This window comes from Rugamonas apoptosis, assembly GCF_014042355.1.
Taxonomy (GTDB): Bacteria; Pseudomonadota; Gammaproteobacteria; order Burkholderiales; family Burkholderiaceae_D; genus Rugamonas; species Rugamonas apoptosis.
Genome location: NZ_JACEZU010000011.1, coordinates 112,006 through 167,400 on the forward strand (window position 1 = coordinate 112,006; position 55,395 = coordinate 167,400).

Consider the following 55,395-nt stretch of genomic DNA (forward strand, 5'->3'; position numbering starts at 1 on the left):
GCGGCGCGCGCCCGGCTTGGCCGCGCTGCGGCTGGACGGTACCTGCTTGCGCAAGCGGTACAGCAATTCCTTGGTGGAGCGCTGCAGGTGCGCCGGTTCCTCGTCCGGGTCGTCGCTGAATTCGGCATCGGCCAGGTCGGCGCTGTGGCGGAACTCCGGGAACAGTTCGAACAAGGCGCGGTCCCAGCCATCCTCCGACGCTTGCGCCAGCGCCACGGCCAGCGGCACCACGTCGTTGTCGGACGACGTCTGGCCCGTCAGGTAAGGGCCCTTGGCGATGATCTCGCCCGCCACTTCCAGGATTTCCTTGGGCGCCATCGAGAACAGGATGGCGAACACGGTCGAACCCCAGTCGGTGGCCGAGGCTTCCGCCAGCAAGGCGTTGCGGCGGTCTTCATCGTCATTGGCGAACACCACGCCGTGCACGTGCGCGAACAGCGATTCGGCGATGCGCTCGGGATCGTCCTCGATCAGGTCGTCCGGCCAGGTGGCGGCGAAGAAGGCCAGGCTGTCGGCCCAGGCCTTGGGCGGCACCAGCAAGGTGGCCAGCGACATCTTGCCGCCGTCAAAACCGGCCATGTGCAGCGCCGTCACTTGCGGCGGGATGCTCTCCAAGACTTCCACCACGGCCAGGTCGCCGTACTGGTCGGCCGCGTCGGCGAATGCTTGCTCGGCGTGGCCCAGCGAGCCGGCCAGCACCAGTTCCGTCACCTGTTTGCGCAGCGCGGGCAGATTGCTATTTTCCGACATGGTCATTCTCCTTCCTGATCGAACATTTGGGCGAAATCGTCGGTCGCCTGGTCTTCCTCATAGTCGTCGTCGCCATCGTCGTTGGCCGACAGCTGGTCCAGCGACTGGTCGTCGTCGTCCCACTTGCGCGGGTTCTTGTACAGGAAGGCCGTGATGATGGCCTGGCGCGCCAGGTCGGGGAAGCTCTCCTCCAGCGCCGCATACATCTTGGCCGGCTCCTCGCCCTGGCAGGAGGCCATGGCGAACACGCGCGACGGGTCGCCGAATTCATAATCTTCCGCCTCGGCCAGCAAGCCCTTGGGATCGGAAAACTCGATGTGATCGACCAGCGCGAAGGCCAGCATGTTCACGTCTTCGATGCCGCCGCCGCTGGCGTATTCCGACACCAGGGCGTTGACCATGTTCTTGTAGTTCTTGCGATCGGGCGGGTCGCCCAGAATGCCTTCGATCTGGCCGCCCAGTTCGCGCGACTGATAGGCAAATTCGGGGTGTACTTTTCTCATGGATTACTTTCGTTCTGTTTCCGTACTACTGATCTGGATGAAACGGCGCGCCGCGCGGGCCGCCCGGATGGCGTCAGGCCGCCGGCAGCGTGGTGCCGTGCAGGTTGAAGACCGAGCGCCACAGCTGGTAAGCCTCCGCTTCCGGGTCGATGATGATGCGGTGGTTCACGCTCTGGTTGTACTCTTCGCGCTTGGCCGGGTCGGCCAGGATTTCATACGCCTTGGTGATGCTCTTGAACCGCGCTTCCGCACCGGGCGCCTGGTTGCGGTCGGGGTGGAAACGCATCGCCAGCGAGCGGTAGACCTTCTTGATTTCATCGTCCGTGGCGTTGGGCGCGACACCGAGGACATTGTATAAATTTTCCATTAGGAAACTCTCCGGGCCGAATGCCATAACAATTAAAGACGAATTATCCTATAGATTGGCATGGCGCGCCGCAGCAATCCCGCTCCATGGGGAAGCGATACGGTAGAATGCCCGCTACTCGACACTTTGCAAAATACCTTTTCAGATGAGCAACGATAAAAACAGCACCGCGCCGGCACTGTCCTCCAACTTCCTGCGCGCCATCGTCGAATCCGACCTGGCGGCCGGCACCCACGTGCGCGAGGGCCTGCCGTCCGTGATCACCCGTTTCCCACCCGAGCCGAACGGCTACCTGCACGTGGGCCACGCCAAATCGATCTGCCTGAACTTCGGCCTGGCGCGCGACTACCAGGGCCGCTGCCATTTGCGCTTCGACGACACCAATCCCGAGAAGGAAGAACAGGAATACGTCGACACCATCATCGACAGCGTCAAGTGGCTGGGCTTTAACTGGGACCATGAAGGCCCCAACGGCACCGAGCACCACCTGCACTACGCCAGCGACTACTTCGAGCAACTGTACGCGATGGCCGAATACCTGATCACCTCCGGCCACGCCTACGTGGACAGCCAGAGCGCCGAGGACATGGCGGCCAACCGCGGCAACTTCAGCACGCCGGGCAAGAACTCGCCATTCCGCGACCGCCCGCGCGAGGAATCGCTGCAACTGTTCCGCGACATGAAGGCCGGTAAATTCCCGGACGGCGCCCACATCCTGCGCGCCAAGATCAGCGACGACGCCATGGCTTCGCCCAACATGAACATGCGCGATCCGGCCATTTACCGTATCCGCCACGCGCACCACGTGCGCACCGGCGACGCCTGGTGCATCTACCCGATGTACGACTACACGCACCCGATCTCGGACGCGCTGGAACAGATCACCCATTCCATCTGCACCCTGGAATTCCAGGACCACCGGCCATTCTACGACTGGCTGCTGGCCACGCTGGCGGAAGGCGGCTTCTTCCAACAGCCGGTGCCGCGCCAGTACGAATTCTCGCGCCTGAACCTGACCTACGTGATCACCAGCAAACGCAAGCTGCGCCAGCTGGTGGACGAAAAGATCGTGGACGGCTGGGACGACCCGCGCATGCCCACCATCGTCGGCCTGCGCCGCCGTGGCTACACGCCGGAAGCGATCCAGCTGTTCTGCGAACGCATCGGCGTGACCAAGTCCGACGGCTGGATCGACATGAGCACGCTGGAAGGCTGCCTGCGCGAAGACCTGGACCCCAAGGCGCCGCGCGCCACGGCCGTGCTGCGTCCGCTCAAGCTGATCATCGACAACTTCGAAGCCGGCACCAGCGTGGAATGCAGCTCGCCCGTGCACCCGCACCACCCGGAAATGGGCGTGCGCACCTTCCCCATCACGCGCGAACTGTGGATCGAGGAAGAAGACTTCATGGAAGTGCCGAGCAAGGGTTACTTCCGCTACTACCCGCCGATCGGCGACGCGCCCGGCAGCCGGGTACGCCTGCGCCACGGTTATGTGACGGAATGCACGGGCTACGACAAGGACGAGAACGGCAAAGTGATCGCCGTCCACGTCAACTACTTCCCGGACAGCAAATCGGGCACGCCCGGTTCCGACACCTACAAGGTCAAGGGCAACATCCACTGGGTGTCGGCCGCCACCGCGCTGGAAGCGGAAGTGCGCCTGTACGACCGCCTGTTCACCGACCCGCAGCCGGACGGCGGCGGCAAGGACTTCATGCAAGCGTTGAACCCGAACGCCAAGGAAGTGATCACGGCCTACCTGGAGCCGGGCATGACGGCGGCCCAGCCGGACCAGCGCTACCAGTTCGAGCGCCACGGTTACTTCGTGGCCGACCGGGTCGATTCCACGCCGGGCAAGCCAGTGTTCAACCGCATCGTCACGCTGAAAGACAGCTGGGTCGCCAAGTAAGCCGGCGCCCTGCCACAAAAACCGCCTTCGGGCGGTTTTTTTTTGCGCGCGCGGAAAAACGTTGCGCCGTTTTGTACCGGACAAATAGCGATCTAACAAATGACTTGACTGAGCAGAAAATCAGGTTTATAAATCAGGCAACATTTCCTCTCCGCCCACCGGGCCGCCATGCCATGCCCCGGGGCCAACTCCATCAACCAGCAATCGTCCGGCGCATAACCCAATGTCGACCGTCCCCGCCCGCAAGAACAGGCTCTCCAATACGGCTTCCGTGTGGTGGACAGGCGCCCTGCTGTCGCTGGGTGTGGGACTGGCCCTGTACTTCGTCACGGCGCTGTCCATCGAGCGTGATGCGCACCAACGCTTCCAGCACCAGGTCCGCAATGCCCAATTCGCCATCGCCGCCCGCGTGCGGGCCTACACCGACGTGCTGCGCGGCGCCGCCAGTTTCCTCCAGGCGGCCGACGGCGTCGACCGCGCCAGCTTCCACCGTTACGTCTAGGGCCTGAACCTGGCGCAGGAATTCGCCACCATCGACAACATCAATTTCGCCCGGTATGTGACCGATGGCCAGCGCCGCCGTTTCGAACGGACCGTGCGCGCCGGCGCCCGCCCGCGCGATGGCTATCCCGCCTTCGCCATCGTCCCGCCGGAACGCCGCGCCGACTACGCCGTCATCACGCTGATCGAGCCGGTCGAGCAGTTTGGGGACACGCTGGGACGCGACATCGCCGCGCGGCCAACCTTTGCGCTAGCGCTGGCGCAATCGCGCGACACGGGCGCGCCGGCCACCTCCGGCCAGTTGATCGACGTCCCCGGCCAACCGTCCCGCGCCACGCTGGCCATGCGCATGCCGATCTACCGCCGGGACCTGCCGCTCGACAGCGTGACCTTCCGCCGCGCCGCCTACCTGGGCTCGGTCGGCATCGGCTTCAGCGCGCGCCGCCTGGCGCAGGAGGCGCTCGACGAGATCGGCGGGCGCGACCTGCGCCTGGCGCTGTACGACAGCGGCGCGCTGGACGAGCCACACCCACGCGCGGTGCCGGACGCGCTGCTGTTTTCCAATATGGCGCCCGGCGCCAGCGACAGCGCGGCGCACGATACGTTCACCGCCACCCTGCCGCTGGAATGCGGCGGCCGCCTGTGGCAAGCGCGCTTCAGCGCGCCCATGGCGGCGTGGCGTTCGCCGCTGGACCGCTACCTGCCCTCGCTGGCGCTGGGCGCGGGCGGCCTGGTCACGCTGCTGCTGTACGTGCTGTTCCACACGCTGGCCACGTCGCGCCGGCAAGCCGTGCGCATGGCCAAGCGTATGACGCGCGAACTGCGCGACAGCCAGGCCCGCCTGCAACACTCGCACTACCAGTTGCGCCGCCTGGCCGCGCACGCCGACCGGATCAAGGAACAGGAGCGCAAGCGCATCGCGCGCGAGATCCACGACGACCTGGGCCAGAACCTGCTGGTGCTGCGCATCGAAGCGGACCTGCTGGCCGCGCGCACCCGCCAGCGCCACCCGCGCCTGCACGCGCGCGCCCGCACCACGCTGGGCCAGATCGACCGCACTATCCGCAGCGTGCGCCACATCATCAATGACTTGCGTCCGGCCGTGCTGGACCTGGGCTTGAGCGCGGCCGTCGAGTGGCAGGTCGATCAGTTCCGCCAGCATGCCGGCCTGGCCTGCGAGCTGGACGCGCAGGACGACATCGCGGTGGACGATCTGTGCGCCACCGCGTTCTTCCGCGTGCTACAAGAATCGCTGAGCAACGTGCTGCAGCACGCGCACGCCAGCGCCGTGCGGGTGACGCTGGGCCAGCGGGACGGCGTGTTGACCATGACCATCAGCGACAACGGCGTGGGGATCGCGCCCGGGGTGCGCTGCAAACCCGGCTCGTTCGGCCTGGTCGGCATCGAGGAGCGCATCAGCATCCTGGGCGGACGGTGCGCCATCCATGGCGGCGGCCCGGCCGCGGGCACCACGGTGATGGTGTCGGTGCCGGTGGATGGCGGCCCGTCGCGCGAGCACGCGCCGCCGCTGGTGGCATGAGATACGCTGGATCATTGAGAAATATCAACAACGTGATCTTTTCATTGGGCAACAATATTTCATTCCGGCGCGCTGCCAAATAGCCTGGCCGGGGCCCCCGACCGGGTAATCCGGCCGTCGACTTACTGTCATTTTGAAAGTCATTCTCATAGTGCAGATTACCGACAAATTTTCAAATTTCATGTTGAAATCACCGGCGCGACGCATATACTGGGAATGTTGATGTGCATCAACTTACTGCTACCTGATCCTCGTAGCAACACGGCCCGGCACCCCCATCATCGATGGCCGGCGCCAAGGCCACCGCCTGCGGCGGACCGCGCCACATAGTCAAACACTAGGTTTTCAACTCACTCAAGGCAAAGGGATTTCATCCATGATTTCACATGACAGCTTTCAAGCAATCGCCGACCTGGACCTGGAACCGATCAAGGTCAAACTGATGCACGAGGAGTCCGGCGAAGGGTGGTCGCTGGAGCAGGTCAACGCGGTCGAATTCGAATATCGCCGCTTCCTGTACCTGATGAAAACTTTCCCCCAGGAGCAGACGGCGCCACTGATGGATGTCGATATCTTCTGGCACTACCACATCCTGGACACGATGAAGTACGCGGCCGACTGCGAAGCCGTGTTCGGCTACTTCCTGCACCACTTCCCCTACATCGGCCTGCGCGGCGAGGACGATGAGCAGGTGCACCACCGCGTGGGCGAGCGCATGCGCGAGCTGTATGAGGAAACCTTCGGCGAAAGCTATGACCGCAGCGCGCGCCCAGCCTACTCCGGCGCGGCCGTGCAGGCTGGCGGCGCGGAAACGGCTTATTCGGGCGCGCACACCGTGGCCTATTCGGGCGCGGCCACCAAGCAGGGCAAGGAAACGGCATACTCGGGTGCGCAGACGGTGGCTTACTCGGGCGCGGCCACGAAAGAGGCCAGGCAAACGGCGTATTCTGGCGCGCAGACGGTCGCCTATTCGGGTGCGGCCACCAAGCAAGCCAAGGAAACGGCCTACTCGGGTGCGCAGACGGTGGCTTACTCGGGCGCGGCCACGAAAGAGGCCAAACCAACGGCGTATTCTGGCGCGCAGACGGTCGCCTATTCGGGTGCGGCCACCAAGCAAGCCAAGGAAACGGCCTACTCGGGCGCGCAGACGGTGGCTTACTCGGGCGCGGCCACGAAAGAGGCCAAACCAACGGCGTATGCGGGCGCGCAGACGGTGGCCTATTCCGGCGCGGCGATTTCTGATGCAAACGCCAACAAAATGGCCTATTCTGGACTACAGGCAGAGAAACAAACGGCCTACTCCGGCGCGGCGGTCGCGGCCAAGGCAGACAGCATGTACACGGTGCGGCCTCGCTTGAGCGCTTAAGCGACTGAGCGTGCGGATCTGCTGGCGACCGGGTCGCCAGCGCCCGCCGTCCGACAATGCCGGGGTCCGAAGGGGCCGCCGGCATTTTTTTCATCCCTTGGAGGTCATCATGACCGTCAACGCAGTCGCCACCAACAGCGCCACCGTCCAGGCGCCGCCCGCGCCGCAGCCCAAAGCGGCGCCCAAGACCACCGCCGAGCAGCCGGCCGCCCCACCACCGCCCCCACCACCGGCACCGGCCGTCAATACGCAAGGCCAGAAAATAGGCACCACCATCAGCACCACGGCGTGATGGCGGACGGCATGGCATGATGCTGGCCACCAGGCCGGGGAAGGATGACGCCGGACGAAGGGATGACGCCGACGACACGACATTGCGCCAGGTCGGCATGACGAAAAAAAACAACGCGGAGAAGACGGTACGCCGGACGGCGCCGTCATGCCGGGCCTGCTGGCCTGGCGAGCGGAACAACAACAACGGCGTCAGGCTGCGCTGACGCCGCGTGGGAGGCTTGCTTAGGCAGCCATCAGCTCGCGCAGTTCGCGGATGCTGAAATCGCTGATCTCGTGCATGCGGATCAGGATGGTCGCGCCGATCGGCAGCGTGTTATGGCGGATCTTGCTGATCACGGGCGGGGCGACTTCCAGCGCGCGCGACAGGGCAGCATCATTTTTCAGTTGCAGTTTCTCAATGATGGCGTCCAGCACACGGTTCGGGTTGTACGTAGGCGACGCGGTGATTTCTTTGATAGACATGATGTTCACTAGGTTTCCGGCCGTCTCTTGGTAAGAAAACGACACTCAAATAAAAAATATTTAGCTTCATTACCTCGATCGCAGCCCCGAACGCCAGTTTTCATACTGACATCCGGTGCGCGGACGGGATAATACACGCTTCCGTTAACGTAAGGCTAACTCATCAGACATTTCTGTGAGATTTAGAGAGATTTTACGCCTATTTCTTGTGGTAGGAACATTTTCCTTGCGAATTAAGTAAAAATCCCTAGCGTGTGCGGCGGAAACCTGCTGCGAGGAAACACCATTCGACGGCCAACAGCGTGGCCAGCTGGGCGATGGAGCCCGGGAGGAACAGGCCTTGGCCTGTGGAGAAGTCGCCACACCGGTGGTCGCCGTACCAACCCAACTGGCGGCGGATTTCGTCTGGCGTGGGAGGGGGGCGGCGGTCGAACTCGCGCAAATGCATATAGGCCCGGACCTGCTCCTTGGTCGGATGCAAAGTGGTATGCATGTCGCGCTCCTTCAAGTTCTCACCAGCTTGCGCCGCCGATATAGTCGTTAACGGCCGGCCAACCGATTTCTGCAGCCGCCACGACGATTTCGCTCACCATATCGTATCATGGCGCCGCCTGATTGATATACATCATGCAACTCATCTTACAAGTGTGTGGCAACAAACTTACATATAACTTTCAGCATGGCAGCGGCCCGCCGGCGGTGTTGCGCTAGAATAACGGCCCCGCCCGCCCCTCAACGCATAAGAACACCGCCATGACCTACGAAGAATTCCTCGACGAAATAACCACCCTGCTCACCGAGCTGTACGACATGGCCGACGAGGCCGCCATCAAGCTGGTGATGGAGGCCCAGGCCGCAGATTACTTCGTCACCCACGACGACCAGGCGGAACTGCGTACGGTCGAGCAGGCCAAAAAGGAAGCGGCCGCCCTGTACGACGCCAAACAGAACAAGCAGCGCACGCAGCAAAAACAACAACAGCGCGTGCATCAGCAGCGCGTGCAGAAAAAGCGCTGAACCGGCGCGGCGGCCATTGCCGCCCACGCGGCTGGCGGCAATGTCACCCTGCACAGCTACATTGGCAGCCGCAACCGCCGGCCAGCGCGTCGGCCACCGTCGGGTAGCGCAAGCGCACGCCCAGCTCCTGTTTCAGGCGCGCGTTACGCATGCGCCGCGATTCGGACATGAACGACAGCAGCGTCGGCGTGACCACCCGTTCCAGTTCCGCCCGCGGCAGCCGCGGCGCCCGCGCCAGCCCGTGCGCATCGGCCACCACATCGAAGTACTGCGCCATCTTCATGTCGCTGTCGTCGACCGCGTGGTAGACCCGGTTCGGCCGCCCCCGCAGCAGCGCGCGCGCCACGATGCGGGCCAGGTCGTCGGCGTGGATGTGGTTGGTGTACACATCGTCGGCCTCGACCAGGGCCGGCGTGCCTTCCCGCAGCCGCTTGAGCGGCAGCCGGTCGCCGGCGTAAATGCCGGGCACCCGCAGGATGGCGAGCGCCGTGCCGCGTCGCACGGCCCAGTCGCGCAAGACCTGCTCCGCGTCCACCCGCCGCTGGGCGCGTCCGTTGCGGGGCGCCACCGGCCGGCTCTCATCGATCACGGCGCCGCCGCAATCGCCATACACGCCGCTGGTACTGACATAAACCAGCCGCCCATGCTCGGGTAAAATGGCGGTCAGATTCCGGGTACGCAGATCGCGCGCGCCGTCGGACTGGGGCGGCGCCAGGTGCACCACGTATTGCGCCAGGCCCGCCAGGCGGCGCAGCGTGGCGGGCCGGTCCAGATCGGCCACCAGCGGCACGGCGCCCAGCGCGCGCAATGCCGCGCAACGGGCCGGCTGGCTGGTGACGGCGAACACGCGGAACTGGGTCCGCAACAACGGCAGCAAACGCATGCCGACATCGCCGCAGCCGATAATGAGCAGGCGCGGACGATCGAATTTTCGAATAACGGTATTTTTCATATGAAAGATTGTATGACGTTTCAAATCACTGTACAGCCCAGCGGCCATCAATTCACCTGTGAGGAAGACGAAACCGTCCTGACGGCGGCCATGCGCGCCGGCGTCGCCATTCCCTACGGCTGCAAGAACGGCGCCTGCAGTTCCTGCAAGGGCAAGGTCGTGTCGGGCAACGTGAGCCACAAGCACCACCAGCAAAAAGCGTTGACGCCGGAAGAGGAAAGCGCCGGCTGGTCGCTGTTCTGCTGCGCCACCGCCCACAGCGACCTGGTGATCGAGGCCCGTGAAGTGGAAGGCGGCAGCGACTATCCGGTCAAGAAGATGCCGTCGCGCGTGAGCACCATCGAAAAGGTGGCGCCGGACGTGGTGGTGCTGACGCTGCAATTGCCAGCCAACGAGAAACTCAAATACCGGGCCGGCCAGTATATCGAATTCATGCTGCGCGACGGTAAGCGCCGCAGCTACAGCATGGCCACGGCGCCGGACTCGGATCAGCCGTTGGCGCTGCACATCCGCCATATGCCGGGCGGCCTGTTCACGGAGCAGGTGTTCAGCACGCTCAAGGAACGCGACATCCTGCGCTTCGAAGGCCCGCTGGGCACCTTCTTCGTGCGCGACGACAGCGACAAGCCGATGGTGCTGCTCGCTTCGGGCACCGGCTTCGCGCCAATCAAGGCCATCGTCGACCACCTGGTGCTGCAAGGCTCGCCCCGCCCCATGACGCTGTACTGGGGTGGCCGCCGGCCTCAGGACCTGTACATGGACGCGCTGTGCCGCCAGTGGGCCACCGAGCTGCCCAACTTCCAGTACGTGCCAGTGGTATCGGACGCGCAGGCGGAAGACAACTGGCAAGGCCGCACCGGCTTCGTGCACCAGGCCGTGATGGCCGACCTGCCCGACCTGTCCGGCCACCAGGTGTATGCCTGCGGCGCACCCATCATGGTCGACACGGCACGCCAGGACTTCGTGGCCCAGTGCCAGCTGCCGGCCGAGGAGTTCTACGCGGACGCCTTCACCACCGAAGCCGACATCAACCAGCCGTGATGACGGCTATCCATCCGGCCCACTGACGATGCGCATGCGACTGCCTTTGCGCGGCTTCGTCCGCAGCCGCCCCCACCTGGTCGGCGCCGTCGCGCTGGGGGCGGTGGTGGCGCCCTTCCTGCCCGGCGCCTGGTCGTGGCTGACGCGCTTGCTGGTGGCGTGGAACGCCGGCACCTGGGGCTATCTGGTGACCATGGCCTGGATGATGATGCGGGCCGACCACCGCACGGTCAAACGCATCGCGGCGCGCCAGGACGAACGCTCGCCCGTGATCCTGTCCAGCCTGTGCGTGGCCGCGCTGGCCAGCCTGGCGGCCATCATGTCGCAGTTATCGGCGCTGAAGGACGTGGCCGGCGACGAGCGGGCCTGGCATTACGGATTGGCCGTGCTGACCCTGCTCGGCTCCTGGTTCCTGGTGGGCACCCTGTTCACCTTCCACTACGCCCACCTGTACTACACGGCGCCCGGCGGCACCGCGCCGCTGGTTTTCCCCGACGGCGAACAGCAACCCGATTACTGGGACTTCCTGTACTTCTCGTTCACCATCGCAGTGGCGGCGCAAACCTCGGACGTCACAGTACGGGCGCCGCGGCTGCGCAAGCTGGCGCTGGGCCAGTCGGTGCTCAGTTTCTTCTTCAACCTGGTCATATTGGGGCTGTCCATCAATATTGCAGCAGGCATTATCAATACCTGAGCATCTTGTAGGGCCATGATCTGAAGGGGCTTTTCGGGCGGCCGAAAAGGAGTAAGATAAAACCGTGTGCAAGGCGATGAGGCCACCAGGTTTGGGTGCACACCGGCCGCGCCATGGGTGTCGGCCTCGAAGCGGATGCTTTGACCCTGCCTTCTTGTATAACCGGGAGTAAGCATATGCAGATCAATATCAACACCGATAAAACTATCGAACGTCATGCAGGCCTGGACGAACATGTGCATTCTGTCGTCAACGCCGCCCTCAACCGGTTTGGCGAGCATATCAGCCGGGTCGAAGTCCACCTTAGCGACAACAACAGCCACAAATCGGCCGACGGCGATAATCGCTGCCTGATGGAAGCGCGCGTGACCGGCTACCAGCCGATCGCCGTGAGCGACCACGCGGCCACGCTGCACCAGGCCATCGGCGGTTCCGCCGACAAGCTCAAACGCGCCATCGACAGCGCGCTGGGCCGCCTGCACGACAGCAAACTGCGCACGCCCGCCCCGGACAGCGCCACCGAAGCGGCTGACTGATACGGCCTGGACGGCCCGCCGCCGCTGGTGGCGTGCGGCGTGCCGTCAGCGCTGCGCCAGCTGGCGCAGATAACGCAATCCCTGCAGCGACCGGCTGCCATACCACGACATCATCTCCCCATCCACCAGCAGCACTGGCTTGCCAATCTGGCGTTCCAGCGCATCGCAATGGGCTTCCGTGAAGCGATACGGTTCGCTCGACAGCAACACCCCATCAATGCCCGCCAGCAGCTCCGGCGTCCACGCGAAACGCGGATAACGCACTTCGCCCAGGTCCGGCACCTGCCAGCCGATCTCGGCCAGCATATTGGCGATATAGGTATCGCGCGACACGCTCATCCACGGGTCTTGCCAGATGCAGTACAACATGGTCTGCGGCCGTGTGGCCTGTGCATCCCCCTGCGCCGCACGCAGTTCCGCATACTCCTGCTCGAACGCGGCGCACCACGCCTCCGCCTGTGCCTCGGCGCAGAAGATGCCGCCCATCAGGCGCGCCAGCGCCACGTTGTCATAGGGTTTGTTGGGATGGGTGACGACGATGTGGGGCACGAATTCGGCCAGCGCATTGACGGTGGGCTTTTCATTTTCATCGATGTTGACCACCAGATGGGTGGGCGCCAGTTGACGGATCTTGTCCAGGTTGACGTCCTTGGTGCCGCCGATCTTGGGAATGGCCTGCACCGTCTCGGCCGGGTGGATGCAGAATCCCGTGCGGCCCACGATCCGGCCCGCCAGGCCCAGATCGCACAACAATTCCGTGATGGAAGGCACCAGCGATACGATGCGGGCCTGGGGCGCGGCCACATGCTGCTGGCCAAGGGCATCGATCAAGCTCATCAGATTTTTCCCGGTTGCGAACAATGGCGCTATTGAAACACGGGGCGGCACGCGGACGCCACATTTATCAAGCTGAGCCCGCTCACATGTCCTGGCAACTTTGTTTGCGCTATGATCATGCCCAGGCTTGCATGTTGGCAGCCGCGTTCCCCTGAAAGACGATCGTGAAACAAATCAGCACCTTTGGCGCCTCCGGCCACCAGCTCAGCGAATTGCAATTGTTTCGCGGTTCCGACGACGCGCCCGCCATCGCCCGGCGCCTGGCCGGCTGTGCCGTCATGCAGGTGGAAGCGGGCCAGCCCGTGGCCCATGGTCGCCAGGCCCGGCTCTACATCGTGCTGCGCGGCGCGCTGGCGGTGGCGGCCGACACCCGCACCGGCATGGCCGACGGCACCGTCAGCAAGGTGCTGCCGGGCGAAAGCGTGGGTGAACAGTCGGTGCTGGACGAGGAAGCCAACCTGGCGTCCATCTCGGCGCTGGAGCGAAGCGATTTGCTGGTGATCGAAGCCGATCTCGTGTGGCAGCTGATCGACGAATCAAACGCGCTGGCGCGCAACCTGCTGCGACTGCTGTCGTTCCGCATCCGCGCCGCCAACGCCCAGTTGCGCCGGCGCCAGAAGCTGGGCGAGTTCTACCGCCAGCTCTCCATGATCGATGGTCTCACGGGCCTGTACAACCGGGCCTGGCTGAACGATGTGCTGCCCACCATGGTGGCGAGCGCGCACGGCGCCGGCACGCCGCTGGCGCTGATCATGATCGACCTCGATCACTTCAAGAAGTTTAACGATAGCCATGGCCACTTGGCCGGCGACCAGGCGTTGCGCACAGCGGCCCAGGTGCTGAGCGGCGCGCTGCGCCCCACCGATTGCGCGGTGCGCTACGGCGGCGAGGAAATGATGGTGCTGCTGCCCGACACCAACGCCAAGGTGGCGGCGGCCGTGGCGGAGCGGCTGTGCGAACGGATGCGGCAAGCCATCGTGTTCGGCGACATGCGCTTGCCGCTGCCCCACATCACGGCCTCCATGGGCGTGGCCAGCCTGCAACCGCAGCAGGACGAGCACGCACTGATCGCGGTCGCCGACGCCGCCCTCTACCGCGCCAAGGAAGCGGGCCGCAACCGCGTGGCCCTGCAGGAACAGGCGGCCTGACGCTTCAGGTGCCGCCGCCGCCGGCCCGGGTGGCCACCACCGACGCATGCGCCGAGACGGACGCCGTCTGCGCCACCGCCACCGTTGCCTGCGTGGCGAGCGCGGGCGTGGATGGTGGGGATGCGGACGGTGTAGCGGCACTGGCCGCCTTGCGCTGCGCCGCCTCGAAATCCGCGTAACCTTTCTGCACCAGTTCGTACGTCTTGTCCACGTTGCCGGCGATATCGCCGTTCAAGACCTGCAAGCCGGTCAGGATGTCGCGTGCCTCCTTGAAGCCCTGCTCCATCCCACCCTTGATGGTGTCCATGAAATTGCTCAGCATCTGGTCCGGGTCTTCGCCCGCATGCTGCTGCTGGTAGGCGCCATAGAACGCGGTCGACAGCGACACGATGCGGCCCGCCGTCCCCTCCGGTGAGTTATCCTGCGACATGGCGTTCTGGATCGCGTTGTCGCCGAACTGGCCGCGCAAGGCTTCGTTAATTCCGGTCAGGGCCGACTTGAGCAGCAGCGCCAGCGGTTCGTCCTGGGCGCCGATCGACACCGTCAGCGAGGCCTGCACGATGGAAGCGTTCAACTGCGCCTTGGCCTGGGCGGCTGGCGCCGGTCCGGCCGCGGCCGTCTGCTGGCTGGCCGCCACGCCCACCGGGGCGGTCGGCGCGGCCACATTGGCGTTGACGGAAACGTGATTTGACATGATGGCGCTCCTTGCTCCAGCATACTGGACAATTCAACCAGGCACGTGGCCAGCGGCATACCGCCAGCCCCGGAGCAGGCCCATCTTGTGCGGCGCCGCTGGAGCGTGCGCAGACTTGAGCTGGCCTCCCACTTATACTATCGGCCCGCGGCCAGAAAACTGCAGTATTTTTTGACAATTCTATGACTTCCCACACTTTCCTCTGGCACGACTATGAAACCTTCGGCGCCCAGGCGCGCCGCGACCGTCCCGCCCAGTTCGCCGCCATCCGCACCGATGCCGACCTGAACGAGATCGGCGAGCCGATCATGCTGTACTGCAAGCCGGCCAACGACTTCCTGCCCGACCCGCAATCGTGCCTGATCACCGGCATCACGCCGCAACAGTGCCTGGAATGGGGCGTGCCGGAACACCAGTTCGCGGCCACCATCGAACAGGCGTTCTCCAAGCCGGGCACGGTGGGCGTGGGCTACAACACCATCCGTTTCGACGACGAGATCACCCGCTTCATGTTCTGGCGCAACCTGATCGACCCGTACGCGCGCGAGTGGCAGCACCAGTGCGGCCGCTGGGACTTGCTGGACGTGGTGCGCATGACCTATGCGCTGCGCCCGGAAGGCATCGCATGGCCGACGCGCGAGGACGGCAAGCCCAGTTTCCGTCTGGAACACCTGGCCGCTGCCAACGGCTTGCTGCACGAGTCCGCGCACGATGCGCTGTCGGACGTACGCGCCACCATCGCGCTGGCGCGCCTGATCAAGCAAAAACAGCCCAAACTGTTCGACTTCTGCTTCGCGCTGCACAAGAAGGACCGCGTGGCCGACGAGATCGGCATGCACCTGGCGCCCGCATTGCGCGCGCCGTTCCTGCATGTGTCGGGCATGTTCCCGGCCGAGCGCGGCTGCCTGGGCGTGGTGTGGCCGCTGGGCGTGCATCCGACCAACAAGAACGAAGTGATCGTGTGGGATTGCAGCCATGACCCGCGCGAGCTGGCCACGCTGGACGCGGACACGATACGGCTGCGCCTGTTCAGCAAGGCCGACGCGCTGCCGGAAGGCATGACACGGCTGCCCATCAAGAGCATCCACCTGAACAAATCGCCGATGTTGGTGTCCAACTTCAAGACGCTGTCGCCGGCCATGGCCACGCGCTGGGGGATCGATGTGGAACAGTGCCGCGCCAACGCGGCGCTGGCGGCGGCCATGCCCGACATGGCGGCCACCTGGGCCGAAGTATTCCACCGGCCCGGCGCACCGGCGCTGGATGTGGATGAGGATCTGTACAACGGCTTCGTGGGCACGGGCGACCGCCGCCTGCTCGAATCGCTGCGCAAGGAAAACCCCGCCAAACTGGCCACGCTGTCGCCCGTGTTCGACGATGCGCGGCTGGCCGAACTGCTGTTCCGCTACCGCGCCCGCAACTTCCCGGAGACGCTGTCGGCGGCAGAAATGGAGCACTGGGAACAGCACCGCGCGGCCCGCCTGTTCGACGGTGAAGCAGGCGCGCGCACGGTGGATCAGTTATTCAGCGAGATCGACCAGCTGCAGGAAACGGCCGACGAGCGCGGCGAGCAGATCCTGGGCGAATTGTATGACTACGCCGAGATGGTGGCGCCGGCGCGCTGCTGATGCCATGCCGGCCTGAGCGGCCGGGCCCGCGGCGCGCGTCCTGGCTGCCGCGGGGAAAGCGGTCCGGCCAGTCCGGCTGAACCGGCGCGCCGCGCCGGTGCCGCTTAGCCTGCGCGATACTGGTTGATGGCGTCGCGCGTGTCGAGCGCCACGCGGCGGGCGGCGGCGGCAAAATCCTCACCAGCCTGCTGCGGCGCGTAAATGATGGCGCGCGAGGAATTGATCATCATGCCGGCGCCGCTGGCCGTCTTGCCCGAACGCACGGTGGCCGCGATATCGCCGCCCTGGGCGCCGATGCCCGGCACCAGCAAGGGCATGTCGCCGACGATGGCGCGCACCTGCGCCAGCTCTTCCGGGAACGTGGCCCCCACCACCAGCGCGCACTGGCCATTGCTGTTCCACTTCTCCGCCACCAGCCGCGCCACGTGCTGGTACAAGGGCTTGCCGTCCACTTTCAGGAATTGCAGGTCCGAGCCGCCCGGATTGGACGTGCGGCACAGGATGATGACGCCGCGCTCGCTCCACTCCATGTAGGGCTCGACCGAGTCCGAACCCATGTAGGGATTGACGGTGACGGCGTCCGCGCCGTAGCGGTCGAATGCTTCGCGCGCGTACTGGCGCGCCGTGGCGCCGATGTCGCCGCGCTTGGCGTCCAGGATCAGCGGGATATGGGGATAGTTGGCGCGCGCGTAGGCGCAGATCTGTTCCAGCTGCTGCTCCGCGCCCAGCGCCGCGAAGTAGGCGATCTGCGGCTTGAACGAGCAGGCCAGGTCGGCGGTGGCGTCGATGATTTCGCGGCAGAACTGGTAAATACCGTCCGGCGCGGACTGGAACTGGGCCGGCAGCTTGGCCATGTCGGGGTCCAGGCCCACGCACAGCAGGGAGTCGTTGGCCGTCCAGGCGGCGGATAATTTATTGATGAAATTCACGACGGTGCCCTTTATTCGATTGCAAACCCTCAATTGTAACGCGGCCACCCGCGCGCCGCGCGAAAACGGTCGCCACGGTGGAGTAAAATCCGCTACACCCTCCCCTCTTGGGCGCCACAAGCGCCCGCAACCTTCAGCATGGAAGCGAACCCAATGAAACTGACAAACAAAGTCGCGATTGTGACCGGCGCCACCCAAGGCATAGGCCTGGCGTGCGCCCAACGCCTGGTGGCCGACGGCGCCAAGGTGATGCTGGTCGACATCAAGCCGGACGGCGCGCAAGCGGCCGCAGCGCTGGGCGCTCAGGCCCGCTTCTTCGCCGCCGACGTCAGCCAGAAGGCCGACGTGGACGCGCTGGTGGCCGCCACCCTGGCCGCGTTTGGCCAGATCGACATCCTGATCAACAACGCCGGCGTGACCCACGCCGCCGACTTCCTCAACCTGGCCGAGGAGGATTTCGACCGCGTGCTGCGCATCAACCTGAAATCCATGTTCCTGTGCGGCCAGGCCGTGGCGCGCGAAATGGTCAAGCGCAACAGCGGTTGCATCATCAATATGTCCAGCGTCAATTCCGAACTGGCCATCCCCAACCAGGTGCCGTATGTCGTCTCCAAGGGCGGCATCAACCAGCTGACCAAGGTGATGGCGCTCAACCTGGCCCCGCATGGCGTGCGCGTGAACGGCATCGGTCCCGGCACTATTTTGACGGAACTGGCCAAGAAAGCCGTGCTGGGCAGCCCGGAAGCGCGCCACACCATCCTGTCGCGCACCCCCATGGGCCGCTGCGGCGAGCCGGAGGAAGTGGCCTCGATCGCCGCCTTCCTGGCCAGCGATGACGCCAGCTATATGACGGGGCAGACCCTGTTCGTGGATGGCGGCCGCCTGGCGCTGAACTACACCGTTCCCGTCAAGGATTGAGTATTTCCGATGAGATATAACCCAAAAGCATGACAGGTATCTGAAACCACAATTAGACATATATAACGCAGCGCAGCATAATTACACCTGTCTCCACTATTCTCCTCCAAGAAAATAGTTTTAAGCCCGCTTTCATCAGCGGGCTTTTTTTTGCTTGTGACAAGCGCAATGTTGCGCCCTGTCATGCCCGCGTCACATTGCCCTCCTATACTGGCCACATCTGCAATACATGCCCCCGATACGCATGATTGCAGCCAGGTGCGCCGGACCGGTTCCGGCGCGCCACCTCGAATTACACCTCTCTTGGCCCACATGGGTTTTTTGAGCCCGCTTTGAACAGCGGGCTTTTTTTTCATGCGGGACGTGGTATTGTTCGCATCATTTTTTCCATACCCTGCCCATGCCCGCCCTGCTGCATCAGATATTCCTGACCGATGTCCACGCGCGTTTGCGCTACTGGAGCGCCATCGTGCTCTACCTGATGATCCTGGTGCTGGGCTCGATCCCGGGCGCCCGCAGCGATATCGGTGAAGTGGCGTCCGGCGTGGTGCTGCATTCCTGCGCCTACGCCGGCCTGACCTTCCTGCTATTTACGGGTGGCACGGGCGGCGCCGCCCTGCGGGCAGCCAAGGCCGTGCTCACCATCGCCCTGATGGGCGCGCTCGACGAATACGTGCAGAGCTTTTTCCCCTACCGTCACGGCGCCGTGTCGGACTGGCTGGTCGATTGCACGTCCGCCATGGTGACCGCCAGCCTGATGTGGCTGCTGTGGCGCTGCCGCAAGGCGCCACTGGCGCGCTGAGACGGGCGCGCGCGTCAGCGGTCTTCCACACCACCGCGCAAGGTGTCGGGCGCGCCGGGCACGCCGCCTGTATCGCGCGCCAGTTCCATGCCTATCTTGCGTAGCAGCGTACGCGCCTGCTGCCGGCTGCTGTGGCCGGCCTGTAATGACGTGGCACGCGCCACGTCACGGCGCATGTCCCGCAATTGCTCCGACTTGGCCAACCGCACCAGCCCATGCAAGGCGTGCGCGAACACATGCCGCTGACGAACATCCGCCGGATCGCTATATGTGGCGTCAATTAATTCCTCGATAATGTTATCTGTCGCGCGTGTCAACATTTGGCTGTCCTGTAAATGGCTACCCTTCAATTATTGCGCGTCTGCGGCGGCGTCCTTTGCGCTGAATCAAATCTTTCGCTAAAGGAATGAAAGTGATTGCCGGACAATTAATTTGCCGTAGATACAAGCTGGCAGCACTGGGGTTTGATACCGCTCAATACGCGCCATTGCGCACCGAACGAATACCGACGTGAGCACTCTTACCTTGGCGGCCCATCGCAATGGCGGGCTTGCCTTGCCACCCCGGCACCATCGGGCGCCGACACCCCACAAGGAGAAGAGCATGAACAACACTTTATCAATACGCTGGATGGGCGCATTGTGCGTACTGCTGGCCGCGTGCAGCACGGACAGCAATCGCATGAGCTCGACGGACAGCAGCAGCATGCAGGATCGCAGCACGAGCAGCAGTTATGACAACCCCAGCAGTACAAGCAGCACCAGCACGACGGGCAGCATGAACAACAGCAGCAACACGGCCGGCACCAGCAGCACCACCACCACCACGACGGTAGCGCAGACCTCCTACGGCGTGGTGCAAGCCATCGACCAGGTGATGCGCCAGGATGTGGGCGTAGGCGCCGTAGGCGCCGCGGCAGCAGGTGGCACTGTGGGCTCGCCAACGGACAAGGTGTATCGCGTCAAGCTGAAACTGGACGATGGCACCGAGCAGTCGATCGTGCTGGACACGATGCCCACTTACCGGGTAGGCGACCGGGTTCGCTACAGTAACGGCACCGTGCAGCGCTACTGATCGCGCCCGGTGCGGCCGTACGCGTTGCTGGCGCGGCGGGCATGACCGGTTCGAGCCTGACTGTCCGCTAGTACAGCTGCTCGATGGTGTAACCACGCTGTTTGAGCAATTGCGGCAGTCCGTTCTCGCCAGCCAGATGCAGCAGGCCCACGCCCACAAAGGCGACCTGGTCCTGCTGCAGGATGCGCTCGATGGCGCTGGCCATTTCGGGATTGCGCTTGCCCAGCAAGGTAGTCTGCATGAAGGTGGCGTTGACGGACGAACCGGCCGTAAAGGCGTGCAATGCGGCGTCGATGCGCGGCGAGTCGGCCGCGCGCCAGGCTTCGATCAGGTCGCGCGAACGCTTGAGCGCGTTGCCATCTTCCAGATCCGCCAGGTTTTCGCGCAAGTACTGTTCCTGCTGCGCGGCGTCGAGCGCGTCGAACATGGCCAGCTGGTAGTCGGCGCTTTCCAGTTCGCGCACCGTCTTGTCTTGCCGCTTGGCCGCCGCCAGCAACACGTACTCGGCGGCGCCGCTGCGCCGGTAGCCGTTGCGGTCCAGTTCCAGGCCTTGCAGCAGGTTGCCAATCAGCCAGGGCTTGTAGCGTTCGACGTCGCGCAGCGGAATGCCGGCGCGCGCCAGTGCCTGCACCAGCTGGCGCAAGGTGGCCGGCGACACGTGATGGACGATGCTGTCGCCGTCCCCATACATGCCGTGCTTGCCCAGGGCCGTCTGGAACGCGTCGTTGGAGCGGATGTCGAGTTCGACCACAACGCTGCTGGCATCGGCCAGCGCGCGCGCCGCTTCCGGCGCCATCAACGTATCGTCGCCCTGGCCGACATGGATGGTGCCGTACAGGTAACCGGTGCGCCCTTCATGGCTGACCCGGTATAGCGCGCCGTGGCGCGGTGACGCCGCCGCGGCCGCAATGGCGACGCCATCGGTCGGCAAGCTTTCGACCGCCCGCGCGGGACCCGCGCAGAACAGGATCAGTACGGCTGGCAGCACGTACGGCAGGATAGACAAACGCATGCGTTCCCCTTGCCGGACCGGGGACGATGCGGCGGCTGGACCATCAACATTGACGAGGAAGAAAGTGTGCCCAGAACGGGCATCACCGTTGCCTATGGTAAATCAGAGCCTGTTTACTGGCAGCATTTATTTGACGAGCTAATAGAAAAAAACGGGACTGTCCATGACGACGCAAGCCCGCCTGCTATTGGTAGCGGGCTACGATGCGTGCCACGTCCCCATCTTTGACGAGATGGGTGATGGCTTGATTGATGGCCGCCACGCCGACCTGCCCCTGTGGCGAGACGGCGCATTGCGTCATGTACGCTTTGACCAGCAGCGGTGGATAGACGGACAGCCGCTGGCTCGTCTTCTGGTGATAGTCCAGCGTGCTTTGCTGGGTAACGACGTGGTGCAATCGCCCCGCAGCCAGCTTGCGCAGATTGGCGGAACTGGATGGGCCATCCTCGCGCACGAAACCGGGGCCCAGCGCACGCTCCAGTTCCGGGTGGAAGTAACCAAGCACGGTGGCGATGGTTTGCCCCTTCAAGTCGGCCAGCGTGGCGGGACGGGGCACTGCGGTGTCCGTCACCACCACCTCGCGTAGCGGGAAGAACGGCTGGCTCCAGTGGAAATTACCCGGCAGCCAGGGCGGTATGTACATGCAGATCAGGTCGGCCTTGCCCTGTTCCAGCGCCAATCCGATGCGCTTGCGGGGCAGGCCCAGGAATACGGCTTGCCGGCCCAGGCGGGCAGCCAGCGCCACACCGATGTCGCGGTGCAAGCCATCGACCAACTGGTTGCCGTGGAACGCGGCCATCGGCATTTCCGTGCCCGTGTCCACCAGTACCACCAAGGATGGCGGCGCGTCCGCCTTGCCCGGCGCGGCCACAGCGCCAGTCGTAGCCGACGGCGACGCCGCCGACGCAGCAGCAGCAGCAGCAGCCAGCATAAAGCCCGTCAGCCAGATGTGCACCGGCCGGCCCGTCGCCCCAGTGCCCGCATCCGCGCCAGCCCTTCCTCCGCATCCTGTGTTGTGTTGTCCACCCATGCGTGAATTATATGCGTTGTTGCATGCCAGAATTTCAATCCCGGATCAAACCGGGGCACGCTCAGCAACAATCGGCGGGCGCCGGTAGAATGGCCGGCTACCGACTACCGGAGTCCGCCGTGACCACGACGCACGCCCCGCAACAAGACATCGCCCCCGCCATGGTGTGGCTGCTGGCCATCGCCACCGGCCTGATCGTGGCCAACCTGTATTACGCGCAAACCCTGGTCGGCCCCATCAGCCGCGACACCGGCCTGACGCCCGGCGCGGCCGGTCTGATCGTCACGCTGACCCAGATCGGCTATTGCCTGGGCCTGCTGTTCATCGTGCCGCTGGGCGACTTGCTGGAAAACCGGCGCCTGATCGTCACCGCCCTGTTCACCAGCGCGGCCGCCCTGCTGGCCGCGTCCGTGGCCGGCAGCGCCCCCGTGTTCCTCAGTGCCGCGCTGTGCATCGGCCTGGGGTCGGTGGCGGCCCAGGTGCTGGTGCCGTTCGCGGCCCACCTGGCGCTGCCCGAAACGCGCGGCCAGACGGTGGGCAAGGTCATGAGCGGCCTGTTGCTGGGCATCATGCTGGCCCGGCCCGTGGCCAGCCTGGTGGCCGGCGCGCTGGGCTGGCACGCCATCTTCATCATCTCGGCCGTGGGCACGGCCGCGCTGGCGCTGCTGCTGCGGCGGCGCCTGCCGGTGCGCCAGCCGGTGGCCACGCTGCGTTATCCGGCGCTGCTGGGCTCGATGTGGCATCTGCTGAAAACCACGCCCATCCTGCGCCGCCGCGCCGCCTACCAGGCTTGCATGTTCGGCGCCTTCAGCCTGTTCTGGACCACCGTGCCGCTGGTGCTGATGGGCCCCTGGTTCCACCTGGACCAGACCGGCGTGGCGCTGTTCGCGCTGGCCGGCGTGGCCGGCGCCATCGCCTCGCCCATCGGCGGCGGCCTGGCCGACCGCGGCCACAGCCGCCCCACCACGGCGCTGGCGCTGGGCCTGGGCGCGCTGGCGTTCGCGGCGCCGCTGCTGGTGCACGCGGGCCGCGTGGCCGAGCTGGCCTTGCTGGTGGCCGCCTCCATCGTGCTCGACATGGGCGTCGCGGCCAGCCTGGTGGTGGGCCAGCGCGCCATCTTCGCGCTCGGTGCGGATATCCGCAGCCGCTTGAACGGGCTGTACATGGCGCTGTTCTTCATGGGCGGCGCGGCCGGTTCGTCGTTGGGAGGATGGATGTTCGCCCACCATGGCTGGCAGGGCGTGCTGATGACGGGGCTGGCCTTTCCCGGCCTGGCGCTGTGCGTATTCGCGACGGAATACCTGGCGCCGAAAGCGCGGCAACAGCCGGCCTGAGCCTGAGCCTGAGCTTGAGCTTGAGCTTGAGCTTGAGCTTGAGCTTGAGCTTGAGCTTGAGCTTGAGCTTGAGCTTGAGCTTGAGCTGGTAGCGTGGTCCGGCGCCAGTGCGGGTCGGGGCAGGAAGCTAAAGTCAGGCCAGTGGCGTCAGGTCGGGCTCAGTGGGGGCAGGTCAGTCGGGCCGGGTCAGTGCGACCACAGCCGCACCTGGCCTTGCAGCGACACATTGCCGTTGATGTTCAGGCTGCCCAGGTTGCCCGTGACGGGCGCCAGCGGGTCGGTCTGCACGCTGAGCGACTCGAAGCCGAAATTGGAATAGCGTACGTAGCCGGGCAAGCCGATGGTGATGGTGTCGCCGCCGCCATCGCTGCGCTGCTGCACGCCCAGGCTGACGGCCCACATGTCGATGCTGCCGCGCAGGTTCTTGATCACCAGGTAGCGGTTCTGGCCGTCGCCATTGAAGCCCAGCGACAAGCGGCTGTCGGCCACCGCGCCCACCAGCGAGGGATCGTTGAGCACGATGTGGGCCGCGAAGCTGATGCCGTCACCGCCCGTCACGTTCGACATCTCGGCGTCTTCCAGCGGACGCAGGCCGCCGGCCAGGGCTTGGGTGCAGCCGGCCAGCGCCAGCAAGGTGAACCATAAACGTTTCATCGGTCAGCGCCTGAATTTGATGTCGAGATACTGGATCTGCATCGAGCCGATGCGCGAGGAACCCAGGTCCACCGTGGGCTGGTTGGGGCTGGTGAAGGAAATATTGTCGACTACCAGGCCGCCGGCCGGCGCCGTGCCGTTGCCATAGCGGCTGTCGGGCCAGTCGATGCCGATGTGCAGGCGCGGTCCCGTCTCATCCGTCAAGGCGTTGATCACGCCGGGCTGGGCCGCCACGGCCGCGATGGTCCACGGCGTGTTGTTGAAGGCGCCGTTGGCATCCACGCCGCCGATATGGATGCCGCTCAGCGTCATCTGCTCGGTGGCGTCGGTACGCCCGCGCGGGCGCAGGGCCAGCTGGCCCACGTCCATGCGCAGCGCCGCGCCGAAGGCGATGCCATCGTTCACTTGTGGCGTGGTGAACTGCAGGCCACCACCGTACATCACCATGTCCGTCACCACCACGCTGCCGGCGTTGCGGGCGATACCGTCGGCCGTCACACCCCAGTCATAGGCGAACTGCCAGCGCTGGTCGGCGTTGGCATTGATGGGGAAACGCAGGTCAATCACGTCAGCCAGGCCGGGCGCGCCATTGACGATGTCGAGCCGGTAAGGATCGGAATACGGCAGCGGATTGTCGCTGCGCGCGGCGCTGAATTTTTCCACCCACAGGCTGCGCCCGTCGGGCGACGTGTAGGTGACGCGGGCGTCGCCGCCCATCGAGAAACCGTTCAGGTCGAAGCTCACGCCATCGCCGCCGCGCACGGCGGACAGGGCGTTGTCGGTCAGCGGCTGCATGGCGCCGGCGTGTTGCCAGCACAGCAGGCCGAGCATGGGGAACAGGTAGCGGGCGGGCGTCATGTCAGCGCACCTTGGGCAGGTTGGGCGGCGTCACGCCGTTGGTGCTGATGGCTTGCAGCTTGTCGCGCCAGTTCAGCCAGATACCGGCCTGGGCCGCGTCGGGCAACTGGCTGGTGCCGGATGGGGCCTGGAATTGCACGCCCGTCTTCAATACGGAAATCCAGAAGTCGCGGCTGGGGCCGCTGGCGTCGCCGGCCGTCACGCCGCCCAGGTTGGCCAGCGACAAGCAAGGCGCGGTGCAGGCGCCGTCCCAGCGCTTGCCGGCGCCGGCCGTATCGGTATGGCTGTCGAGCGTGATGGCGCTGCCGTCGGCCGCCTGGCCCTGCACCAGCATGGAGCCGGACAAGGTGCTCAGCTTCAGGCCCACGTCGCCGCTGATGGCGTCGAAACCGAAGCGCATGCCGACCACTTCGCGCGCGGCGTTGTCGCCCGCGTTGCGATAGACGAATTCAAAATAGGGATTGCTGATGTGCACCAGGCGCTGGGCCTCGGTGCCGTCGCTGCGGCCGAACTGCAGCAGCGACATGTCGATGTCGGCGCCGGTGCCGTTGCGGGCCGCGTAGTTGTACTCGCCCAGGCGCAGGTTCTTGAAATTGGCGCTCAGGGTAATGTCCGCATCCAGCGCCACCTTGGTGAAATCGAAGCCGCCATAGCTGCTGTTGCTCATGGCCATCAGGCCCTGGGCGTGCGTGGCCGACAGCTCATCTTCGCTCAGCGGCCGCATCTGGGCCGTCGCCAGTTGCGCCGTCAGGCCGGCCGTCAGCAGCACAGCCGCGCGGCACAGGCGGGCGCGCAAGCCCGGCTGGAAGGGGGACGATTTCAGCATCGGTTCGATCGTACAGTGGAGGGACACGCCGTGTCCGGACTGGATGAACAGGATGCCGGCGCCTGGGCTCCGGCATCTTGCAATGTGACGGCCGCGGGCGCGGCCGTTGGATCAGCGGGCTGGAACGATTAGTGCGCCCAGATCCACACTTGGGTACCGCGCAGGTCGACCTGGTTCATGGCGACCGAACCGAACGAAGCGGCGTTGTTGCCCATCTTGATGGCGTCAACCGAGATGTTGAGCAGCTTGCCGGCGCCCACTTGCACGTCGGCTGGGATAGCGATCTGCACCACGTCGCCGCCCGATACTGGGTTGTAGAAGGTGCCTGGGTTGGTCACACCAGCGGCGCCGGCGGCGGCCAGGAACGAGTTTTTCGACAGGATGTCGATGCTGGCAGCGATCAGGCCCTTCACTTTGATGCCGTTGAAGCTCACGGAACCACCACCCATGCCGTTGGCGTCGAGTGCGTCGGTGTCGGTGTAGACGAACGAATCCATCTTGATGTTCAGGTTGGCGGCGATCGACACGCCATCTTGACCGCTAACAGCGCTCAGTTCGGTATCTTGGATCGGGGTCATGGCCGATGCGGACAGGGCCAGGGTTGCCAGAGCGGCTGCGACTGCGGTTTTAACGATTTGCATTTGGAAGTCTCCGATTGTAGTTTTGATTTGTGCTTATAGTTGTGGTGTTGCGGGCGGCGCCGTGGCGGCGCCGCCGTACTGCCTTGCCGTCAGACCGTGCCGGATCAAGCCGGTCCGGTCAGGGACGGATTAGTGTGCCCAGATCCACACTTGGGTACCGCGCAGGTCGACCTGGTTCATGGCGACCGAACCGAACGAAGCGGCGTTGTTGCCCATCTTGATGGCGTCAACCGAGATGTTGAGCAGCTTGCCAGCGCCCACTTGCACGTCGGCTGGGATAGCGATCTGCACCACGTCGCCGCCCGATACTGGGTTGTAGAAGGTGCCTGGGTTGGTCACACCAGCGGCGCCGGCGGCGGCCAGGAACGAGTTTTTCGACAGGATGTCGATGCTGGCAGCGATCAGGCCCTTCACTTTGATGCCGTTGAAGCTCACGGAACCACCACCCATGCCGTTGGCGTCGAGTGCGTCGGTGTCGGTGTAGACGAACGAATCCATCTTGATGTTCAGGTTGGCGGCGATCGACACGCCATCTTGACCGCTAACAGCGCTCAGTTCGGTATCTTGGATCGGGGTCATGGCCGATGCGGACAGGGCCAGGGTTGCCAGAGCGGCTGCGACTGCGGTTTTAACGATTTGCATTTGTGATCTCCGAAAAGTAGTTTTGGTTTTACTTATGATTTTGGTTTTGCCGGCGGCGCCGGGCGGGCGCCGCCGTACTGGGTATCCGTCAGACCGGCGTGGAGTAAGCCGCGCCGGTCAGTGGCGGATTAGTGTGCCCAGATCCACACTTGGGTACCGCGCAGGTCAACCTGGTTCATGGCGACCGAACCGAACGAAGCGGCGTTGTTGCCCATCTTGATGGCGTCAACCGAGATGTTCAGCAGTTTGCCGGCGGCCACTTGCACGTCGGCTGGGATGGCGATCTGCACCACGTCGCCGCCCGATGCTGGGTTGTAGAAGGTGCCAGGGTTGGTCACACCAGCGGCGCCAGCGGCTGCCAGGAAGGAGTTTTTCGACAGGATGTCGATGCTGGCGGCGATCAGGCCTTGGACCTTGATGCCGTTGAAGCTCACGGAACCGCCACCCATGCCGTTGGCGTCGAGCGCGTCGGTGTCGGTGTAGACGAAGGAATCCATCTTGATGTTCAGGTTGGCGGCGATCGACACGCCGTCTTGACCGCTGACGGTGCTCAGCTCGGTATCTTGGATCGGGGTCATGGCCGATGCGGACAGGGCCAGGGTTGCCAGAGCGGCTGCGACTGCGGTTTTGATGATCTGCATTTGGTGGTCTCCGAAAGTTTGATTTTAATTAAGAGGTATTTCTTTTTTTTTAAGGTTGCAGGTCCATGTTAGGCACTGCCGCCGGGTCCGTCCAGCTTGCTGCGCTGACTTTGCAGGCCAACAAAACGGCCTGGGAAGCCAGCGCAGAATGGGCTGGATTAGTGGGCCCAGATCCACACTTGGGTGCCGCGCAGGTCGACCTGGTTCATGGCGACCGAGCCGTAGGAAGCGGCGTTGTTGCCCATCTTGATGGCGTCAACCGAGATGTTCAGCAGTTTGCCGGCGGCCACTTGCACGTCGGCTGGGATGGCGATCTGCACCACGTCGCCGCCCGATGCTGGGTTGTAGAAGGTGCCTGGGTTGGTCACACCAGCGGCGCCAGCGGCTGCCAGGAAGGAGTTCTTCGACAGGATGTCGATGCTGGCGGCGATCAGGCCTTGGACCTTGATGCCGTTGAAGCTGACCGAACCGCCACCCATGCCGTTGGCGTCGAGCGCGTCGGTGTCGGTGTAGACGAAGGAATCCATCTTGATGTTCAGGTTGGCGGCGATCGACACGCCGTCTTGACCGCTAACAGCGCTCAGTTCGGTATCCTGGATGGGGGTCATGGCCGATGCGGACAGGGCCAGGGTTGCCAGGGCTGCTGCGACTGCGGTTTTGATCAATTGCATGTTGTTCTCCAAGATTAAGTTATTTAAAAATATTTAGTGTTCTTGTCATGACCACCAGGCCCATGACCCCGGATAAGGGATCACTGTGCGGAAATTGCCGCCTGTCTACCGCAATCTCCAACTGCGATGCAGCGGGCGGGATCGCCATGAACTCTTAATATTTAAATATTAATTAAATTTATGATATTGGCCGGTCTTGGCCCCGGTCTACTGTGTCGCACTGACTTGCAAAGCCAACCGCTTGACCTCGCGAGCCACCCAGAGGGGAGAGGGTGTTGTGGCGCTGTTGCTTCAGATAGCATAAGTATTCGCGCGCATGTTAGAAGTTACTTTCTAAAAAAACAGATGCCGATCCCGTCCAAAAATGCGTTAATAAGTTACAAAAATACAAAGAACAGTTGTTGCCTTAATAAAGCACGATCGTTCTAATCGAGATAACTTGGAGAAACGATGGAAGCAGTCATGGGACTCGGGGAAGCGCCTGCCCCCTCGCCGCGCACGCGGCTGATCTGGTTCGTTACCCGCTAGGGGCGTCCCATGTTGATGATTCTGTTGGGTGTGGTCGCCGCCCTGATCGGTGGCGCCGGTGCCATGTCGCGCCACGAACCGCTGGACCGTCCCAAAGGCCAGCTGGAAATGCCGCAAGCCCTGCTGGGCGGCGGCCATTACAACCAGAGCCTGGATGTGGAACCCTATTCCGAGCTCAAGTACCACAACATCGTGCACCAGGCATACGACTTCAGCTGCGGCTCGGCCGCACTGGTGACGCTGCTCACCTATCACCTGGGCTTGAACGTGACGGAACAGCAAGCCATGGAAGGCATGCTGGAAAAAGGCGAGAAGGAAAAGATCATCGAGCGGCGCGGCTTCTCGCTGCTCGACATGAAACGCTACGTGGCCTCGCTGGGCGCCTCCGGCGCCGGCTACCGGGCCGAGATCGCCGACCTGCTGACCCTGACGGAACCGGGGATCGTGCCGATCGACTTCGGCACCAAGCACTTCGTGGTGCTGCGCGGCATCCGCAAGGACGTGGTCTATATCGCCGACCCGTCGCGCGGCAACCTGGTGTTTTCGTTGGACGAGTTCGCCAAGCTGTGGGACAAGAACGCGCTGTTCATCATCAGCCCCGGCAAAGGCCACACGGCGGCCGGCAAGCTGGCCCTGACGGACAAGGAACTGGGCCTGCTCGACATGGACCAGGTCACCAACCGCGGGCGCCTCGACGCGCTCAACAACTCCGCCCACCTGCTGGAACGGGCCGTCAATTCGGGCGCCGCCGGCACCTGGATGCACCGCCAGTAACGGCATAGCAAGCCTGCTTATCTATCTGCCCCAACTTTCGCCAGAGGATTGTTCATGACTTCACGCATCACGCCATTCGCCCGTCCCGCCCTCGCCGGCGCCATCGCGTCCGCCCTGCTGCTGGCCATGCCAGCGCAGGCCCAGCAAACGCCGCCGGCCGACGCCGCCACCAAGCCGGCCGACGCGGCCGCCGTGCGTGAGGCGCTGGCCAAGAAAGAAGGCGAAGGCGACCAAAGCACGCTGCTGAAGGAAACCCTGACCTCGGTCGACAAGCAATACACCCTGATCCGCAAGAGCCAGTTCCAGTTCAGCTACGACCTCACCTACGCCTACATCGGCCAGGAAAAGATCGTCACCGACCTGGCCGGCGGCGGCGTGTCGCTGTTCAGCATCGAAAACACCAGCTCGCACACCATCACCAATACCTTCTCGGCCGACTACGGCTTGCGCGACAACTTGACGGGCAACGTCACGCTGCCGGTGCTGTCGCGTTATTCCGACAGCGGCTCGGCCAGCGGCGTGTCCAACTCGCTGGGCGACATTTCGCTGGGCGGGCGCTTCCAGCCGATCGAGGCCAAGCGCGACGCGCCCGGCGTGACCCTGACCGGCAGCGTGCGCCTGCCCACCGGCCGCAGCCCGTTCAAGATCATCGCCGGCAGCGGCCAGGCCACCGGCAGCGGCGTGACGGCCTTCTCGGCCGGCCTGAACCTGAACCGCATCGTCGACCCGGTCGCGCTGTTCGGTTCGCTCAACGCCACTGTCAGCCTGCCGGCCGCCCATTTGTATCAGGTCAACGGCACCCGCATCCTGACCAAGGTGCAACCGGGCGCCTCGGTGGGCTTCGGCATGGGCTTCGCGTACGCATTGTCGTACGACATATCCACCACCCTGTCGTTCCAGGAAGCGATCTCGGCCGGTTCCAAGCTGCACTTCGCCGACGGCCTGGTGGCCAAGACCACCATGCAGACCTCGGCCATCCTCAACATGGGCCTCGGTTACAAGGTCTCGCCCAAGACCACCGTCAACCTGTCGGTGGGCTTCGGCTTGACGGCCGACTCGCCCAACCTCACGGTGGGCATGAACTTGCCGCTGTCGTTCTAAATGGCAGCGCGTACCACGCTCCGGCCGTTGCGGCGGCTGGCCCTGGCCACCGCCGTGGCGGCGGCCTGCGCGCCGGCCGCGCACGCGGCGCTGACGGAGAACCTGACCACCAACGTCACGGCCATGGCGCTGGGCAACGCCGTCACGGCCGACCCGCCCGGCATCGGTTCGATCCACTTCAACCCGGCCGGACTGGCCCGGCTGGAAGGCGACAGCGAATCGATCCACAACTGGGTCGCCTCGATCCGCACCAGCGCCAGCTTCCACCAGCCGGCCGGCTTCGATGTCGGCGGCTGGACCGAGGATCCCTTGAACGGCAAGAGCACCGGCCCGGTGCGCCAGATGACCTATGTGCCCGGCTACGGCAAGCCCGGCTGGCGTCTGCCGGCCGTGGTGGTGCCCGGCGTGGGCATGGCCTGGAACAAGAAGGGCTCGCCGTGGACCTTCGCCACCGACAGCTATATGGCAGCCGCCATGAGCCTGGACCGCACCACCCAGAACGACGACCCCGGCCAATACCAGGGCCGCCAGTTCCAGCTGCAGCGCCTGGTCTACCTGTCGCCCTCGGTGGGCTACAAGTATTCCGACACGCTGCGCTTCGGCCTGGCCGTGCCGATCGCCCACGAGGCGCTCGTGATCGACACCAATATGCGCTTCCCCAATGAACTGCTGGGCGTGTTCGGCAAGCTGCAGCAGGGCTGGTGTCCCGAGAACGGCGGCAACATCATCGACACCTTCGGCTTCGGCGTGTGCGGCGGCGGCAAGGATGGCATGGTCAGCCCGTTCAAGAAGGCGGCCAACGCCCACATGGAACTGACGGCGCCGGTCGACCCCACACTCAACCTGGGTGTGCTGTGGGAACCCAAGCCGTGGTTCGCGCTGGGCGCCGTCTACCAGGGCGGTTCCAAGACCCACTACACGGGCACCTACCAGTTCTCGGCCGATCCCATGCTGCGCAATTTCGTGCAAGGCTTGAACTCGAGCCTGTTGGGGCCGATCGCCGGCGCCGTGCTCGGTTTCCCGTCGGCTATCCCGGCCATCCAGAAGGGTAATCTGTCGGCCACCATTCCCTTCCCCTACCATGTGCAGGTGGGCATCAAGCTGCGCCCGGTGCAAATGGTGCAGCTGAACGTGGACGCCAGCTATGCCAATTGGAACGAATGGAATGTGTTGACGTTCCAGTTCGACCAGAGCATCAAGCTGCTGGAAGTGGCGCGGCTGTACGGCATTCCCGATTCGAGCAAGCTGACCATGCCGCGCGATTACAAGAGCCTGGTCAATTTCGCGTACGGTTTGCAACTGTTCCCGACCAACCGGCTGACGCTGCGTTTCGGCTATGAACCACGCAAGTCGTCGATTCCATCGAACAAGATCGACTTGCTGGCGCCGCTGCCCAACACCAAGCTGCTGAGCGCGGGGCTGAACTTCAAGATCAACCCAAAGACCGACATCAGCGTGACGGGTTCCTACATGACGGGCAAGTTCAACAACCCGGCCAACTCGTCCTGCAATATGAACTGCAACACTTTCCTGAACATCATCTACAACCCGTACGCCGGGCTCGATGTGCAGGGTGACATCCACGTGCGCTACATGGGCGTGGAACTGAACCGGCGCTTCTAAGGCCGCGCAACACTGCTATTTTTTAGGAGACACCAGATGCCATTGACCAAAACCACCATCGCCGCCCTGATCCTGTGTGGCGCCAGCCTGGGCGCGCAAGCGGCCACCGCCGCGCCGGCTCCGGCCGCCGCCGCCGTGCCGGCCGCCGCCATCAGCCCGGCCAAGCAGGAATTGATCGACAAGATTTTGAAACTGTGGAATATCGACAGCATCGGCCAGTCCATGCTGCAAGCGCCCGTGGCCGACGCCGTGCAACAGGCGCGCGCCATGCTGCAAGGCCGTGCCTCGGTGGAGAAGCGCGACGCGGCCATGACCGACATCGTGGCCGAGGCCCGCAAGTTCATGGACGAAGCCACGCCCATCACGCGCGCCAGCGCCGACAAGCTGATCCCCACCACGGTGGCGCCCATCCTGGCCGAACGCTTCAACGAGGAAGAATTGCGGCAGCTGGTGACCATCCTCGAATCGCCCGTCAAGAAGAAATTCGAGGCGCTGGTGCCGGAAATGCAGCGCAAGCTGGGGGAAGGCGTGGCCACCGACAGCCGTCCCGTGATCGACGCCAAGATGAAAGGTTTGACGGAAAAGATCGGCATGCGCCTGCGTGCCGCCGTCACGCCCTGAGCCGCTGATGCCGCGCCCCCGCATCATCGTCTAGCTGTTTCCGGCCATGTTTTTTTCAGTGGTGACACACAGGAGGTTCAACTTGTCCACGTACACTGCCCCCCTCTCGGCCCGCGCGCCATCCACTTCACTGGAGGTGACGCCATGACCTACTCTTCCGCCCTGCACCTGGTGCGCGGGGTCAAGTCGCGCCTGGCCCAGTCCGGCGTCGAGGCGGACGCCCTGTTCGCCGAGGCCGGCCTGAACGAAGGCGACGGCCTCGCTTGCGACGCGCTGACCTTGTCCGACAAGCTTAGCCACCTGTGGGAATTGCTGGTGGAAAAATCCGGCGATCCCTTGCTGGGTTTGAAAGTATCGACCCCGCACCGGCTCGGCTGGCTGGGCGTGATGGGCCACATCATGCTCGTTTCGCCCACCGTGCAAAGCACCATCGAGCGCTGCCACGGCCACACCCGGGTCGGCCTGGTGCTGCCCGGCGCCCGCCGCGACGTGCCCCAGCAACGCTACGACTTCGTCTGGTGCGTGCTGCTGCGCACCTTGCGCTGCGCGGCCGGACGCGACGACGCCACCCCGGTGGTGGTGGAATACGCGTTCCCGCAGCCGGCCAACGCCCACGTCTATGAAGAGACATTCGGCTGCCCCGTCAAGTTCGGCATGCCGCACAACGTGATGGAATTTTCCGACGCCGACCTGGTGATGGCGCTGCCGCCCAACCCGCCGCTGCAGGATGGCGGCGGCCAGCGCGTGCTGGCCAGCCTGGCGCGCGCCGAGCCGCCCACCTTCTCGGCCAAGGTGCAAGGCTTGCTGGCCACGCTGCTGCCCAAGGGTCCGCCGCACCGCGACGACGTGGCGGCCCAGTTGATGATGAGCGAACGCACCTTGCAGCGCCGGCTGGCCGAGGAAGGCACCAGCTTCACGACGCTGGTGGACGACACCCGGCGCGAACTGGCGCGCCAGTCGCTGAGCGCGGGCGAACTGTCGCTCAAGATGTTGAGTTTCCAGCTGGGCTTTTCCGAGCCCAGCGCGTTCTACCGGGCTTGCAAGCGCTGGTTCGGCATGGCGCCGTCCGACATCGTGCACCTGGCCCACCAGCCGGGAACGCAGGTGCCGGCCATGTTGCCGCCGCTGCGCGAGACGGCCTGAAGGGAAGCGCGGGGCCGCGCCGCGGCATTTTGATCCACTCTAACCACGACGAAGGGGAGTACGCCATGGGATGGCTGTCCACCAATCACCACAAATCAATGTTCGGTCAGCTGCTGGTCAAAAAGAAGCTGATTACGCAGGAACAGCTGGACCGCGCTATCGAACACCAGCGCAAGACGGGCCAGCGCCTCGGTGACATTTTCGCCGAGTGGGACATCATCACCCATGAGCACATCAACGACATTCTGCGCACCCAGCGCAACCTGCGGATGGCGGCGGCCATCGCCACCTCGCTGCTGGCGCCGCTGGAAACCTACGCGGCCGAAGTGCTGCCCACGCTGGCCGTGACCACCCCCGTCACCCTGCGCAAGGAGCAATCGGGCCTGCAGATGCTGACCGAGGATGAGTTGAGCGACACGGCGGCACAGGGCTTGAGCGAAGACCTGGTGGCCCAGGTGAAGGGCTCGGTCAAGGCCAACGGACTGGAGATCCTGGGCGACATGGCCAAGATCGTCAATCCCGTGCTCGGTTTCCTGGAGTCGGACGTGACCATGAAAAACGTGCTGTACGATCCAACCAAGGCGGCCGCCACCATCAACAAGGATGGCTCGCTCACGCTCAGCCTGCCCACCTCGATCGGTGAGATGAACTTCAACAACATCCGCATCCGCGGCTCGGACGGCCCCAGCTTCGGCAGCATCGCCATCAAGGGCATCGACTTGACGGGCACCGTGATCTCGCTGTCGTTCCACCACTAAGCCAGCGCAAAAAAAAATCAGGGCCGGACAATGCGAATTGTCCGGCCCTGATGATGTTGGGGGCGCCCCTTTTCTCTTGAGCGCGCCCCCTTGCTTACTTGGCGGCGCGTGCCTTGCCGAACGCGTCACCGGCGCGCCAGGCAGGCATCTTGGGCGCGTTGGCCACCAGCCGGCCCAGGTTCAAGGTGAACTGGGCTTGCTGGGTCATGCCCGACAGATCCCAGCTGGGGTCGTATTCGTCCGTCACCTGATGGTAGCGCGCCTGGTAAGCCTCCACCTTGGCCGTGGAACCGGCCGGGTCGTGGATGAATTCGCGGCCCGACTCGATCGAGAACGCCGGCACGCCGGCCTTGGCGAAGTTGATGTGGTCGCTGCGGAAGTAACCGCCGATCAGGTCCGGTTCCGTCACGGCGATGTGCATGCCCATGCCCTTGGCGGCGGCCGCCGCCAGCTTGCCCAGTTCCGTGCGCTCGCTGCCCTGGGCGCCGATGTCGCGCGTCTGGCCGACGAAGTTCAGGCTATCCAGGTTCAGGTTGGCGGCCGTCCTGGCCAGTGGCCACAGCGGCGCTGCCGCATAGGCCGCGCTGCCCAGCAGGCCCTGCTCCTCGGCCGCCACCCACAGGAACATCTGGCTGCGCTTGGCCGGCGCCTGCACGGCCGCCTTGGCCATGGCCAGCAACGCGGCCGAACCGGAGGCGTTATCGACGGCGCCGTTGAAGATGGTATCGCCGCTGTCGCCGTGCTTGCCCAGGTGGTCCCAGTGGGCGCTGTAGATCACCACTTCGTCCTTGAGCCTGGGATCGGTGCCCGGCACCACGCCGGCGATGTTGAACTGTTCGACCTTGCGCACGGCCGCCTTCATTTCGCCATCCAGCGTGGCGTTCAGGGGCACCGGCTGGAAATCCTTGCGCTCGGCGGCGGCGCGCAGCTGGTCCAGATCCTGGCCGGCCGCCTTGAACAGGGCACGCGCGCTGGCGTCCGTCATCCAGCCTTGCAGCGCGTTGCCGGTGGTCTTGTCGGCCAGCTGGAAGCGCTCCACGCCGGCCCAGCTGTGCTGCACCACGCTCCAGCCGTAGGTGGCGCTGGCGTCCGTGTGGATCAGCAGTACCCCGGCCGCGCCGTGGCGCCTGGCTTCCTCGAACTTGTAGTTCCAGCGGCCGTAATAGGTCAGGCCCTTGCCGGCGAAGCGGTCCGGTTGTTCGGCCGTGGGCTGTGGGTCGTTCACCATCATCACCAGCAGCTTGCCTTTGACGTCCTGGCCCTTGTAGTCGTCCCAGTCCTCCTCCGGCGCCGTGGCGCCATAGCCGACGAACACCAGCGGCGCGTTGAACGCGTGCGTGTCCTGGGCGTCGCCTGGCGCCCACACCCAGTCCTGGCCGTAAGTGAACGCCAGTGGCTGGCCGCCGGCCGTCAGGTGCATCGAACTCTGGTCCGGCAGGCCCACCACGCCGGCGATCTTGACGGACTGGCGGTAGCTGGCGCCGTTGGCCGGCTTCAGGCCAGCCGCCAGGGCCTGGGTTTCCAGGTAGGTCACGGTGAGGTCGGCGCCGCGCTGGCCGGTGCCGCGGCCTTCGAGCACGTCATTGGAGAGGAACGCGAGGTGGGCGCGCAACGGGGCTTCCTGCACCCGCGGCGCGCTTGTGGCGCTGCCTGCGTGGGCGGGAAATGCCAGCGCCAGGCCGAGGGCCAGGGCGGTGGCGGCGAACGATGTTGTCATTTTCTGCATGAGATCCTGTGGGGGTATGAAAGGATAAGTGCGAACGATAAATGCGGTCTGGGTGTGCCGCGCGCACATTGTAAGGCAACTGGCCGCGCCCGTTATCGCGCGGCGCGATGCCGGTGCACGCGCCAGGCGCTAAAATTGCGGTATGACAGATTCCGCATCCTCTTATGTCGGCCGCTTCGCGCCCTCGCCCACCGGCCCGCTGCACCTCGGTTCACTGGTGGCCGCCATGGCCAGCTACCTGGACGCGCGCGCTCACGGCGGCCAGTGGCTGGTCCGCATCGAAGACGTGGACGGCGACCGCAACGTGGTCGGCGCCGACCACCACATCCTCGCCTCGCTGCAACGCTGCGGCATGCAATGGGACGGCGAAGTGACGTGGCAAAGCCAGCGCACGGCCCTCTATGAAGCGGCGTTGCGCCAGCTGGAGGCGGCCGGCGCCGTCTATCCCTGCGGCTGCTCGCGCAAGGAAATCGCGGATTCCCAACTGAGCCTGAGCGGCAAACAGGCGCAGGCCAATATCTATCCCGGCACCTGCCGCCACGGCCTCGCCGCCGGCAAGACGGCGCGCGCGCTGCGCCTCAAGGTGCCGCAATCTCCCCACTGCGTGATCGGCTTCCAGGACCGCTGGGCCGGTTACGTGAGCCAGGACCTGACGGATGAAGTGGGCGACTTCGTCATCAAGCGTGCCGACGGCTTCTGGGCTTACCAGCTGGCCGTCGTCGTGGATGACGGCGCGCAGCACATCACCGACATCGTGCGCGGCGCCGATCTGCTCGACTCCACACCGCGCCAGATCTATTTGCAACAGCTGCTGGGCCTGCCACAGCCGCGTTACCTGCACGTGCCCGTGGTCGTCAACGAGGTGGGAGAAAAACTGTCCAAGCAAACGGGCGCACAAGCGTTCGACACGGGCGCCGCGCCGGAACAACTGCTGCGCGAGGCGATGCTGCCGGCGGCCCGCTACCTTGGCCTTGACGTGCGGGCCGACTCGCTGGACGCGTTCTGGCGCGCCGCCGTGCCGGCCTGGCGCCAGTTGCGCCATCCTGCCTGACGCGGCGCGCGCGACCGGTTCGGGCGATTTCATCTACACTGCATTACCTCCCCGCATCCGAAAGCATGATGGAAGTCGAACTGAAACTGCTGCTCGATCCGGCCGACAACGGCAAACTGGTCCAGCATCCGCTGCTGGCCGCGCACGCGCGCGCGCGCCAGCGCAAGGCGCGCCTCACGGCCCGCTATTTCGACACGCCTGAACTGCACCTGCTGCGCCATGGCGCCGGCCTGCGCGTGCGCCAGGTGGACGGACAGTGGATACAGACCATGAAGGCAGGCGGCAGTGTGCAGGGTGGCCTGCACGCGCGGCTGGAATGGGAAGGCCCGGTGCCGGACGACCAGCCCAACCTGGGCAAGCTGCGCAAACTGCTCGGCGACGACCAGCACTGGCTGGCCGTGCTGGACGCGCCCAAGCTCAAGCAGCAACTGGCGCCCCTGTTCTCGGTCGAGGTGGCGCGCAGTACGTGGGAACTGGATTACGACGGCAGTGTGATCGAACTGGTGCTCGACGAGGGCCGTATCAATCGCCAAGGGCGGCACCTGCCCATCAACGAGATCGAACTGGAACTCAAGGCCGGCCATCCGGCCAGCCTGTTCGCATTCGCGCTGGCTTTGCTGGACAGCCTGCCGCTCCAGGTCAGCAACGTCAACAAGGCGGAACGTGGCTACGCGCTGTGCATGGACCAGCCGCTGGCCGCCGTCAAGGCCACGCCGTTCACGCTGGAGCGCGACGCCACCACCAACCAGGCGCTGCAAGCCGTGCTGGCCAACTGCCTGCGCCACATGCAGGATAACGAAGCGGCCGTGATCCACGGCCACGACAGCGAAAGCCTGCACCAGCTGCGCGTGGGCGCACGGCGGCTGCGCTCCGCCCTGCGGCTATTCGACGCCTGCGCGCCCTGCCCGGCCGCGCTGCTGGCCGACCTCGCGTGGCTGGGCACGGAGCTGGGCGCCGCCCGCGACTGGGACGTGCTGGCCACCGTCACGCTGCCCCGCGCCCAGGACGACGCGGTGGACCTGGCGCCCTTGCGCGAGCAGGTGATCGACGAAGCGCGCACCCACCGCCGCGCCGCCGCGCATGCCTTGCAATCGCCCCGCTACGCGCGCCTGATGCTGGGACTGAACCTGTGGCTGCAGCGTTTACAACTGGCCGCCGCCACCGCGCCCGCGCGCCACAACCCGCTGGCCGCTGGTGCCGCCACGTTCGCGCGCCGCACCTTGCGCAAGCTGCACCGTCAGCTGCTGCGCCGCGCCGCCATCGCGCGCAAGGCGATCCATGCGGATGGCATTGCCGGCGCCGGCTTGCCAGCGACGTCCAGCGCCGGTCCCCCCACGAATGGAACAGGCAGTAAAAGCGCGCGCGCCAACGACGCGCGTGATGCGGCCACCCGCGCCGTACACCGGCTGCGCATCGCCGGCAAGCGCTGCCGCTATGGTGTGGAATTTTTCGCGCCACTGCTGCGGCAAGGCGCCACGCGGCGCTATTTGGAACAGCTATCGGCCCTGCAGGAACAACTGGGACGCGACAACGACCTGGTGGTGGCCGACCGCTTGCTGCTGCAATGCCAGCAAGATGCCACCACGCCGCACGACACGCTGCCTTACGTGCGCGGCTACCTGCGCGCATTGCACGCGCAGGATGCTTCGGTTTTGCATGCGGCCTGTGGGGCCGTGCGCGACCACGCGCTGCCCAAGCTGTCCTAAGCTGTCCCAGGCCGCCCCAAACTGTCACTAGCCATCCGCCTCGACGATCCCGCTCCGTCCTACTCGGCCGCCGCCGCGCCGTCCGCGCGCGGCTTGCGCCGCCGGCCTGATTGCTTGTACGCGCCTTCCAGTTCGCGTTCCACCAGCTCCTGCCCGTGCTCGATCACGTAGTCCTGGAACGCCGCCGCCACTTTCGGGATCGGCTGGTCCGTCAAGTGCATCACATGCCAGTCCGCCTCCACCGGATGTTCCTGCATCGGCAAAATGGCCAGCAGGCCGGCCTCGAACTCCAGCCCGCAGGCGTGGACCGACAAAAAGCCTATCCCCAGCCCGGCCGACACCATGCGCTTGATCGCCTCGTTGCTCGACACTTCGGAACCGAAATTGAGCGGGTGGCCGGCCTCGCGGAATAAGCGCTCGATGGCCGTGCGCGTGCCTGAACCCCGTTCGCGCACCAGCAGGTTGGCCGCCATCACGTCGTTCAGGGTGAGCTTTTTTTTCTTCATCAGCTGGTGGCCGGGACTGGCCACGAAAGCCATCGGGTGGCGTGCGAAGCGGGCCGCGTTGGTGCGCAGTTCGCGCGGCGGCGTGCCCATGATGGCCAGGTCGATTTCATGCCGCGCCAGCATGTTGACGATCTCGGCCCGGTTACCCACCTGGAGCTTCAGCCGCACGTCGGGCCGCTCCATGGTGAAAGGCACCAAGAGCGGCGGCAGCAAGTGCTCGGCCGTCGTCACGGCGCCGATGCGCAGTGTACCGCTGGTCACGCCGCGCAGCGCCGCCAGTTCGTCGGCAGCCTGCTCCCACAGCCGCAGGATGCGTTCGGAGAACTCCAGCATCACCTCGCCGGCCGCCGTCAACTGGATGTTGCGGCCCACCTTGCGCGTCAACGCGATGCCGCAGATATCCTCCAGTGTGCGTAATTGCAACGAAATGGCGGGCTGCGTCACATGCAGCGCGTCGGCCGCGCGCGACACGCTTTCATGCCGCGCCACGAGGGTGAGCGCCTCCAACTGGCGAAAACTGGCGTGATGCATAAGCTTTTCCTTATCAATTATCGAAAATCTTTAATTTTTCTTTTGTTCATTCTACCTCTATATTGACACTCATCTAACGTTCTCTTCCAACCGCGACCTCACTAGAAAGTGCGATATGAGCATCGATGTCATCTTCCTCGGCCTGGACGGTGTGCTGTTCGACACCGAAGCCCTGCACCTTGCAGCCTGCAACGCCGCCTTCGCGGAGGCCGAGCTGTCGCTGCGCTGGACCCTGCCGGCCCTGCGCGCGGCCGCCGCCGCCCACGGCTACGCCAACGCCATCGCGGCCGCCCTGGCCAGCGCGCCGCTGGCGCGTGACAAGGCCGGCGCGGCCGCACTGCACGCCGAGAAGCACCGTCAATTCCAGCTGGCCGTGGCGGCCAACCCGCCCAAGGCATCGCCGGCCGCGCTGGCGCTGATCGAAGACGCGCTGGCCGCCGGCTGCAAGCTGGCCGTGCTGTCGGACCTGCCTTCGCCAGCCGCCGCCGCCCTGCTCGAACACTGCTTCGGCGCCGACGTCACCAGCCTGTTCGCGGTGGTGGCGGGCGGCGTCAGTTTCGACGAGCAGGCCGGCCCCGGCCCCTTCGGGCACGCGCTGCATGCGATGGGCATCGAGGCGGCGGCGGCCATCGCGATCGACGCGGTGGCACCGGCCCTGCGCGCGGCGGAACAGAGCGGCCTGTGGACCGTGTCCGTAGCGCCGTACGGCGCCGACGTGCTGCGCCCGCAGCAGTTCATCACCTTCGACGCGCTACGCGAACTGCGTACCAGCCCGTTCACAGCCAATCCGCAGGAAGCGGACAGCCTGGCAGCATAAAGTACGGATAACGGACGGCGGGCGCCGGACGCCCGCCGCCGGCAGGCGCGGGTCCAGCGACGCGGTCACACCTTTTCATCAACCACATGGGAGACGACAGCATGGAGACCATCGTTATCGTAGGAGGCGGCGCCGGCGGACTGGAATTGGCCACGCGCCTGGGCGACACCCTGGGCAAGAGCGGGCACGCGCGCGTGCTGCTGATCGACCGCACCCCGGGCCACTTCTGGAAGCCGCTGCTGCATACGGTCGCTTCGGGAAAATGCGACCCGCGCGTGACGCAGGTGGAATTCGCGGCCCAGGCGGCGGCCCACCATTTCGACTTCGTGCAGGGCGATGTGCTGGCCGTGGACCGCGCCAACCGCACCATTGAGCTGGCGCCGCGCTGCAGCGGCGGGCTGGAAGTGCAGCCGCGCCGCAGCCTGCCGTACGACAAGCTGGTACTGGCGCTCGGTTCCGTCACCAATTTCTTCAACGTGCCCGGCGCGGCCGACCATGTGCTCACATTGGAAAACGTGAACCAGGCCGAAGCCTTCCGCAAACGCTTCGTCGCCGCCTGCATCCAGGCCGGCGAACGCAAGGCCCGTGGCGACCACGTGCAGGGCCAGGTCCATGTGGTGATCGTGGGCGGCGGCGCCACCGGCGTGGAACTGGCGGCGGAGCTGAGCCACAGCGCCCGCGCGCTGGCCCAGTACAAGGTGCACGCGCTGGACCCATCGCGGGACGTGCGCATCAGCGTGATCGAACGGGGCAAGTTCCTGCTGCCGCATCTGCATCCGCGCCAGTCGGTGCGGGCCGCGCGCCACCTGGCTTCGCTGGGCATCGAGGTGCTGACGGAAACGGTCGTGGCCAGCGTCGCGCCGCACGCCGTGCATGACGCCACCGGCCACGCCCACCGCGCCGACCTGACCTTGTGGGCGGCCGGGGTGGAAGGCCCGGCCCTGTGCGGCACCCTGGGACTGCCCGTGAACCGCATCAACCAGATCGTGGTGGACGCCAAGCTGCGCGCGTCCGGCGACGCGGCCATCTACGCCCTGGGCGATTGCGCCAGCTACACCTGCCCCGTCAAGGGCGTGGTGCCGCCGCGGGCCCAGGTGGCGCACCAGCAGGCGGTGTTCCTGTCCGACCTGCTGGCGCGGCGCGATGTGGCCGAAGGCGCAGTGTTCCACTACCGCGACTACGGTTCGCTGGTGTCGCTCGGGCCCCTGGCCGCCGTGGGCGTACTGTCGGGCGCCGTGTCGGGTCGCCGCATCCAGGTCAGCGGCGCCACGGCGCGCCTGCTGTACCGGCTGCTGTACCAGAAGCACCTGCTGGCCCTGCATGGCATCAGCCGCATGGCCGTCCACACGCTGGTGGACTGGCTGCGCGCCAAGCTGGTGCCGCCCGTTAAACTGCACTAACCCTGCGGCGAACGGGGGGGCGCCGGCCGCCGGCGCCCCGCCTGCTCAGTCGCGCGCCTGGTCCGCCTTGCGCAGGCAGGCGATCAGCACCAGGTTGACGACGATACTGGCGCCCAAACCCACAATGCCTGCCACTGCCAGTAATTCGCTCATTGCGCCCCCCTGAACCTTTCCATTGCCAGCGCGGCCGCCAACAGTGGCGCGCCGCAGCCTTTACTGTAGCCGAATTTGCAATTTCCCGCTGAAGGCGGGACAATCCTTCATCGACACCGTCTATCCTGGAGCAACGCATGAGTTTGAGCGAAAACCTGACCCTGCTGGCCGACTACAACGCGGCCATGAACCAACGCATGTACGAGGCCGCGGCCCAACTGCCGGAGGAGGAATTGCTGGCCGACCGGCGCGCCTTTTTCGGCTCCATCCTCGGCACCCTGAACCACCTGGTGGTGGGCGACACCTTGTGGCTGCAGCGCTTCGCCAGCCACCCGGCCCACTTCGCGGCGCTGGCGCCCATTCGCGCCATGCCCGCCCCCACGGCCCTGACGCAAATGCAGTTCTATGAGCTGGGTCACTGGCACCCGCACCGCATGGAGCTGGACGCCATCATCAACGCCTGGGTGCGCGAAGTGCGCGAGGAACACCTGGGCCACGTGCTGGAGTACACCAACACCAAGGGCGTGCTGGCGCGCAAACGCATGTCCAGCCTGGTGCTACACTTCTTCAACCACCAGACCCACCACCGGGGCCAAGTCACCACCATGCTGTCCCAGGCTGGCATCGCGTTCGGCGTCACCGACCTGCTGGCCGGCATCCCCGACGAATAATCCCCCCACCACGCTGAACCAACCGCCATGCAGATCGCCGTCTACAGCACCCAGCCTTACGACCGCCGCTTCCTGGACGAAGCGCTGGCCCACCACGAGCTGCACGCCAGCGTCACGCTGCGCTATTTCGACGCGGCGCTGGCGGTCGACACGGTGCCGCTGGCGCAAGGCTGCCAGGCCGTGTGCGTGTTCGTCAACGATATCCTGGATGCGCCGGTGCTGGAAGCCCTGCACGCGCTGGGGGTGCGGGCCGTGCTGCTGCGCTGCGCCGGCTTCAACAACCTCGACCTGCACGCGGCCGAACGACTGGGCCTGTTCGCCGCCCGCGTGCCGGCCTACGCGCCCGAAGCCGTGGCCGAACACACGCTGGCGCTGGTGCAGACCCTGAACCGCCACACCCACCGCGCCTACAACCGGGTCCGCGAAGGTAATTTCGCGCTCGACGGCCTGCTGGGCACCACCTTGCACGGCAAGACGGTGGGCATCGTCGGCCTGGGCCAGATCGGCCTGGCCACGGCCCGCATCTTCCACGGCCTCGGTTGCCGCGTGCTGGGCTACGATCCGGCACCCGATCCCCATTTCGCCACGCTGGGCAAGGTGGTGGCGCTGCCGGCCCTGCTGGCCGCGTCCGACATCGTCACCCTGCATTGCCCGCTGCTCGACGCCACCCGCCACATGATCAACCACGCCAGCCTGGCGCGCATGAAGCCGGGCGCCATGCTGGTCAACACTTCGCGCGGTGGCTTGATCGAAACGGCGGCCGTGATCGATGCGCTCAAGTCGCGCCACCTGGGCGCGCTGGCGATCGACGTCTACGAACAGGAGAGCGCGCTGTTCTTCCGCGACCGCTCGGGCGACATCCTGGACGACGACGTGTTCCAGCTGCTGCTGACCTTCCCTAACGTGCTGGTGACGGGCCACCAGGGCTTCTTCACGGTCGAGGCCATGCGCGAGATCGCCGCCACCACCTGCCACAACCTCGATTGCTATTTGCGCGGCGCGCCATGCGCCAACCGCATCAGCTGCTGAGGTTCGGCTGCTGAGGTTCAGCTATTGAGGGGCAGGGTCAGCACGAAGCGCGTGCCCTGGTCCAGCGTGCTGTCCACTTCGATCCGCCCGCGCAGCAAGCCGTACACGATGTTGTAGACGATGTTGAGCCCCAGGCCGGAACCGCCCTTGCCCAGCTTGGTGGTGAAGAACGGGTCGTAGATGCGGCCCATGTGCTCGGGCGCGATGCCGCCGCCGTTGTCGCGCACCGTCACCTCGACCGAATCGGGCGCCAGCGCGCGGGCGCTGACGACGATCTCGCCGTCCGTGCGGCCTTCGAACGCGTGCGTCAAGGCGTTGTTGATCAGGTTGATGAGCACCTGCCCGAGCGGCCCTGGATAGCTGTTCATGGCGATCGCCGGCGCGATCTCCTGGCGCACCTTGACGCCCGTCTTCTTGAAGGTGGGCACCAGCACCAGCAGGATCTCGGCCGTCAGTTCATCGAGCAGGAACGGCCGGCACTGGGACGTGGTGCGGTCCACCGCCACCTGCTTGAAGCTCGACACCAGGTCCACCGCCCGGCGCAGGTTGCGCAGCACGATCTCGCCGCCCGCGTTGACGTCGTCGATGAAATGCTGCAGCGTGGAGCGCCTGATGCCTTCATCCACCCGCTTGCCAAAGATGCGGGTCTGGTCGACCAGGGTGCTGACGGCCAGCAGGCTGTTGCCGATCGGCGTATTGAGCTCGTGCGCCACGCCGGCCACCAGCGCGCCCAGCGCGGCCAGCTTCTCACTGCGCACCAGGTCATCCTGGGCCCGCTGCAGCGTGGCCAGCGACTCGGCCAGCTCGCGGTTCACTTCCCGCATCTGGGCCGTGCGCAGCTGCACCAGTTCCTCCAGCCGGTCGCGGTAATGCATCAGTTCCAGTTCACCCTTCTTGCGCTCGCTGATGTCGGTCGACACCCCGCCCACGGCCCAGGCGTTGCCGTCCGCGTCGAACAGGGGGAATTTCTCCGAGATGTAGGTGCGCGCCGTGCCGCTGGCGTCCGGCACATCCTCCTCGTAGGTGTGGGACTGGCCCGAGACGAGCACGCCATGGTCGGCGTCGCGGATCACCCGCACCACCTCCGGCGCGAACAGGTCGGCGTCCATATGCCCCACGGGGTCGGGCGCACCGGCCGGCAGGATGTCGCGAAAACGCTGGTTGACCATCAGGTAGCGACCATCGCGGTCCTTGATATAGATGATGGCCGAGGACTTGTCGACGATGTTGTTGAGCAGCGACTGGCTGACCCGCAGCGCATGCTCGCGCGCCGAGATGGTGGCCAGCATGGTGTTGAACGCCTCGGCCAGCCGCCCCATCTCGTCGTGCGCCTGGACCGGCGCCCGCAAGTCGTAGCGTTGCTCGCGCGTGACGCGGTCGGCCACCCGCGACAGCGCCAGCATGGGCTGGGTCACCAGCCGGCGCAGCGTGAGCGCGTACAGTCCCCCGCCCACCACCAGTGTCATCAGCACCACGGCCAGCACCAGGCCATACTGGCGCAAGCGCTCGGCCAGCGGCGGCAGCGCGTATTCCACCTGCAGGTAGCCCACCACCTCGTGCTCGAAACGCACCGGCGCCAGCATGGTGAGCAAGTCGCCGTGGAAGCGGTGGCCGCCGGCCAGCTGCTCGCCCGGCCAGTCGCACAGTGGCGTGCCGGCCCGCGCATAACGCGCGAACAGGCGCTGGCGCGGGTCGAACAGGCAGGCGCTGTCAATATCGCGGGTGCCGCGCAGCGCGGCCAGGGTGCGCTCGGCGGCGGCGCGGTCGCCGAAATTCAAGTCCACGTCCAGGTTGAGCGACACCAGGTCCATGCGGCTGGCCAGGTCCTGCACCAGGCGTGGACGCGCCACCAGCACGTCGTAGCTCACCAGTGCCAGCAAGGCCACCAGCATCGCCACCAGCGTCGTCAGCACCGACATCAGCAGCAGCTTGCGCGGCAGCGCCAGGTCGCGCAGCAAGGCGCGCCAGGCCGTCATTTCGAAGCTCCGCCCAGCACCCGCTCGGCCAGCGCCAGCACGCGCGGATTGAGGCTCATGCCGGACCGCTTGGCGGCCGCCAGGTTCACTTCAAAACGGATGGTGCCGTCCACCAGCATCAGGTTGATCATGCCGCCGTCGGCCAGGAAGGAGGTGGAGTCGCCGATGGTGAGAATGGCCTGGTCGCGCAGGCGCGCCAGCAGCGCGCCCTGGCGGGCCTTTTCCGAGGCGCCGATGTAGAGCGTGTGGCAGCCGTCGCCCTCCTCGTTGCGGGTAATGGTGCGCAGTTCCAGCGGATGGCTGCCGGCGGCCCGGCTTTGCAGGCGGCGGGCGATGTCGCCGGCGTCCTGCCCGATCACGCACACCACCAGCGGCGCGCGCGGATCGGCCAGCGTGGTGGCCGGCCAGCTGGCGTAACGGGTGAAATTGAGGATGTAGGCGGCCTTGACCTGCTGTTCCGGCAGGGCCGGCTCGTCGGCCGCCAGCGCGCACGGCAGCAACGACAGCAGCGACAGCAAAAAGCCGCCCCAGCCGAATCTGCCATACCAACGCCAACAACGCCACCAAGGGCCACGTCGTCCCATCGTCCCCGCCCCTCCTTCGCGCCCGCCCCGGATTGCTCTACGCCAAGTCGATTCTATCCCAATGGCTGTACGCCGCACGGCATTTTTTCCTGCCATGGGAGGCGATGCCGGCACCCCGCCGTTGCATATTGCTCACACTTGCGGGGCCGCTATTTCACAATCTCCACCACTGCCACCGGCGGATGGCCGCTGGCGCTTGTGGCGCCGTCCGAAATCGGGAATACTGGTCGGCAGGGAGCTCCCCCGCCGATCACGAAGGAATACCAGCTTGGCCACGCACCGCCCATCCCGCCCGCCCGCAGCAAGAGCGCCGCGCCCGCTCATCCGGCTGGCCGAGTTGACGCTGGTATCGCTGGTATCGCTGGTAGTGGCCGCCGCCGCGAGCCGGCCCGCCCTGGCCAGCGAAGAAGACACGGTGTTCGAACTGAGCCTGGACCAGCTGCGCAGCGTCAAGGTGCAGACGGCCACCAAGACCGCCACCCCGCTGTATGCGGCGCCCGCCGTCGTCACCCTGATCACGGCCGACGACCTGGCCCGCTACGGCTACCAGAGCGTGGCCGAAGCCCTGTCCCACGTGGCCGGCCTGGTCGAAGGCGACGATGGCCTGAACCATAACTTCGGTGTGCGCGGCATCAACACCGGGGCCCAGGCGGCCAGCCGCGGCATCAAGATCCTGCTCGACGGCCAGCCCATCGCGTTCCGCAGCAGCCAGCAGCAGTGGACGGGACTGGAATTCATCCCCATCAGCATGATCGAGCGTATCGAGATCGTGCGCGGCCCCGTGTCCGTGTTGTACGGCGCCGACGCGCTGCTGGGCGCCGTCAACGTCATCACGCGCAGCGGCGGCACCGAACAGCGCCTGGCCCTGAGCCACGAATGGGATAAGGATGGCCGTAACGTCACCATCGCCAGCGGCAGTGGCAATGTGCAGCACGGCCCCTGGTGGGGCGCCTGGGGTGCGCAGGGCGCGCGGCTGGACCGGGGCGGCCAGACCCTGCCCCGCATCTCGCCCGACTACGCGCGTTACGCGGCCGTGGCGACCAGCCCGCAGGACGACAGCGCGCCGCGCACGCTGTACCTGCGGGGCGGCTGGCAAGGCGAACGCGACGAACTGGGCGCCAGCCTGTACTGGCAGCGCCAGGACAGCGACAACGTTTACGCCAGCCTCAATCCCCTGCTGCGTCCCCCCACCCACGTGCAACTGCAACAGGGCTTTGTGCGCCTGAACTACACGGGCCGGCTGGACCAACGCAACACGTTGCGCGCTAGCGTCAGCTACGGCCAGGGCGAACCGGGCGACGGCGACCGGGTGCGCACCGGCGCCAGCGACTACTACCTGCTGCGCGACCTGGGCTACCATGCCGTGGATGCCAGCGCCGAGTGGCTGTGGCAGCCGGGCGACAACAACAGTTTGTTGCTGGGCGCGGACCTGCTGCACGACCGCGAGACACTGGTATCGTTCCAGCGCTACCGCATCGCCGACGCCAGCCTGTTCCAGCTCAGCGAACCGGGCCAGCGTACCTTGCGCAACAGCGGCCTGTACCTGCAGTGGCAGTTCCCGCTCTTGGCGTCATGGCAAGCGATCGCCGGCGCGCGCGCCGACCACCACTCCGTGTACGGCACCCAGACCTCGCTGCGGGCCGGCGTGGTGGGCAGCGTGCGAGACTGGGGCGTCAAACTGCTGGGCGGCACGGCGTTCCAGGCGCCGTCGCCGGAACTGTTGTACCGCACGGCCGTGCAGCCGGGCGACATCAGCGGCAATCCGGCGCTGGCGCCGCAGCAGGCGCGCACGCTGGAAGCGCAACTGAGCACCCCGGCCGCACCGCACTGGAACGGTACGCTGACGGCCTACCATACCCGGGTGCGCGACCTGGTGACGCTGGAACAGGCGTTCTTCAACCTGGTGGCCCGCAACAGCAGCGACAGTACCGTGAACGGGCTGGAACTGGAACTGCGCTACCAGCGCGAAGGCTTCAACGGCTACGCCAACGTCAGCCGCGCCAACAACCGCCGCAGCTTGAACCGCTACACGCTGGCGCCGCTGGCGCAGCGCCCCGGCGGCGCGCTGTTCCCCGCCAACAGCGCCAATTTCGGCGCCAGCGTTGGCCTGTTGGGGCAACGCCTGCTCGTCAGCCTGGACAACCGCTACGTGGGCGCGCGCCCGGCGGCCACCGCCAACGTGCTGCTGGCTAACCAGGATTACCAGTTATCCGGCTATGTGGACAGCACACTGACGGCGCGCTGGACCATCAACCAGCGCGCCCAACTGCGGCTGCAATTGCGCGATTTGTGGAACAGCCGCTATGTCGATCCCGGCGTGGGCGGCATCGATTACCCATCGGCGGGCCGGCGCCTGGGAGTGCAATATGAATACCGCTACTAAGGCGGCCGCGCGCCGCGCCGCCCGCTGCGCCCCCTCGGCCAGCCGGCGTACGGCCTGCCTGTCGCTGCTGGCCATGCTGGCCCTGGCCGCCTGCGGTGGCGGCGGCACGGGCGACGCCACCACCGCGCTGCCGGCCAATCCCATCCTGGCCATGGTCGATCCGGCCGCCATCAACATCGGCTGCGTGGGCTGGCGCACTTCCACCCGCGACGCCTTCCTGCTGGCGGCCAGGCAGATCAACGACGCCGGCGGGGTGCTGGGCAAGCGCCTGAACGCCATCGCGCTGGTGGCGCGCGACAACGCCGAAGCCCAGGACATGGGCCAGCAATTGCTGGATGCGGGCGTGACCATGCTCAACGTGTCCACCTCCACCCGCGTGCTCAACCTGCTGCCGCAGGCGAAACGCAAGGGCGTGCCCATTTTGACGGAATCGAGTTCCTCGCCCACCCTGAGCACCATCGCCGACGATGACCTGATCTTCCGGGTCGGCGTATCCGACGTGGACGCCACGCCCGTGCTGGCGCGCCTGGCCTACGACGCCGGCAAGCGCCGCGCCGTGGTGCTGGTGAACGCGGGCGACGCTTTCGGCGCCGGCCTGGCGAGCCTGTTCGCGCCCGCGTTCCAGGCGCTCGGTGGCCAGGTGGTACGCACCGTCGCCATCCCGTTCGGCCAGAAGAACGGTTTCGACAGCTACCTGAAACAGGTGTACGACGCCCAGCCGGACGTGATCCTGAACGGCATCCTGGCGGCCGACATTTCCGCCAACGTGCTCAACGAAGCGCTGCCCTACCAGAACCCGGCCCTGTGGCTGCTGCCCGGCACGGCGGCCGGCAACCAGACCTTCCTCGACAACCTGGCCGACCCGGCCCGGATCGTGGGCGGCGCGATCGGCGCGGCGGCCACCATCGGCGCCTACGACAACCCGTCCTACCAGAGCTTCCGTACCCGCTACCTGGCCCAGTACGGCGCCGAGCCGCAGGACTTCACGGCGCCCGTGTACGACATCGTGATGGTGATGGCGCTGGCGATCGAACGGGCCGGCCTCCTCAACCAGACGGCCAGCCCCACCGGCCCCATGGTGCGCGCCACCTTGCGCGACGTGATGAACGGGCCCGGCCAGACGGTGCGCCCGGAAGACATCGGCGCCGCGCTGGCCCTGGTGCGCCAGGGCCAGGACGTCAACTACAGCGGCGCCTACGCGGCCGTGGACTGGGACAGCCATGGCGACATCGTGGGCCAGGTGCCGTTCACCGTGTTCCGGCTCGACACGGCCGCCGGCACCTGGGATGCCAGCCGCCAGCTGACCGTCACCGTGCCCCGCTGACCTGCCGGCCCGCTGACCCGCCACGTGATGCACGACGTTGTATAGACAGTCATGTCATCGCACGGTTGTGCCCCTGTGGGGGGCCCGATATACTGCTCCGCAACCATCCATCCGACCATCCTACTGGGGCGCCCATGTCCGACGCTTACCGCGACTATGCCGATTTCTCCAAACTGAACCATGCAATGCGCGTGCCGCTCGCGGCCGAGATCCATTCGCGTCCCTTCCTCAAGCTGGACGCGCCGGAAACGCTGACCCATTTCGCCCTGTACGCGCCGCAGGAAGTGGCCGGCGCCAACCACCGCGCGGCCCAGCACGCGATCCTGCAGGAGCTGTGCCGCCACTTCGGCGTGGCCGTGCCGCACCAGCAGGCGCGCTACTTCTACCATGACTTCGGCCGCTTCCGCCTCAAGTGGGAGTGCCACACGGAGTTCGCCACCTACACCTTCGTCGAACAGGCGCAAGGCGAGGCGGACTGGCGCCACGCGTTCCGCCAGCCGCCGCTGCGCCACGTGCCGCAGGAATGGCTGGCCAGCCTGCACGGCAAGATCATCGTGGCGGCCCATGTGGCGCTGACCAACAGCGGCGCCGCCGAGCCGGCCGACGTGGCGGCCATGCGCGAACTATTCCAGGGCAACCTGGTGGGCAGCAGCGTGGAACATGGCGGCGAGATCTGGACCGACTTCCTGATCCAGCCAGATGGTTTCTCGCGCTTTGTAGTGCGCGACCTGGCCCTGCGCGAATCGCAGGCCGGCCGCCTGGTGGGCAAGCTGCTGGAAATCGAAACCTACCGCATGATGGCGCTGCTGGCCCTGCCCCAGGCGGAAGCGACCCAGCCGGCCTTGAACGCGGTGGAAAATGAACTGGCCGGGTTAACTGCCACCCTGGTGCAAAGCGACCATGACGTCTCGACCACCGCCGTGGCGCGCGACAGCAAGGAGGAACAGCAACTACTGCACAGCATCACCAGCCTGGCGGCACGGGTGGAGGAACTGTCGGTCAACAACAGCTACCGCTTCGGCGCCGCGCAAGCGTATTTCAGCCTGGTGCAGGCCCGCATCCAGGAACTGCGCGAAGTGCGCATCGAAGGCATGCCCACGCTGGAGGAATTCATGGGCCGGCGGCTGGCGCCGGCCATGCACACCTGCACCTCGGTGGCGCGGCGGCAGGAAGCGCTGGCCATCCGTATCGCGCGCAGCAACGACCTGCTGCGCACCCGGGTCGGCATCGAGCAGGAACGCCAGAACCGCAAGATCCTGCAATCGCTCGACACCCGCTCGGCCCAGCAACTGCGCTTGCAGCAAGCCGTGGAAGGCTTGTCGGTGGTGGCCATTTCCTACTATTCGCTGGGATTGGTGGGCTACGCGGGCAAGGCGTTGAAGGCGGCCAACCTGCCCGTCAACCCGGAATTGCTGACCGGGCTGATGGTGCCGCTGGTGATGGCCGGGGTCTGGCTGTTCCTGCGCAAACTGCACAAGCAACTGCACACGGCGGGGCCGGCGCGCCACTGAGCGGTGCCAGGAGACTAGGGCTGGCGCAGCGGCGTGGCCATGCCATCCTTGAGCTGGGTCAGGTAGACCCGGCTCCAGCCTTGGTGGTCGTGCGCGCTGAAGGCGACCGGGGTGTCGCCCAGCGTCATTTTCGTCTGCTCCAGTGCTTTCAACAAATGTTCACGGGTGGGCGTGTTGCCGCAACGGCGCAGCGCTTCCACCAGCAGCATCGCGTCCGCATAGCCTTCCAGTGAACCGTAGTTGCGCGCGGCCGGCACCACGTCGGCCTGGTACTGGCGCACCAGCGGATCGGTGGCGTCGGCCGGCGACGGCATCACCTGGCTCAGGATCACGCCCTCGCCATCCACGCCCGCATGCTTGATCAATTCGCTGGTGCCGGTGAACGACACGGCCATGAAATGCGACTTCAACCCGGCCGAGCGGGCGCGCCGCAACAGCATGGCCAGCGGCCGGTAGGTGCCGATGAAGATCACCGTGTCCGGCGGCTGGCGCAGCAGCTTGTCCAGGCCTCCACTGACGTCGATGGTATTGCGCTGGAAGCGTACTTCCTGCGCCAGTTTCAGGTTGCGCTTTTGCAGCGCGCGCAGCACGCCAGCCTTGCCGGCCTCGCCGAATTCGTCATCCTGCAGGAACAGCGCGATACGGGCGTCCGCATGCCCGGCCGTGGCCTGGGCCACCAGCGCTTCCGCCTCGTCGTAATAGGAAGCGCGCAGGTTGAACACCACCGGCTGCACGGGGTGGCGCAGGAACTCGGCGCCGGAGAACGGGAACAGATAGGGCACACCGCGCTGCGCGGCCAACGGTACGGCGGCGGTGGAGGTGGGCGTACCCACGTAGCCGAACAGCGCGAAGACCTTGTGCACGTCCAGCAGGGTACGGGTGGCGGCCACGGTCTGCTGGGGATCGTAGCCATCGTCCATGCTGACCAGGTTGATGCGGCGGCCATGCACGCCGCCAGCGGCGTTGACCTTGTCGAGATAAGCGTGGGCGCCGGCCCGCAGTTGCAAGCCCAGGCCGGCGGCCGGTCCGCTGAGGGCATTGGCCATGCCGATCTTGATCACGCCCGGTTCCACGCCGTTGTCGGCACGGCAAGCGGCGCACGCGGCGACCAACACCCCTGCCACCAACAGCCGCCATCGTCCCATCGCTCGCCTCGCACATCTCGTTATATCTTGAGAGTATCAACAAGGCAGCGGAGGTTGTCAAACGCCAAGTTTTCGGCGCGCGGCGGCGGTGGGTGGACCGCCGCCCGCCGTTGCATGGCCGAGACAGCCGGCGAGTTCAGGCGACGGTTCAGTTCAGCGGTTCAAGGTAGCGGTTCAGGGCAGCGAGCGTGTCCGCCCCGCCGCCCCCATGGCCAGCACCCGCTGCACCAGGCAAAAGATGAACAGCAGCGCGCCGATCACGATCCGGGTCCACCAGGAGCTGAGCGTGCCATCGAAGGCGATCAGGGTCTGGATCGTGCCCAGCACCAGCACCCCGGACAAGGCCCCCGCCACATAGCCATAGCCGCCCGTCAGCAAGGCGCCGCCAATGACGACGGCGGCGATCGCGTCCAGTTCCGTGCCCTGCGCGTGCAGGCCGTACCCGGACAGCATGTAAAACGCGAACAGCACCCCGGCCAGCGCCGCGCAGGCGCCGCTGCAGGCGTAGATCAGCACCTTGGTGCGCGCCACGGGCAATCCCATCATCCGTGCCGACTGCTCGTTGCCGCCGATCGCATACACGGTGCGGCCGAACGCCGTGAAGTGCGCCACGTAGATGGCCAGCGCCAGCACCAGCAGGGCCACCACCACGCCGGGCGAAACGTAGCCGCCCAGGAAACCAAGCTGGGTGCGCGACATCAGCACGAACAGCGGGTCGTCGATGGTGATCGAGTTAATGCTGATCAGGTAGCACAGGCCGCGCGCCAGGAACATGCCCGCCAGCGTGACGATGAAGGGCTGCAGCCGGAAGTAGTGGATCAAGGCGCCCATGGCGGCGCCCAGGCCCGCGCCCAGCGCCAGCACCAGCGCGATCACCAGCAGCGGGTGCACATGCCACTTGTGCAGCAGCGTGGCGGCCACCATGGTGCTCAGCGCCAGCACCGAACCGACCGACAGGTCGATCCCGCCGGACAGGATCACGAAGCTCATGCCGACCGCGATCACCAGCAGGAAGGCGTTGTCGATCAGCAGGTTGAGCATCACCTGCGGCGCCAGCAGGCCCGGATAGGCGACGCCGCCAGCGCCCAGCAGCACCAGCAACAGCAGCAACGTGACCAGGGAAGTGAAGTACGGCGACGCCAGCAAGGCGCGCCCACGTGGTGCAAGCGTCGTCATGCCGCATCTCCTTGCGCGCGGCGGGGGAACAGGCGCCGCCACATTTTTCCCGATTCCGGCGACTGCGACAGGCAGACCAGGAACACCACCACCGACTTGAGCACCATGTTCACTTCCGGCGGCCAGCCCAGCGAATAGATGGTGTAGGTCAGGGTCTGGATGATGAGCGCCCCGACCACGCCACCCAGCAAACTGAATTTGCCGCCCGCCAGCGAAGTGCCGCCCAGCGTGACGGCCAGGATCGCGTCCAGCTCCAGCAGCATGCCGGCGTTGTTGGCGTCCGCGCTCTTGATGTTGGAGCTGATCATCAGGCCGGCCAGGCCGGCGCAGGCGCCGCAGAACAGGTAGGCGAAGAAGACCAGCGTGGCCGTGCGCACCCCGGCCAGGCGCGCCGCCACCGGGTTGATGCCGACCGCCTCGATGAACAGGCCCAGCGCCGTCTTGCGCATCAACAGTGCCGTGACGGCGAAGACGGCCGCCACCAGGTATAGCGCGAACGGCAAGCCAAACAGGTAGCCGCTGCCGATGAAGAAGAACGGCTGGTAGTAGACGGTAACGATCTGCCCGTCGGTGAGCAGCTGGGCCAGGCCGCGCCCGGCCACCATCAGGATCAGCGTGGCGACGATCGGTTGCAGGCCCAGGCCCGCCACCAGCAAGCCATTCCACGCGCCGCACAGCAGCGCCGCGCCCATGGCCAGGCACAGCGCCCAGCCCATCGGCATATTGCTCACGTAGCGGGGCACGCCGTGGTCCATGGTCAGGGTGCCGCCGATCAGCATGGCGGCCACCGTGCCGCTGATGGCCACCACTGCGCCCACCGAGATGTCGATGCCGCGGGTGGCGATCACCAGCGTCATGCCCAGCGCCGCCAGCATCAGCGGCGCGGC

Annotated in this window: 57 protein-coding genes (2 of these 57 cut by a window edge); 31 read left to right on the forward strand and 26 right to left on the reverse strand. The window is 65.8% G+C overall.

Features of this window, described 5'->3' with window-relative positions:
* The 3 genes from H3H39_RS20840 to H3H39_RS20850 form a co-directional block, all read right to left on the reverse strand.
* Positions 1-750, reverse strand: the 5' portion of a protein-coding gene (locus H3H39_RS20840; protein WP_182156130.1) for a hypothetical protein. It extends 27 nt beyond the left edge of the window; 750 of the gene's 777 nt are visible here — the first part of the coding sequence; it begins with the start codon at positions 748-750; the stop codon falls past the left edge of the window.
* Between the two features lie 2 nt (positions 751-752).
* On the reverse strand, positions 753-1,253 hold the full coding sequence (locus H3H39_RS20845; protein ID WP_182156131.1) for a hypothetical protein: 501 nt from the start codon (positions 1,251-1,253) through the stop codon (positions 753-755).
* Positions 1,254-1,326: 73 nt separating this feature from the next.
* A complete protein-coding gene (locus H3H39_RS20850; protein WP_182156140.1) occupies positions 1,327-1,620 on the reverse strand; it encodes a DnaJ domain-containing protein in 294 nt (97 codons plus the stop codon).
* A gap of 145 nt (positions 1,621-1,765) precedes the next feature.
* On the opposite strand from H3H39_RS20850, the gene H3H39_RS20855 reads away from it, so the two are divergent.
* From H3H39_RS20855 to H3H39_RS20875, 6 genes are all read left to right on the forward strand, one after another.
* On the forward strand, positions 1,766-3,529 hold the full coding sequence (locus H3H39_RS20855; RefSeq protein WP_182156142.1) for a glutamine--tRNA ligase/YqeY domain fusion protein: 1,764 nt from the start codon (positions 1,766-1,768) through the stop codon (positions 3,527-3,529).
* Between the two features lie 223 nt (positions 3,530-3,752).
* Positions 3,753-4,031 carry a hypothetical protein gene (locus H3H39_RS28040; RefSeq protein ID WP_229218164.1) on the forward strand — a complete coding sequence of 93 codons (279 nt, stop codon included), beginning with the start codon at positions 3,753-3,755 and terminating at the stop codon, positions 4,029-4,031.
* A gap of 9 nt (positions 4,032-4,040) precedes the next feature.
* Positions 4,041-5,570 carry a sensor histidine kinase gene (locus H3H39_RS20860; protein ID WP_229218172.1) on the forward strand — a complete coding sequence of 510 codons (1,530 nt, stop codon included), beginning with the start codon at positions 4,041-4,043 and terminating at the stop codon, positions 5,568-5,570.
* A gap of 376 nt (positions 5,571-5,946) precedes the next feature.
* Positions 5,947-6,936, forward strand: a complete 990-nt coding sequence (locus H3H39_RS20865) for a UCP032817 domain-containing protein (RefSeq protein WP_182156144.1) — start codon at positions 5,947-5,949, stop codon at positions 6,934-6,936.
* Positions 6,937-7,045: 109 nt separating this feature from the next.
* Positions 7,046-7,228, forward strand: coding sequence for a hypothetical protein (locus tag H3H39_RS20870; protein ID WP_182156146.1), 183 nt, complete (start codon positions 7,046-7,048; stop codon positions 7,226-7,228).
* A gap of 16 nt (positions 7,229-7,244) precedes the next feature.
* On the forward strand, positions 7,245-7,433 hold the full coding sequence (locus H3H39_RS20875; protein ID WP_182156148.1) for a hypothetical protein: 189 nt from the start codon (positions 7,245-7,247) through the stop codon (positions 7,431-7,433).
* Between the two features lie 19 nt (positions 7,434-7,452).
* Here the strand turns inward: H3H39_RS20875 and H3H39_RS20880 are convergent, their stop codons facing one another.
* Together H3H39_RS20880 and H3H39_RS20885 are read right to left on the reverse strand one after the other, a co-directional pair.
* A complete protein-coding gene (locus tag H3H39_RS20880) occupies positions 7,453-7,692 on the reverse strand; it encodes a hypothetical protein (RefSeq protein ID WP_008445950.1) in 240 nt (79 codons plus the stop codon).
* Positions 7,693-7,939: 247 nt separating this feature from the next.
* On the reverse strand, positions 7,940-8,185 hold the full coding sequence (locus tag H3H39_RS20885) for a hypothetical protein (RefSeq protein WP_182156150.1): 246 nt from the start codon (positions 8,183-8,185) through the stop codon (positions 7,940-7,942).
* A 260-nt stretch (positions 8,186-8,445) separates the two neighbouring features.
* Between H3H39_RS20885 and H3H39_RS20890 the strand changes: the two genes are divergently transcribed.
* Positions 8,446-8,709, forward strand: coding sequence for a hypothetical protein (locus H3H39_RS20890; protein WP_182156152.1), 264 nt, complete (start codon positions 8,446-8,448; stop codon positions 8,707-8,709).
* Between the two features lie 43 nt (positions 8,710-8,752).
* Here H3H39_RS20890 and H3H39_RS20895 read toward each other — a convergent pair whose 3' ends face one another.
* Positions 8,753-9,661, reverse strand: coding sequence for an SDR family oxidoreductase (locus H3H39_RS20895; protein WP_182156154.1), 909 nt, complete (start codon positions 9,659-9,661; stop codon positions 8,753-8,755).
* A gap of 12 nt (positions 9,662-9,673) precedes the next feature.
* Here H3H39_RS20895 and H3H39_RS20900 point away from each other — a divergent pair, with 12 nt between their 5' ends.
* The 3 genes from H3H39_RS20900 to H3H39_RS20910 all read left to right on the forward strand — a co-directional run bounded on the left by H3H39_RS20900 (position 9,674) and on the right by H3H39_RS20910 (position 11,932).
* Entirely contained in the window at positions 9,674-10,702 is a 1,029-nt protein-coding gene (locus tag H3H39_RS20900; protein WP_182156156.1) for a CDP-6-deoxy-delta-3,4-glucoseen reductase, read from the forward strand.
* Positions 10,703-10,736: 34 nt separating this feature from the next.
* A complete protein-coding gene (locus H3H39_RS20905) occupies positions 10,737-11,396 on the forward strand; it encodes a DUF1345 domain-containing protein (RefSeq protein WP_311196950.1) in 660 nt (219 codons plus the stop codon).
* 176 nt (positions 11,397-11,572) lie between these two features.
* Positions 11,573-11,932 (forward strand): HPF/RaiA family ribosome-associated protein, encoded by a 360-nt coding sequence (locus tag H3H39_RS20910; RefSeq protein ID WP_182156160.1) that lies wholly within the window; start codon positions 11,573-11,575, stop codon positions 11,930-11,932.
* Positions 11,933-11,977: 45 nt separating this feature from the next.
* On the opposite strand, the gene H3H39_RS20915 is transcribed toward H3H39_RS20910, so the two are convergent.
* Positions 11,978-12,769: a helical backbone metal receptor gene (locus tag H3H39_RS20915; RefSeq protein ID WP_182156161.1), complete on the reverse strand. Its 792-nt coding sequence runs from the start codon at positions 12,767-12,769 to the stop codon at positions 11,978-11,980.
* Positions 12,770-12,933: 164 nt separating this feature from the next.
* Here H3H39_RS20915 and H3H39_RS20920 point away from each other — a divergent pair, with 164 nt between their 5' ends.
* Entirely contained in the window at positions 12,934-13,917 is a 984-nt protein-coding gene (locus tag H3H39_RS20920) for a GGDEF domain-containing protein (RefSeq protein ID WP_182156163.1), read from the forward strand.
* Positions 13,918-13,921: 4 nt separating this feature from the next.
* Here the strand turns inward: H3H39_RS20920 and H3H39_RS20925 are convergent, their stop codons facing one another.
* On the reverse strand, positions 13,922-14,611 hold the full coding sequence (locus tag H3H39_RS20925) for a DUF5610 domain-containing protein (protein WP_182156165.1): 690 nt from the start codon (positions 14,609-14,611) through the stop codon (positions 13,922-13,924).
* A 182-nt stretch (positions 14,612-14,793) separates the two neighbouring features.
* Between H3H39_RS20925 and sbcB the strand changes: the two genes are divergently transcribed.
* Complete coding sequence (sbcB, locus tag H3H39_RS20930; protein ID WP_182156167.1) at positions 14,794-16,239, forward strand: exodeoxyribonuclease I; 1,446 nt, start codon at positions 14,794-14,796, stop codon at positions 16,237-16,239.
* A 104-nt stretch (positions 16,240-16,343) separates the two neighbouring features.
* Here sbcB and pyrF read toward each other — a convergent pair whose 3' ends face one another.
* Positions 16,344-17,168 carry an orotidine-5'-phosphate decarboxylase gene (pyrF, locus tag H3H39_RS20935; protein ID WP_182156169.1) on the reverse strand — a complete coding sequence of 275 codons (825 nt, stop codon included), beginning with the start codon at positions 17,166-17,168 and terminating at the stop codon, positions 16,344-16,346.
* Positions 17,169-17,321: 153 nt separating this feature from the next.
* Here pyrF and H3H39_RS20940 point away from each other — a divergent pair, with 153 nt between their 5' ends.
* Positions 17,322-18,086, forward strand: coding sequence for an SDR family NAD(P)-dependent oxidoreductase (locus H3H39_RS20940; RefSeq protein WP_182156171.1), 765 nt, complete (start codon positions 17,322-17,324; stop codon positions 18,084-18,086).
* 400 nt (positions 18,087-18,486) lie between these two features.
* Entirely contained in the window at positions 18,487-18,888 is a 402-nt protein-coding gene (locus tag H3H39_RS20945; RefSeq protein WP_182156173.1) for a VanZ family protein, read from the forward strand.
* A gap of 14 nt (positions 18,889-18,902) precedes the next feature.
* Here H3H39_RS20945 and H3H39_RS20950 read toward each other — a convergent pair whose 3' ends face one another.
* Positions 18,903-19,208 carry a hypothetical protein gene (locus H3H39_RS20950; RefSeq protein WP_182156175.1) on the reverse strand — a complete coding sequence of 102 codons (306 nt, stop codon included), beginning with the start codon at positions 19,206-19,208 and terminating at the stop codon, positions 18,903-18,905.
* A 283-nt stretch (positions 19,209-19,491) separates the two neighbouring features.
* On the opposite strand from H3H39_RS20950, the gene H3H39_RS20955 reads away from it, so the two are divergent.
* On the forward strand, positions 19,492-19,962 hold the full coding sequence (locus tag H3H39_RS20955) for a hypothetical protein (protein ID WP_182156177.1): 471 nt from the start codon (positions 19,492-19,494) through the stop codon (positions 19,960-19,962).
* A 67-nt stretch (positions 19,963-20,029) separates the two neighbouring features.
* On the opposite strand, the gene H3H39_RS20960 is transcribed toward H3H39_RS20955, so the two are convergent.
* Both H3H39_RS20960 and H3H39_RS20965 read right to left on the reverse strand, forming a co-directional pair.
* A complete protein-coding gene (locus tag H3H39_RS20960; protein ID WP_182156179.1) occupies positions 20,030-20,974 on the reverse strand; it encodes a TraB/GumN family protein in 945 nt (314 codons plus the stop codon).
* Between the two features lie 184 nt (positions 20,975-21,158).
* Complete coding sequence (locus H3H39_RS20965; protein WP_182156181.1) at positions 21,159-21,929, reverse strand: substrate-binding periplasmic protein; 771 nt, start codon at positions 21,927-21,929, stop codon at positions 21,159-21,161.
* 236 nt (positions 21,930-22,165) lie between these two features.
* Between H3H39_RS20965 and H3H39_RS20970 the strand changes: the two genes are divergently transcribed.
* A complete protein-coding gene (locus H3H39_RS20970) occupies positions 22,166-23,338 on the forward strand; it encodes an MFS transporter (protein WP_182156348.1) in 1,173 nt (390 codons plus the stop codon).
* Between the two features lie 186 nt (positions 23,339-23,524).
* Here the strand turns inward: H3H39_RS20970 and H3H39_RS20975 are convergent, their stop codons facing one another.
* From H3H39_RS20975 to H3H39_RS21005, 7 genes are all read right to left on the reverse strand, one after another.
* Complete coding sequence (locus H3H39_RS20975) at positions 23,525-23,992, reverse strand: hypothetical protein (protein WP_229218165.1); 468 nt, start codon at positions 23,990-23,992, stop codon at positions 23,525-23,527.
* 3 nt (positions 23,993-23,995) lie between these two features.
* A complete protein-coding gene (locus H3H39_RS20980) occupies positions 23,996-24,850 on the reverse strand; it encodes a hypothetical protein (RefSeq protein WP_182156183.1) in 855 nt (284 codons plus the stop codon).
* Between the two features lies 1 nt (position 24,851).
* Positions 24,852-25,676, reverse strand: a complete 825-nt coding sequence (locus tag H3H39_RS20985; protein ID WP_182156185.1) for a hypothetical protein — start codon at positions 25,674-25,676, stop codon at positions 24,852-24,854.
* A gap of 128 nt (positions 25,677-25,804) precedes the next feature.
* Positions 25,805-26,317 carry a DUF6160 family protein gene (locus tag H3H39_RS20990; protein ID WP_182156187.1) on the reverse strand — a complete coding sequence of 171 codons (513 nt, stop codon included), beginning with the start codon at positions 26,315-26,317 and terminating at the stop codon, positions 25,805-25,807.
* Positions 26,318-26,446: 129 nt separating this feature from the next.
* On the reverse strand, positions 26,447-26,959 hold the full coding sequence (locus tag H3H39_RS20995) for a DUF6160 family protein (protein WP_182156187.1): 513 nt from the start codon (positions 26,957-26,959) through the stop codon (positions 26,447-26,449).
* Positions 26,960-27,087: 128 nt separating this feature from the next.
* Positions 27,088-27,600 carry a DUF6160 family protein gene (locus H3H39_RS21000; protein WP_182156188.1) on the reverse strand — a complete coding sequence of 171 codons (513 nt, stop codon included), beginning with the start codon at positions 27,598-27,600 and terminating at the stop codon, positions 27,088-27,090.
* Between the two features lie 158 nt (positions 27,601-27,758).
* Positions 27,759-28,271: a DUF6160 family protein gene (locus tag H3H39_RS21005; protein WP_182156190.1), complete on the reverse strand. Its 513-nt coding sequence runs from the start codon at positions 28,269-28,271 to the stop codon at positions 27,759-27,761.
* A 537-nt stretch (positions 28,272-28,808) separates the two neighbouring features.
* Between H3H39_RS21005 and H3H39_RS21010 the strand changes: the two genes are divergently transcribed.
* From H3H39_RS21010 to H3H39_RS21035, 6 genes are all read left to right on the forward strand, one after another.
* Positions 28,809-29,573, forward strand: coding sequence for a C39 family peptidase (locus H3H39_RS21010; RefSeq protein WP_182156192.1), 765 nt, complete (start codon positions 28,809-28,811; stop codon positions 29,571-29,573).
* Positions 29,574-29,627: 54 nt separating this feature from the next.
* The gene (locus H3H39_RS21015) at positions 29,628-30,674 is read left to right on the forward strand and encodes a transporter (protein ID WP_182156194.1); all 1,047 of its coding nucleotides are present in this window, start codon (positions 29,628-29,630) and stop codon (positions 30,672-30,674) included.
* Entirely contained in the window at positions 30,675-32,297 is a 1,623-nt protein-coding gene (locus H3H39_RS21020) for an OmpP1/FadL family transporter (RefSeq protein WP_182156196.1), read from the forward strand.
* Positions 32,298-32,333: 36 nt separating this feature from the next.
* A complete protein-coding gene (locus H3H39_RS21025; RefSeq protein WP_229218166.1) occupies positions 32,334-32,918 on the forward strand; it encodes a DUF2059 domain-containing protein in 585 nt (194 codons plus the stop codon).
* 144 nt (positions 32,919-33,062) lie between these two features.
* Positions 33,063-34,061, forward strand: a complete 999-nt coding sequence (locus tag H3H39_RS21030; RefSeq protein WP_182156198.1) for an AraC family transcriptional regulator — start codon at positions 33,063-33,065, stop codon at positions 34,059-34,061.
* Positions 34,062-34,126: 65 nt separating this feature from the next.
* A complete protein-coding gene (locus H3H39_RS21035) occupies positions 34,127-34,819 on the forward strand; it encodes a cyclic di-GMP-binding domain-containing protein, MshE-related (RefSeq protein WP_182156200.1) in 693 nt (230 codons plus the stop codon).
* Between the two features lie 94 nt (positions 34,820-34,913).
* Here the strand turns inward: H3H39_RS21035 and H3H39_RS21040 are convergent, their stop codons facing one another.
* Positions 34,914-36,545 (reverse strand): M28 family peptidase, encoded by a 1,632-nt coding sequence (locus H3H39_RS21040; RefSeq protein WP_182156202.1) that lies wholly within the window; start codon positions 36,543-36,545, stop codon positions 34,914-34,916.
* Positions 36,546-36,687: 142 nt separating this feature from the next.
* Here H3H39_RS21040 and gluQRS point away from each other — a divergent pair, with 142 nt between their 5' ends.
* Together gluQRS and H3H39_RS21050 are read left to right on the forward strand one after the other, a co-directional pair.
* Entirely contained in the window at positions 36,688-37,596 is a 909-nt protein-coding gene (gene gluQRS, locus H3H39_RS21045) for a tRNA glutamyl-Q(34) synthetase GluQRS (RefSeq protein ID WP_182156204.1), read from the forward strand.
* A gap of 65 nt (positions 37,597-37,661) precedes the next feature.
* Entirely contained in the window at positions 37,662-39,302 is a 1,641-nt protein-coding gene (locus H3H39_RS21050) for a CYTH and CHAD domain-containing protein (RefSeq protein ID WP_182156206.1), read from the forward strand.
* Between the two features lie 59 nt (positions 39,303-39,361).
* On the opposite strand, the gene H3H39_RS21055 is transcribed toward H3H39_RS21050, so the two are convergent.
* Positions 39,362-40,339, reverse strand: a complete 978-nt coding sequence (locus tag H3H39_RS21055) for a LysR substrate-binding domain-containing protein (protein WP_182156208.1) — start codon at positions 40,337-40,339, stop codon at positions 39,362-39,364.
* 115 nt (positions 40,340-40,454) lie between these two features.
* On the opposite strand from H3H39_RS21055, the gene H3H39_RS21060 reads away from it, so the two are divergent.
* The 4 genes from H3H39_RS21060 to H3H39_RS21075 all read left to right on the forward strand — a co-directional run bounded on the left by H3H39_RS21060 (position 40,455) and on the right by H3H39_RS21075 (position 44,409).
* Entirely contained in the window at positions 40,455-41,156 is a 702-nt protein-coding gene (locus H3H39_RS21060) for an HAD family hydrolase (protein ID WP_182156210.1), read from the forward strand.
* A gap of 101 nt (positions 41,157-41,257) precedes the next feature.
* Positions 41,258-42,556: an NAD(P)/FAD-dependent oxidoreductase gene (locus tag H3H39_RS21065; RefSeq protein ID WP_182156212.1), complete on the forward strand. Its 1,299-nt coding sequence runs from the start codon at positions 41,258-41,260 to the stop codon at positions 42,554-42,556.
* 290 nt (positions 42,557-42,846) lie between these two features.
* Entirely contained in the window at positions 42,847-43,380 is a 534-nt protein-coding gene (locus H3H39_RS21070; protein WP_182156214.1) for a DinB family protein, read from the forward strand.
* A 27-nt stretch (positions 43,381-43,407) separates the two neighbouring features.
* Positions 43,408-44,409, forward strand: coding sequence for a 2-hydroxyacid dehydrogenase (locus H3H39_RS21075; RefSeq protein ID WP_182156216.1), 1,002 nt, complete (start codon positions 43,408-43,410; stop codon positions 44,407-44,409).
* A 17-nt stretch (positions 44,410-44,426) separates the two neighbouring features.
* On the opposite strand, the gene H3H39_RS21080 is transcribed toward H3H39_RS21075, so the two are convergent.
* Complete coding sequence (locus tag H3H39_RS21080) at positions 44,427-46,385, reverse strand: ATP-binding protein (protein ID WP_182156218.1); 1,959 nt, start codon at positions 46,383-46,385, stop codon at positions 44,427-44,429.
* A complete protein-coding gene (locus tag H3H39_RS21085) occupies positions 46,382-46,903 on the reverse strand; it encodes a TOL_0243 family YfiR-like periplasmic protein (RefSeq protein WP_229218167.1) in 522 nt (173 codons plus the stop codon). The genes H3H39_RS21080 and H3H39_RS21085 overlap by 4 nt, the downstream gene beginning before the upstream one ends.
* A gap of 334 nt (positions 46,904-47,237) precedes the next feature.
* On the opposite strand from H3H39_RS21085, the gene H3H39_RS21090 reads away from it, so the two are divergent.
* The 3 genes from H3H39_RS21090 to H3H39_RS21100 all read left to right on the forward strand — a co-directional run bounded on the left by H3H39_RS21090 (position 47,238) and on the right by H3H39_RS21100 (position 52,187).
* Positions 47,238-49,352: a TonB-dependent receptor plug domain-containing protein gene (locus tag H3H39_RS21090; protein ID WP_229218168.1), complete on the forward strand. Its 2,115-nt coding sequence runs from the start codon at positions 47,238-47,240 to the stop codon at positions 49,350-49,352.
* Positions 49,336-50,676, forward strand: coding sequence for an ABC transporter substrate-binding protein (locus H3H39_RS21095; RefSeq protein WP_182156224.1), 1,341 nt, complete (start codon positions 49,336-49,338; stop codon positions 50,674-50,676). Before H3H39_RS21090 ends, H3H39_RS21095 begins: the two co-directional genes overlap by 17 nt.
* A gap of 134 nt (positions 50,677-50,810) precedes the next feature.
* Positions 50,811-52,187, forward strand: coding sequence for a DUF3422 family protein (locus tag H3H39_RS21100; protein WP_182156226.1), 1,377 nt, complete (start codon positions 50,811-50,813; stop codon positions 52,185-52,187).
* A gap of 14 nt (positions 52,188-52,201) precedes the next feature.
* Here H3H39_RS21100 and H3H39_RS21105 read toward each other — a convergent pair whose 3' ends face one another.
* From H3H39_RS21105 to H3H39_RS21115, 3 genes are all read right to left on the reverse strand, one after another.
* Positions 52,202-53,311: an ABC transporter substrate-binding protein gene (locus H3H39_RS21105; RefSeq protein WP_182156228.1), complete on the reverse strand. Its 1,110-nt coding sequence runs from the start codon at positions 53,309-53,311 to the stop codon at positions 52,202-52,204.
* Between the two features lie 195 nt (positions 53,312-53,506).
* Complete coding sequence (gene yjfF / locus H3H39_RS21110; RefSeq protein WP_182156230.1) at positions 53,507-54,508, reverse strand: galactofuranose ABC transporter, permease protein YjfF; 1,002 nt, start codon at positions 54,506-54,508, stop codon at positions 53,507-53,509.
* On the reverse strand, positions 54,505-55,395 hold the 3' portion of the coding sequence (locus H3H39_RS21115; protein WP_311196954.1) for an ABC transporter permease. The gene runs 144 nt beyond the window's last position; only the last 891 of its 1,035 coding nucleotides appear in the window; its start codon lies off the right edge, out of view — the gene reads right to left on this strand; it ends in the stop codon at positions 54,505-54,507. Before H3H39_RS21115 ends, yjfF begins: the two co-directional genes overlap by 4 nt.

What these genes read in the sequence shown, in the direction of transcription:
- H3H39_RS20845 (WP_182156131.1), bottom strand. Translation starts at nt 1,253, where the DNA reads ATGAGAAAAGTACACCCCGAATTTGCCTATCAGTCGCGCGAACTGGGC.
- H3H39_RS20850 (WP_182156140.1), bottom strand. Translation starts at nt 1,620, where the DNA reads ATGGAAAATTTATACAATGTCCTCGGTGTCGCGCCCAACGCCACGGAC.
- H3H39_RS20855 (WP_182156142.1), top strand. Translation starts at nt 1,766, where the DNA reads ATGAGCAACGATAAAAACAGCACCGCGCCGGCACTGTCCTCCAACTTC.
- H3H39_RS28040 (WP_229218164.1), top strand. Translation starts at nt 3,753, where the DNA reads ATGTCGACCGTCCCCGCCCGCAAGAACAGGCTCTCCAATACGGCTTCC.
- H3H39_RS20865 (WP_182156144.1), top strand. Translation starts at nt 5,947, where the DNA reads ATGATTTCACATGACAGCTTTCAAGCAATCGCCGACCTGGACCTGGAA.
- H3H39_RS20870 (WP_182156146.1), top strand. Translation starts at nt 7,046, where the DNA reads ATGACCGTCAACGCAGTCGCCACCAACAGCGCCACCGTCCAGGCGCCG.
- H3H39_RS20875 (WP_182156148.1), top strand. Translation starts at nt 7,245, where the DNA reads ATGATGCTGGCCACCAGGCCGGGGAAGGATGACGCCGGACGAAGGGAT.
- H3H39_RS20880 (WP_008445950.1), bottom strand. Translation starts at nt 7,692, where the DNA reads ATGTCTATCAAAGAAATCACCGCGTCGCCTACGTACAACCCGAACCGT.
- H3H39_RS20885 (WP_182156150.1), bottom strand. Translation starts at nt 8,185, where the DNA reads ATGCATACCACTTTGCATCCGACCAAGGAGCAGGTCCGGGCCTATATG.
- H3H39_RS20890 (WP_182156152.1), top strand. Translation starts at nt 8,446, where the DNA reads ATGACCTACGAAGAATTCCTCGACGAAATAACCACCCTGCTCACCGAG.
- H3H39_RS20895 (WP_182156154.1), bottom strand. Translation starts at nt 9,661, where the DNA reads ATGAAAAATACCGTTATTCGAAAATTCGATCGTCCGCGCCTGCTCATT.
- H3H39_RS20900 (WP_182156156.1), top strand. Translation starts at nt 9,674, where the DNA reads ATGACGTTTCAAATCACTGTACAGCCCAGCGGCCATCAATTCACCTGT.
- H3H39_RS20905 (WP_311196950.1), top strand. Translation starts at nt 10,737, where the DNA reads ATGCGACTGCCTTTGCGCGGCTTCGTCCGCAGCCGCCCCCACCTGGTC.
- H3H39_RS20910 (WP_182156160.1), top strand. Translation starts at nt 11,573, where the DNA reads ATGCAGATCAATATCAACACCGATAAAACTATCGAACGTCATGCAGGC.
- H3H39_RS20915 (WP_182156161.1), bottom strand. Translation starts at nt 12,769, where the DNA reads ATGAGCTTGATCGATGCCCTTGGCCAGCAGCATGTGGCCGCGCCCCAG.
- H3H39_RS20925 (WP_182156165.1), bottom strand. Translation starts at nt 14,611, where the DNA reads ATGTCAAATCACGTTTCCGTCAACGCCAATGTGGCCGCGCCGACCGCC.
- sbcB (WP_182156167.1), top strand. Translation starts at nt 14,794, where the DNA reads ATGACTTCCCACACTTTCCTCTGGCACGACTATGAAACCTTCGGCGCC.
- H3H39_RS20940 (WP_182156171.1), top strand. Translation starts at nt 17,322, where the DNA reads ATGAAACTGACAAACAAAGTCGCGATTGTGACCGGCGCCACCCAAGGC.
- H3H39_RS20945 (WP_182156173.1), top strand. Translation starts at nt 18,487, where the DNA reads ATGCCCGCCCTGCTGCATCAGATATTCCTGACCGATGTCCACGCGCGT.
- H3H39_RS20950 (WP_182156175.1), bottom strand. Translation starts at nt 19,208, where the DNA reads ATGTTGACACGCGCGACAGATAACATTATCGAGGAATTAATTGACGCC.
- H3H39_RS20955 (WP_182156177.1), top strand. Translation starts at nt 19,492, where the DNA reads ATGAACAACACTTTATCAATACGCTGGATGGGCGCATTGTGCGTACTG.
- H3H39_RS20960 (WP_182156179.1), bottom strand. Translation starts at nt 20,974, where the DNA reads ATGCGTTTGTCTATCCTGCCGTACGTGCTGCCAGCCGTACTGATCCTG.
- H3H39_RS20970 (WP_182156348.1), top strand. Translation starts at nt 22,166, where the DNA reads ATGGTGTGGCTGCTGGCCATCGCCACCGGCCTGATCGTGGCCAACCTG.
- H3H39_RS20975 (WP_229218165.1), bottom strand. Translation starts at nt 23,992, where the DNA reads ATGAAACGTTTATGGTTCACCTTGCTGGCGCTGGCCGGCTGCACCCAA.
- H3H39_RS20980 (WP_182156183.1), bottom strand. Translation starts at nt 24,850, where the DNA reads ATGACGCCCGCCCGCTACCTGTTCCCCATGCTCGGCCTGCTGTGCTGG.
- H3H39_RS20985 (WP_182156185.1), bottom strand. Translation starts at nt 25,676, where the DNA reads ATGCTGAAATCGTCCCCCTTCCAGCCGGGCTTGCGCGCCCGCCTGTGC.
- H3H39_RS20990 (WP_182156187.1), bottom strand. Translation starts at nt 26,317, where the DNA reads ATGCAAATCGTTAAAACCGCAGTCGCAGCCGCTCTGGCAACCCTGGCC.
- H3H39_RS20995 (WP_182156187.1), bottom strand. Translation starts at nt 26,959, where the DNA reads ATGCAAATCGTTAAAACCGCAGTCGCAGCCGCTCTGGCAACCCTGGCC.
- H3H39_RS21000 (WP_182156188.1), bottom strand. Translation starts at nt 27,600, where the DNA reads ATGCAGATCATCAAAACCGCAGTCGCAGCCGCTCTGGCAACCCTGGCC.
- H3H39_RS21005 (WP_182156190.1), bottom strand. Translation starts at nt 28,271, where the DNA reads ATGCAATTGATCAAAACCGCAGTCGCAGCAGCCCTGGCAACCCTGGCC.
- H3H39_RS21010 (WP_182156192.1), top strand. Translation starts at nt 28,809, where the DNA reads ATGTTGATGATTCTGTTGGGTGTGGTCGCCGCCCTGATCGGTGGCGCC.
- H3H39_RS21015 (WP_182156194.1), top strand. Translation starts at nt 29,628, where the DNA reads ATGACTTCACGCATCACGCCATTCGCCCGTCCCGCCCTCGCCGGCGCC.
- H3H39_RS21020 (WP_182156196.1), top strand. Translation starts at nt 30,675, where the DNA reads ATGGCAGCGCGTACCACGCTCCGGCCGTTGCGGCGGCTGGCCCTGGCC.
- H3H39_RS21025 (WP_229218166.1), top strand. Translation starts at nt 32,334, where the DNA reads ATGCCATTGACCAAAACCACCATCGCCGCCCTGATCCTGTGTGGCGCC.
- H3H39_RS21030 (WP_182156198.1), top strand. Translation starts at nt 33,063, where the DNA reads ATGACCTACTCTTCCGCCCTGCACCTGGTGCGCGGGGTCAAGTCGCGC.
- H3H39_RS21035 (WP_182156200.1), top strand. Translation starts at nt 34,127, where the DNA reads ATGGGATGGCTGTCCACCAATCACCACAAATCAATGTTCGGTCAGCTG.
- H3H39_RS21040 (WP_182156202.1), bottom strand. Translation starts at nt 36,545, where the DNA reads ATGCAGAAAATGACAACATCGTTCGCCGCCACCGCCCTGGCCCTCGGC.
- gluQRS (WP_182156204.1), top strand. Translation starts at nt 36,688, where the DNA reads ATGACAGATTCCGCATCCTCTTATGTCGGCCGCTTCGCGCCCTCGCCC.
- H3H39_RS21050 (WP_182156206.1), top strand. Translation starts at nt 37,662, where the DNA reads ATGATGGAAGTCGAACTGAAACTGCTGCTCGATCCGGCCGACAACGGC.
- H3H39_RS21055 (WP_182156208.1), bottom strand. Translation starts at nt 40,339, where the DNA reads ATGCATCACGCCAGTTTTCGCCAGTTGGAGGCGCTCACCCTCGTGGCG.
- H3H39_RS21060 (WP_182156210.1), top strand. Translation starts at nt 40,455, where the DNA reads ATGAGCATCGATGTCATCTTCCTCGGCCTGGACGGTGTGCTGTTCGAC.
- H3H39_RS21065 (WP_182156212.1), top strand. Translation starts at nt 41,258, where the DNA reads ATGGAGACCATCGTTATCGTAGGAGGCGGCGCCGGCGGACTGGAATTG.
- H3H39_RS21070 (WP_182156214.1), top strand. Translation starts at nt 42,847, where the DNA reads ATGAGTTTGAGCGAAAACCTGACCCTGCTGGCCGACTACAACGCGGCC.
- H3H39_RS21075 (WP_182156216.1), top strand. Translation starts at nt 43,408, where the DNA reads ATGCAGATCGCCGTCTACAGCACCCAGCCTTACGACCGCCGCTTCCTG.
- H3H39_RS21080 (WP_182156218.1), bottom strand. Translation starts at nt 46,385, where the DNA reads ATGACGGCCTGGCGCGCCTTGCTGCGCGACCTGGCGCTGCCGCGCAAG.
- H3H39_RS21095 (WP_182156224.1), top strand. Translation starts at nt 49,336, where the DNA reads ATGAATACCGCTACTAAGGCGGCCGCGCGCCGCGCCGCCCGCTGCGCC.
- H3H39_RS21100 (WP_182156226.1), top strand. Translation starts at nt 50,811, where the DNA reads ATGTCCGACGCTTACCGCGACTATGCCGATTTCTCCAAACTGAACCAT.
- yjfF (WP_182156230.1), bottom strand. Translation starts at nt 54,508, where the DNA reads ATGACGACGCTTGCACCACGTGGGCGCGCCTTGCTGGCGTCGCCGTAC.